The sequence below is a fragment of the Cupriavidus sp. MPR-AND1C genome (genome assembly GCF_058809705.1).
In genome coordinates this window covers 1-56,567 of record NZ_JBXASU010000017.1, presented here as the reverse complement: position 1 = coordinate 56,567, position 56,567 = coordinate 1, and the positions used below count along the sequence as shown (strand labels likewise).

52 protein-coding genes are annotated in these 56,567 nt (G+C 66.3%); 22 read left to right on the top strand and 30 right to left on the bottom strand.

Going from position 1 to position 56,567, the window contains the following annotated elements:
• Positions 1–230: 230 nt before the first annotated feature.
• From purB to AC1RWI_RS12320, 8 genes are all read left to right on the top strand, one after another.
• Entirely contained in the window at positions 231–1,607 is a 1,377-nt protein-coding gene (purB, locus tag AC1RWI_RS12355; protein WP_492866671.1) for an adenylosuccinate lyase, read from the top strand.
• A gap of 255 nt (positions 1,608–1,862) precedes the next feature.
• Positions 1,863–2,453: a cytochrome b gene (locus AC1RWI_RS12350; RefSeq protein WP_492866669.1), complete on the top strand. Its 591-nt coding sequence runs from the start codon at positions 1,863–1,865 to the stop codon at positions 2,451–2,453.
• A gap of 67 nt (positions 2,454–2,520) precedes the next feature.
• Complete coding sequence (locus AC1RWI_RS12345) at positions 2,521–3,093, top strand: YceI family protein (protein ID WP_043349502.1); 573 nt, start codon at positions 2,521–2,523, stop codon at positions 3,091–3,093.
• 67 nt (positions 3,094–3,160) lie between these two features.
• On the top strand, positions 3,161–3,742 hold the full coding sequence (locus AC1RWI_RS12340) for a YceI family protein (RefSeq protein WP_043349501.1): 582 nt from the start codon (positions 3,161–3,163) through the stop codon (positions 3,740–3,742).
• Between the two features lie 496 nt (positions 3,743–4,238).
• Positions 4,239–5,630: a class I SAM-dependent methyltransferase gene (locus AC1RWI_RS12335; RefSeq protein WP_043349499.1), complete on the top strand. Its 1,392-nt coding sequence runs from the start codon at positions 4,239–4,241 to the stop codon at positions 5,628–5,630.
• A 22-nt stretch (positions 5,631–5,652) separates the two neighbouring features.
• Complete coding sequence (locus AC1RWI_RS12330; RefSeq protein WP_043349497.1) at positions 5,653–6,984, top strand: sensor histidine kinase; 1,332 nt, start codon at positions 5,653–5,655, stop codon at positions 6,982–6,984.
• Positions 6,985–6,991: 7 nt separating this feature from the next.
• A complete protein-coding gene (locus AC1RWI_RS12325) occupies positions 6,992–8,125 on the top strand; it encodes a hybrid sensor histidine kinase/response regulator (RefSeq protein ID WP_043349496.1) in 1,134 nt (377 codons plus the stop codon).
• Complete coding sequence (locus AC1RWI_RS12320; protein ID WP_492866666.1) at positions 8,122–9,129, top strand: response regulator; 1,008 nt, start codon at positions 8,122–8,124, stop codon at positions 9,127–9,129. The genes AC1RWI_RS12325 and AC1RWI_RS12320 overlap by 4 nt, the downstream gene beginning before the upstream one ends.
• Before the next feature lie 100 nt (positions 9,130–9,229).
• On the opposite strand, the gene secF is transcribed toward AC1RWI_RS12320, so the two are convergent.
• The 5 genes from secF to queA all read right to left on the bottom strand — a co-directional run bounded on the left by secF (position 9,230) and on the right by queA (position 15,149).
• Entirely contained in the window at positions 9,230–10,201 is a 972-nt protein-coding gene (secF, locus tag AC1RWI_RS12315) for a protein translocase subunit SecF (protein ID WP_492866664.1), read from the bottom strand.
• A 91-nt stretch (positions 10,202–10,292) separates the two neighbouring features.
• Positions 10,293–12,164 (bottom strand): protein translocase subunit SecD, encoded by a 1,872-nt coding sequence (gene secD, locus AC1RWI_RS12310; RefSeq protein ID WP_043349490.1) that lies wholly within the window; start codon positions 12,162–12,164, stop codon positions 10,293–10,295.
• Between the two features lie 237 nt (positions 12,165–12,401).
• Positions 12,402–12,731 carry a preprotein translocase subunit YajC gene (gene yajC / locus AC1RWI_RS12305; protein ID WP_043349487.1) on the bottom strand — a complete coding sequence of 110 codons (330 nt, stop codon included), beginning with the start codon at positions 12,729–12,731 and terminating at the stop codon, positions 12,402–12,404.
• A 173-nt stretch (positions 12,732–12,904) separates the two neighbouring features.
• A complete protein-coding gene (gene tgt, locus AC1RWI_RS12300) occupies positions 12,905–14,056 on the bottom strand; it encodes a tRNA guanosine(34) transglycosylase Tgt (protein ID WP_043349485.1) in 1,152 nt (383 codons plus the stop codon).
• 40 nt (positions 14,057–14,096) lie between these two features.
• A complete protein-coding gene (gene queA, locus AC1RWI_RS12295; protein WP_492866704.1) occupies positions 14,097–15,149 on the bottom strand; it encodes a tRNA preQ1(34) S-adenosylmethionine ribosyltransferase-isomerase QueA in 1,053 nt (350 codons plus the stop codon).
• 184 nt (positions 15,150–15,333) lie between these two features.
• Here queA and recG point away from each other — a divergent pair, with 184 nt between their 5' ends.
• The 6 genes from recG to ubiA all read left to right on the top strand — a co-directional run bounded on the left by recG (position 15,334) and on the right by ubiA (position 22,289).
• The gene (gene recG / locus AC1RWI_RS12290; RefSeq protein WP_492866661.1) at positions 15,334–17,535 is read left to right on the top strand and encodes an ATP-dependent DNA helicase RecG; all 2,202 of its coding nucleotides are present in this window, start codon (positions 15,334–15,336) and stop codon (positions 17,533–17,535) included.
• Between the two features lie 122 nt (positions 17,536–17,657).
• Positions 17,658–18,611: a LysR substrate-binding domain-containing protein gene (locus AC1RWI_RS12285; protein WP_043349480.1), complete on the top strand. Its 954-nt coding sequence runs from the start codon at positions 17,658–17,660 to the stop codon at positions 18,609–18,611.
• 411 nt (positions 18,612–19,022) lie between these two features.
• Complete coding sequence (locus AC1RWI_RS12280) at positions 19,023–20,468, top strand: catalase (RefSeq protein ID WP_043349474.1); 1,446 nt, start codon at positions 19,023–19,025, stop codon at positions 20,466–20,468.
• Positions 20,469–20,545: 77 nt separating this feature from the next.
• The gene (locus AC1RWI_RS12275) at positions 20,546–20,740 is read left to right on the top strand and encodes a hypothetical protein (protein ID WP_043349470.1); all 195 of its coding nucleotides are present in this window, start codon (positions 20,546–20,548) and stop codon (positions 20,738–20,740) included.
• 77 nt (positions 20,741–20,817) lie between these two features.
• On the top strand, positions 20,818–21,303 hold the full coding sequence (locus AC1RWI_RS12270; RefSeq protein WP_043349465.1) for a Dps family protein: 486 nt from the start codon (positions 20,818–20,820) through the stop codon (positions 21,301–21,303).
• Between the two features lie 128 nt (positions 21,304–21,431).
• A complete protein-coding gene (gene ubiA, locus AC1RWI_RS12265; RefSeq protein ID WP_052494817.1) occupies positions 21,432–22,289 on the top strand; it encodes a 4-hydroxybenzoate octaprenyltransferase in 858 nt (285 codons plus the stop codon).
• Positions 22,290–22,354: 65 nt separating this feature from the next.
• On the opposite strand, the gene proC is transcribed toward ubiA, so the two are convergent.
• Complete coding sequence (proC, locus tag AC1RWI_RS12260; RefSeq protein WP_043349460.1) at positions 22,355–23,179, bottom strand: pyrroline-5-carboxylate reductase; 825 nt, start codon at positions 23,177–23,179, stop codon at positions 22,355–22,357.
• Between the two features lie 55 nt (positions 23,180–23,234).
• Positions 23,235–23,963, bottom strand: coding sequence for a YggS family pyridoxal phosphate-dependent enzyme (locus AC1RWI_RS12255; protein ID WP_043349456.1), 729 nt, complete (start codon positions 23,961–23,963; stop codon positions 23,235–23,237).
• 62 nt (positions 23,964–24,025) lie between these two features.
• Between AC1RWI_RS12255 and AC1RWI_RS12250 the strand changes: the two genes are divergently transcribed.
• From AC1RWI_RS12250 to AC1RWI_RS12240, 3 genes are all read left to right on the top strand, one after another.
• Positions 24,026–25,069, top strand: a complete 1,044-nt coding sequence (locus AC1RWI_RS12250; RefSeq protein WP_043349453.1) for a type IV pilus twitching motility protein PilT — start codon at positions 24,026–24,028, stop codon at positions 25,067–25,069.
• A 34-nt stretch (positions 25,070–25,103) separates the two neighbouring features.
• On the top strand, positions 25,104–26,243 hold the full coding sequence (locus AC1RWI_RS12245) for a PilT/PilU family type 4a pilus ATPase (protein WP_043349449.1): 1,140 nt from the start codon (positions 25,104–25,106) through the stop codon (positions 26,241–26,243).
• 84 nt (positions 26,244–26,327) lie between these two features.
• Positions 26,328–26,819: a glutathione peroxidase gene (locus AC1RWI_RS12240; RefSeq protein WP_043349446.1), complete on the top strand. Its 492-nt coding sequence runs from the start codon at positions 26,328–26,330 to the stop codon at positions 26,817–26,819.
• Positions 26,820–26,864: 45 nt separating this feature from the next.
• Here AC1RWI_RS12240 and AC1RWI_RS12235 read toward each other — a convergent pair whose 3' ends face one another.
• From AC1RWI_RS12235 to AC1RWI_RS12180, 12 genes are all read right to left on the bottom strand, one after another.
• Entirely contained in the window at positions 26,865–27,554 is a 690-nt protein-coding gene (locus tag AC1RWI_RS12235) for a helix-turn-helix transcriptional regulator (protein ID WP_043349443.1), read from the bottom strand.
• Positions 27,555–27,608: 54 nt separating this feature from the next.
• Positions 27,609–27,974, bottom strand: a complete 366-nt coding sequence (locus AC1RWI_RS12230) for a VOC family protein (RefSeq protein ID WP_173430689.1) — start codon at positions 27,972–27,974, stop codon at positions 27,609–27,611.
• Positions 27,975–28,052: 78 nt separating this feature from the next.
• Positions 28,053–28,775 carry an LrgB family protein gene (locus AC1RWI_RS12225; RefSeq protein WP_043349437.1) on the bottom strand — a complete coding sequence of 241 codons (723 nt, stop codon included), beginning with the start codon at positions 28,773–28,775 and terminating at the stop codon, positions 28,053–28,055.
• Complete coding sequence (locus tag AC1RWI_RS12220) at positions 28,772–29,158, bottom strand: CidA/LrgA family protein (RefSeq protein ID WP_150985969.1); 387 nt, start codon at positions 29,156–29,158, stop codon at positions 28,772–28,774. Before AC1RWI_RS12220 ends, AC1RWI_RS12225 begins: the two co-directional genes overlap by 4 nt.
• A gap of 164 nt (positions 29,159–29,322) precedes the next feature.
• Complete coding sequence (gene glcF, locus AC1RWI_RS12215) at positions 29,323–30,579, bottom strand: glycolate oxidase subunit GlcF (RefSeq protein WP_492866655.1); 1,257 nt, start codon at positions 30,577–30,579, stop codon at positions 29,323–29,325.
• 65 nt (positions 30,580–30,644) lie between these two features.
• Complete coding sequence (glcE, locus tag AC1RWI_RS12210; protein ID WP_492866653.1) at positions 30,645–31,769, bottom strand: glycolate oxidase subunit GlcE; 1,125 nt, start codon at positions 31,767–31,769, stop codon at positions 30,645–30,647.
• Between the two features lie 30 nt (positions 31,770–31,799).
• A complete protein-coding gene (locus tag AC1RWI_RS12205; RefSeq protein ID WP_492866651.1) occupies positions 31,800–32,777 on the bottom strand; it encodes an ion transporter in 978 nt (325 codons plus the stop codon).
• Between the two features lie 2 nt (positions 32,778–32,779).
• Entirely contained in the window at positions 32,780–34,273 is a 1,494-nt protein-coding gene (locus tag AC1RWI_RS12200; RefSeq protein ID WP_492866649.1) for an FAD-linked oxidase C-terminal domain-containing protein, read from the bottom strand.
• A gap of 253 nt (positions 34,274–34,526) precedes the next feature.
• The gene (locus AC1RWI_RS12195) at positions 34,527–35,063 is read right to left on the bottom strand and encodes a GNAT family N-acetyltransferase (RefSeq protein ID WP_492866647.1); all 537 of its coding nucleotides are present in this window, start codon (positions 35,061–35,063) and stop codon (positions 34,527–34,529) included.
• Positions 35,060–35,854 (bottom strand): hypothetical protein, encoded by a 795-nt coding sequence (locus AC1RWI_RS12190; RefSeq protein ID WP_492866645.1) that lies wholly within the window; start codon positions 35,852–35,854, stop codon positions 35,060–35,062. Before AC1RWI_RS12190 ends, AC1RWI_RS12195 begins: the two co-directional genes overlap by 4 nt.
• 46 nt (positions 35,855–35,900) lie before the next feature.
• Positions 35,901–36,791 (bottom strand): LysR substrate-binding domain-containing protein, encoded by an 891-nt coding sequence (locus AC1RWI_RS12185; protein WP_492866643.1) that lies wholly within the window; start codon positions 36,789–36,791, stop codon positions 35,901–35,903.
• A 13-nt stretch (positions 36,792–36,804) separates the two neighbouring features.
• Positions 36,805–38,223 carry an FAD-binding oxidoreductase gene (locus AC1RWI_RS12180; RefSeq protein WP_043349411.1) on the bottom strand — a complete coding sequence of 473 codons (1,419 nt, stop codon included), beginning with the start codon at positions 38,221–38,223 and terminating at the stop codon, positions 36,805–36,807.
• Positions 38,224–38,472: 249 nt separating this feature from the next.
• On the opposite strand from AC1RWI_RS12180, the gene AC1RWI_RS12175 reads away from it, so the two are divergent.
• The 4 genes from AC1RWI_RS12175 (at position 38,473) to pabB (ending at position 44,652) form a co-directional block, all read left to right on the top strand.
• Positions 38,473–39,018, top strand: a complete 546-nt coding sequence (locus AC1RWI_RS12175; RefSeq protein WP_043352306.1) for a cob(I)yrinic acid a,c-diamide adenosyltransferase — start codon at positions 38,473–38,475, stop codon at positions 39,016–39,018.
• A 185-nt stretch (positions 39,019–39,203) separates the two neighbouring features.
• A complete protein-coding gene (dnaK, locus tag AC1RWI_RS12170; RefSeq protein ID WP_330218526.1) occupies positions 39,204–41,210 on the top strand; it encodes a molecular chaperone DnaK in 2,007 nt (668 codons plus the stop codon).
• Positions 41,211–41,385: 175 nt separating this feature from the next.
• The gene (gene dnaJ / locus AC1RWI_RS12165; RefSeq protein WP_043349404.1) at positions 41,386–42,537 is read left to right on the top strand and encodes a molecular chaperone DnaJ; all 1,152 of its coding nucleotides are present in this window, start codon (positions 41,386–41,388) and stop codon (positions 42,535–42,537) included.
• Positions 42,538–42,759: 222 nt separating this feature from the next.
• Positions 42,760–44,652 carry an aminodeoxychorismate synthase component I gene (gene pabB / locus AC1RWI_RS12160; protein ID WP_492866640.1) on the top strand — a complete coding sequence of 631 codons (1,893 nt, stop codon included), beginning with the start codon at positions 42,760–42,762 and terminating at the stop codon, positions 44,650–44,652.
• A 9-nt stretch (positions 44,653–44,661) separates the two neighbouring features.
• On the opposite strand, the gene AC1RWI_RS12155 is transcribed toward pabB, so the two are convergent.
• The 8 genes from AC1RWI_RS12155 to hda all read right to left on the bottom strand — a co-directional run bounded on the left by AC1RWI_RS12155 (position 44,662) and on the right by hda (position 51,490).
• A complete protein-coding gene (locus AC1RWI_RS12155; RefSeq protein WP_236701928.1) occupies positions 44,662–45,393 on the bottom strand; it encodes an ATP-binding cassette domain-containing protein in 732 nt (243 codons plus the stop codon).
• On the bottom strand, positions 45,390–46,088 hold the full coding sequence (locus AC1RWI_RS12150) for an ABC transporter permease (protein ID WP_043349402.1): 699 nt from the start codon (positions 46,086–46,088) through the stop codon (positions 45,390–45,392). Before AC1RWI_RS12150 ends, AC1RWI_RS12155 begins: the two co-directional genes overlap by 4 nt.
• Before the next feature lie 13 nt (positions 46,089–46,101).
• Positions 46,102–46,923, bottom strand: coding sequence for a 3-methyl-2-oxobutanoate hydroxymethyltransferase (gene panB / locus AC1RWI_RS12145; protein ID WP_043349399.1), 822 nt, complete (start codon positions 46,921–46,923; stop codon positions 46,102–46,104).
• Between the two features lie 212 nt (positions 46,924–47,135).
• Positions 47,136–47,777, bottom strand: coding sequence for a deoxynucleoside kinase (locus AC1RWI_RS12140; protein ID WP_043349396.1), 642 nt, complete (start codon positions 47,775–47,777; stop codon positions 47,136–47,138).
• A gap of 82 nt (positions 47,778–47,859) precedes the next feature.
• On the bottom strand, positions 47,860–48,378 hold the full coding sequence (gene folK / locus AC1RWI_RS12135; protein ID WP_043349393.1) for a 2-amino-4-hydroxy-6-hydroxymethyldihydropteridine diphosphokinase: 519 nt from the start codon (positions 48,376–48,378) through the stop codon (positions 47,860–47,862).
• Positions 48,378–49,991: a polynucleotide adenylyltransferase PcnB gene (gene pcnB, locus AC1RWI_RS12130; protein ID WP_492866639.1), complete on the bottom strand. Its 1,614-nt coding sequence runs from the start codon at positions 49,989–49,991 to the stop codon at positions 48,378–48,380. Before pcnB ends, folK begins: the two co-directional genes overlap by 1 nt.
• A 1-nt stretch (position 49,992) precedes the next feature.
• Entirely contained in the window at positions 49,993–50,667 is a 675-nt protein-coding gene (locus tag AC1RWI_RS12125; RefSeq protein ID WP_043349387.1) for a histidinol-phosphatase, read from the bottom strand.
• Between the two features lie 115 nt (positions 50,668–50,782).
• Positions 50,783–51,490: a DnaA regulatory inactivator Hda gene (gene hda, locus AC1RWI_RS12120; protein ID WP_043349383.1), complete on the bottom strand. Its 708-nt coding sequence runs from the start codon at positions 51,488–51,490 to the stop codon at positions 50,783–50,785.
• 278 nt (positions 51,491–51,768) lie between these two features.
• Between hda and purM the strand changes: the two genes are divergently transcribed.
• On the top strand, positions 51,769–52,821 hold the full coding sequence (gene purM / locus AC1RWI_RS12115) for a phosphoribosylformylglycinamidine cyclo-ligase (protein ID WP_043349381.1): 1,053 nt from the start codon (positions 51,769–51,771) through the stop codon (positions 52,819–52,821).
• Positions 52,822–52,947: 126 nt separating this feature from the next.
• Here purM and AC1RWI_RS12110 read toward each other — a convergent pair whose 3' ends face one another.
• The 3 genes from AC1RWI_RS12110 to mutL all read right to left on the bottom strand — a co-directional run.
• On the bottom strand, positions 52,948–53,451 hold the full coding sequence (locus tag AC1RWI_RS12110; RefSeq protein WP_043349377.1) for a GNAT family N-acetyltransferase: 504 nt from the start codon (positions 53,449–53,451) through the stop codon (positions 52,948–52,950).
• Between the two features lie 88 nt (positions 53,452–53,539).
• Entirely contained in the window at positions 53,540–54,526 is a 987-nt protein-coding gene (miaA, locus tag AC1RWI_RS12105; RefSeq protein ID WP_492866637.1) for a tRNA (adenosine(37)-N6)-dimethylallyltransferase MiaA, read from the bottom strand.
• A 20-nt stretch (positions 54,527–54,546) separates the two neighbouring features.
• The coding region (mutL, locus tag AC1RWI_RS12100; RefSeq protein ID WP_492866635.1) for a DNA mismatch repair endonuclease MutL at positions 54,547–56,567 on the bottom strand (2,021 nt) is incomplete at its 5' end.

Here is a 56,567-nt window from a genome sequence, read left to right as displayed (position 1 = left end):
GGTAAAATGCCCGCTTTCCGTCGTGCCGTCAGTCGGTTTTTGCGCCGAATTGTTCTCTTTTTTGGGCGAATTGGACCTGTTTTTGTGTCTTTTCCCCTCTTTAGACCGGTTCCGCCTTGTCACCGGCCACTTCGGCCCGCGAGGGCCTCGCCCGGCCATTTTGCCTGCGCAATCTGCCCGCCAGGCGACGCTTGCGTAACCACTTCCCTCTATCCCTCCGGTCTCCCAGCATGTCTTCTTCCTCGCTCTCCCCGCTCACCGCCCTGTCTCCCATCGACGGCCGCTACGCCTCCAAGGCCGATGCGCTGCGCGAGTGGCTCTCGGAAGCGGCCTTCATGCGCAACCGCGTCAAGGTGGAAGTGCACTGGCTGATCGCGCTGTCGCAAGCCGGCCTGCCCGACATGCCGAAGTTCTCGCCGGCCTCGGAAGCGGCCCTGCTGGCGCTGGTGGACAACTTCACCGAAGCCCACGCATCGCGCATCAAGGAGATCGAGGCGGTCACCAACCATGACGTGAAGGCCGTGGAGTACTGGCTCAAGGAGCAGGTCAAGGGCAACGCCGAGCTGGAAGCCGCGAGCGAGTTCATCCATTTCGCCTGCACCTCGGAAGACATCAACAACACCTCGCACGGCATGATGCTCAAGGGCGCCCGCGAAGGCGTGATCCTGCCCACGCTGCAACGCGTGCACGCGCGCCTGGTGGAGCTGGCGCATGCCAATGCCCGCCAGCCGATGCTCTCGCGCACCCACGGCCAGCCGGCCAGCCCGACCACGCTGGGCAAGGAAATGGCCAACGTGGCGGCACGCCTGGCGCGCGCCATCGAGCGCATCCAGCGCGTGGAACTGCTGGGCAAGATGAACGGCGCGGTCGGCAACTACAACGCTCACCTGTCGGCGTACCCCAGCTTCGACTGGGAAGCCTTCTCCAGGCAGGTGATCGAAACGCGCCTGGGCCTGACCTTCAACCCCTACACCATCCAGATCGAGCCGCACGATTACATGGCCGAGCTGTTCGACGCCATCGCCCGTGCCAATACCATCCTGCTCGACCTGAACCGCGACATCTGGGGCTATATCTCGCTGGGCTACTTCAAGCAGCGCACCAAGGCTGGCGAAATCGGCTCGTCGACCATGCCGCACAAGGTCAACCCGATCGATTTCGAGAACTCGGAAGGCAACCTGGGCCTGGCCAACGCGGTGCTGCGCCACCTGTCGGAAAAGCTGCCGCTGTCGCGCTGGCAGCGCGACCTGACCGATTCCACCGTGCTGCGCAACATGGGCGTGGCCTTCGGCTACAGCCTGCTGGCCTATGAGGCCTGCCTGCGCGGCCTGGGCAAGCTGGAAACCAACCCCGAGCGCCTGGACGAAGACCTCGACAACTGCTGGGAAGTGCTGGCCGAGCCGGTGCAGACCGTCATGCGCCGTTTTGGCGTGCCCAATCCCTACGAGCAGCTCAAGGAGCTGACGCGCGGCAAGGGCATCTCGCGCGAGGCGCTGCAGACCTTCATCAGCGGCCTGGCGATTCCCGACGACGCCAAGAAGCTGCTGCTGGAAATGACCCCGGCCACCTATATCGGCCGCGCCGTCAGCCTCGCCGAACGCGTGTGATTCTCCCGGCCCGCGGGCCGGCGCGTTGCAAAAAGAGCCATCCCCGGGGGTGGCTTTTTTGTTGATGGGCGGCCAGCGCCGGCACGGCTTGCCAGCTGCGGCGAAATGTCACTTCAAATGGTTTGAATGATTCCATGAATTTCAGACCGTTCCGCAACCTGCCTGCCGCACAATAATGCGAGAATTCAAGGAGCAGCAGTAATTGCCGTTCAGTAAAAGATTGTGAAACGCCCACAAGGGCAGGGGTCCTTATCCATGCATTCCCAAGCCAAAGCCGGCGCCCACGCCGGCGCTGCCGTAGCGCCGCAGCCGACGTCCGCCTATGGGGCCACGGCGATCGGCCTGCACTGGATCATCGCGCTGCTGATCTTCGCCGCCTTCGGGCTGGGCCTGTACATGACCAGCATTCCGGGCTTGTCGATGCTCAAGCTCAAGCTGTTTTCCTGGCACAAGTGGATCGGCGTGACCGTCTTTGCCATCGCCGTGCTGCGCGTGCTGTGGCGCGCCACCCACCGCGCGCCGGCACCGGCCGCGGGCACTCCGGCCTGGCAGGCCAAGGCCGCGCACGCGGCTCACCTGCTGCTCTACGCGCTGATCGTGGTGGTGCCCATCACGGGCTACCTGTATAGCTCGGCATCAGGGGTTCCAGTGGTCTACCTCGGCATCTGGCAACTGCCCGCGCTGATCGAGAAGAACGATGAGCTCAAGGAAATCCTCAAGCTGGTCCACATCTGGCTGAACTACCTGATGGCCGTGATCGTCGTAGTGCATGCGGCCGCTGCCATCAAGCATCAGTTCATCGAGCGCGACGGCACGCTGGCGCGCATGCTGCCGTTCCTCAAGTAAGCCGGCATATCGGCAAACCGACAAATGACCGAGGGCCGCAAGGCCCTCTTAGCGACAGGAGTTTTTAATGAAACGCATTCCCCGCCCGAGCGCGCTCCTGATGGCAGCCACGCTGGCCACTGCCGGCATCGCAGCCAACTACGCCTGGGCCCAGGTCGACGCAGCCAAGAGCTCGGTCACCGCGACGGCTCGCCAGATCGGCGTGCCGATGGAGGGCAAGTTCAAGAAGTTCGACGCCACGGTCGCGTTCGATCCCGCCAAGCTGGCAACATCCTCGGCCAAGGTCGAGATCGACGTGTCCAGCTTCGAGATCGGCGACGCCGAGACCACCAAGGAGGTCAAGGGACGCGACTGGTTCGACGCGGCCAAGTACCCCAAGGCGGTGTTCCAGTCGACCAGCATCAAGGCCGGCGCCGCCGGCAAGTATGAGGTGGCGGGCAAGCTCACCATCAAGGGCAAGACCCAGGACGTTGTGATTCCGGCAAGCTATCGCCAGGATGCCGGTGGGCAGGTGTTCGAGGGCGTGCTGCCGATCAAGCGCACCGTGTACAACATCGGCGACGGCGAATGGAAGGACACTTCCGTAGTGGCCGACGATGTCCAGATCAAATTCCGTATCGTGACCTTGGCTAAGAAGTAAGCGCGCGGCGCCCATCTTCCCTGCCATTCCTTTGCTGTTCATCCCCAACTTTTTGCCGGGAGCTCTCATGAAATTGCGCACCATCCTCGCCGCTGTCGCGGCCCTGTCCGCCGTCGGCGTCGCATCCGCCAACACGGTGACCTACAACCTCGACCCCACCCACACGTACCCGAGCTTCGAAACCGACCACCTGGGTGGCCTGTCGACGTGGCGCGGCAAGTTCGAAAAGTCGAGCGGCGTGGTGACGCTGGACCGCGTCGCGAAGACCGGCTCGGTGGATATCAAGATCGATCCCGCCTCGGTCGACTTCGGCAACAGCAAGCTGAACCAGCACGTGAAGGGCCCTGAGATGTTCAACGTCGAAGCCTTCCCCGACGCCACGTACAAGGGCAAGTTCTCCAAGTTCAACGGCGATGTGCCGACCGAAGTCGATGGCGTGCTGACCCTGCACGGCGTGTCCAAGCCGGTCAAGCTGGAGATCCGCGAGTTCAAGTGCATCCAGCATCCGATGCTCAAGCGCGAAGCCTGTGGTGCTGACGCGGTGGGCACCTTCAGTCGTGCCGATTTCGGTATCGACTATGGCGTGAAGATGGGCTTCAAGCCCGAGGTCAAGCTGGCGATCCAGGTCGAAGGCGTAAAGGCGGAATAAAGGCCGACTGATCGTCGACTAAAGGCCGGCCAGGACGGACGGCACAGGCTTCGCGATGCCCTGGGCTTGTCCCCGTGGCGTCGCGCATGCAAGCAGCAAGGCAAAAGGCCGGGAGCATTCCCGGCCTTTTGCTTTATTTCCGGTGCTGTCCAGTCGTTCCCGGCTCGGCGGGCGGGCTTGCGCAGGTTATGTTGTCTGCACTTGGCGCCCACAGTACAATGATCCGCTAAGATTCAGTTACAGTCCTACTCAGTACAGTCTTACTCAGTCTCACTCAGTTTCAGTCTCAGTCACAGTTACCAGGGTGTAGCCGCGCGCGTGCCATCATCAGGACGCCCATGCCCGCAACCGATTACCGACATGTATCCCAGCAGTACCCCCTGATACTGGCCTAGCGTAGCGATCCATCGCCCTACGAGCTGTACCCGGCCAGTCGATGATGCATTGTTGAACTGGGCGGCCGGCAGCGTTTTTCGGATTTCTCTGGCGCAATACCGTGTACTCCCAAACGCAAATCGATCCGGTGGTTAGTTTCCGCAACTCGCAGGGCGAGCAGGTGCGGGGCACAATTATCAATCTCCAGAGAAAAGCTCTGGTGATGGAAATCTACAATCCATACTCGATCGTCCAGGTCAGCGAGGTGCTGAGCGAGCTGAGTGTGCGCATGGGCAGCAAGAACGCCTACCTGGGCAAGGCGGTGGTGATGAGCCTGGTGAACACCGGCCTCACCGCGGTGGTATCGCTGACGCTGATCGATGAATGGCGCGAGCTGAGCGACCTGCCCAATGAGCCCAAATCGGTCGGGCGTGAGGCCGAGCTGTTCATCAACGACTGGGATGCGCGCTTCAATATCCGGCGCGATTACCAGATCGTGGTCAACGAAATGCGCGCGTTTCTCTCGGAAGTCTCGCGCTGGGTCGAGCAGGTCGACCTGACCGAGAACCTGCCCAAGACCGACGGACGGCTGCGCGAAGACGTGTTCTACGAGCTCGCCACGCCAATCATGCTCAAGGTCAAGACCTACCTTGACCGGCTCGAAGGCGAGGCCGAGCAGGTGGAGGCGGAGATCGCGCCGGTGCACCGCACATACGCGCAATCGGCCCTGCATCCGCTGCTGCTGCGCGCCCCCTTTGTCTACCGCACCTTCACCAAGCCGCTGGGCTATGCGGGCGACTATGAGATGGTCAACCAGATCCTGAACGATCCGCAGCAGGGCCCGACCACCTACTTCCAGATCGTCAATACGGCCTTCCTCAAGGCGGCGGTGGCGACCGCTCACCGCAACCGGATCGACCTGCTGGTCGATTTCCTGTCGCGCCAGGCCGATGCCGCTCGCGCGGCCGGCAGGCCGTTTCGCATCCTCAATGTCGGCTGCGGCCCCGCCTTCGAGATCCAGCGCTTCGTGCGCGAGTATCCGCAGCCCGAGTTACTGTCGTTCCAGTTGGTCGACTTCAGCGAGGAGACCCTGGCTTACACCAAGTCCTCCATCGAGAGCTCGGCCGCGTCGGCGGGGCACAAGGTGTCGGTGGAGATGGTGCATCAATCGGTGCATGAACTGCTCAAGCGCAAGATCGCGCCGGACGATGCCGGGCTGCGCGAGTTCGATGCCGTGTACTGCGCCGGGTTGTTCGACTACCTGTCCGATAAGGTGTGTTCCCGCCTGCTGAGCTATTTTGCCGCGCGTACGCGCCCGGGCGGCCAGTTGCTGGTAACCAACGTCCATTCGGCCAATCCGGAGAAATTCGGCATGGAACACCTGCTGGAGTGGTACCTGATCTATCGCGACGAGGCCAGGATGAGTATGCTGCTGCCCGAACGATCCCGCGATCACAAGCTCTATGTCGACCAGACCGGGGTGAATGTGTTCGCGGAAGCGATCATCCTCTGAAACGCCAGTAGCCGGCCCAGCCATGAGCACCAATCAACTTTACGCGGGTTACCAGACCGAGCTGGCGGATTTCCGCCTGGCCTTCAGCCGCGGCGGCGCCTATACCGCCATCGTGCTGGTGCTGCTCGGCGTGGGGCTGGACTACGGCCAGTATCCGCAGTTGCAGGCGCCCTTCGCCGTGGCGCGCGTGCTGGTGTCGCTGCTGATCGCCGGCATCGTGATGCTGTTGTACAGCACGGCAGGGCGCCGGTTTGCGCCGTGGCTGACCTTGTCGTGGCTGCTGCTGCCGCAGATCATGATCTCGTGGATGATCTGGCATACCGATGGCGTGGAGTCGCCGTATTACGTCGGGCTGAATCTCGCCATCTTCGCGTCGGGCATCGCGCTGCCGTTCGGCTTGTGGCAGAACCTGGTCTTCGGGATCCTGTCCTACCTGTTCTACCTGCTTGCCTGCGTGCTGCATTCCGGCGGCATCGAGCCGGCCGGCACCTTTATCGTCAATTCGCTGTTCCTGCTGTTTGCCGCGGCGGCCAGCGCTGTATATACCTACTTCAATGAGCGGGCGCGCTTCATGCTGTTCCGGCTGAAGGCCGAAGTGGCGGAGAAGAACGGTGAACTCGAAGTGATCAACCGCAAGCTGGTCGACATCAAGGGCCAGATGCTGCAGCAGGAAAAGATGGCCGCCATCGGCACGCTGGCCGCGGGCCTGCTGCATGAGGTCAACAATCCGGTCAACTTCTGCCTGATGGCGATCGAGGTCGCGCTGGAAGAGCCGGTGGCCAAGAGCGAACCGATGCTGCAGGAGTGCCTGGTCGACGCCAAGCAGGGAATGCAACGCATCCAGCACATCGTGTCGGACCTGAAGACCTTCGCCTATCGCAAGCCCGGCGCCGAAGCGGAGGGCACGCCCTTCCTGTTCGAGAAGGCGCTCGATTCCTCGATCCGGCTGACCGCGCATGAGCTGCGCGGGGTGGCCGTCACGCGTGAGCTGCCGACCGATACGCTGGTGCTGGGCGACGAAGCCGCAGTGATCGGTGTGCTGATCAACCTGTTCTCCAACGCAGCGCTGGCCATGCGCAAGGCCGGCACGCAGGGCCCGGCCATCCATACCACCGTGAAGTGGGTGGAGCGCCGGCTGCATGTGACCGTGAAGGACAATGGGCCGGGCATTGCGCAAGAACACCTGGCGCGCGTGTTCGAGCCGTTCTTCACCACGCGTGAAGTCGGCCAGGGCCTGGGCCTGGGCCTGTCGATCAGCTACGCGGTGATCGAGCGTCACGGCGGCGTGCTGTTTGCCGAGAGCGAACTGGGCAAGTGGGCCTCGTTCAGCTTCGACCTGCCCCGAGCCGACTGAGAATGCCATGAGCGACGCCCGTCAACCACGGCTTACCGTGCTTTACGTCGATGACGAGGAAATGGCATGCAAGTACTTCGCCCGCGCGGTCGGCACGGAGTACGAGGTGCTGGTCGCCAGCAGCGCCGACGAAGCGGTACGCATCCTGCGCCGGGAGAGCGCGCGCATCGCCGTGCTGGTGACGGATTTCCGCATGCCGGGGCGCGATGGGGGCGACCTGCTGCGCCAGGTTGCGCTCGAGTACCCGCAGATCGTGCGCATCCTGGTGACCGCCTACGCGGACAAGGACATGCTGTTGCGGACGGTCAATACCGGCGAGGTGTTCCGCATCCTGGAAAAGCCCATCGAGCTGGGCCAGGTGCGCGAAGCGCTGCGGCTTGCCGCCGAGCGCTATCGCGAACGCTCGATCCGCCATCAGCGCCTGATGGCGATCGACGAGACGCTGGCCTTCCTGGCGCATGAACTGAACACGCCGCTGGCGGCGATTGCAAATTTTGCGCGGGGTATCGAAAGCCGTGTCGCGGCGCAATACAATCCGCTGCGCCAGAGCGAGATTGGCCAGGCGGCCACGTCGATGCATGACAACGCGCAGTATTGCCTGGCCGTGATTTCGTCTTTCCTGCAGTCGGTGCGCAGCAGCGGCAGCCGGCCGAGCACGCAAGCGGGCGCCAGCCGGGAAGTGACCGCAGGCGGCCTGATCGCCGCGCTGCTCGACACCTACCCCTTCGCCGGGCCGCAGCGTGAGTGGATAAAGATCGAAATGCATGACGACTTTGCCGTGCGCACGCTGCCCAATTGCGTTGCGCTGGTGCTGTCGTCGCTGTTGTCCAATGCGCTGCGAGCGCTCGACGGCGTCGACTCGCCTTCGCTGCGCTTCGTGGTGGCGGCCGAGCCCGATGCCGCGATCCGCATCTGCGACAACGGCCCGGGCATCCCACCTGAGGTGATGGGGCGCCTTCTGGTGGATCCGGTCACCACCCATGCGAGTACCGGCGGCAACGGGCTGGGCATGATTTTTTGCAACCGCGTCATGCAGTCTTTCGGTGGCGGCATCCGGATCGAGTCTACGTCCGGTGCGGGTACCACAGTGACGCTGGATTTCCCCAATACCAAGAGTCGAATGCATAGGAGTGATCGATGAACGAACCGAATGCCACGCAGGCACCATCACCGGCGATTCTGTTCGTCGATGACGAGGCCACGGCCGTCAAGTATTTCCAGCGTGCCATCGGAGCCCTGGCGCCGGTCGTGACCGGTGGCTCGGTCGAAGAGGGCAAGGCGCTGCTGGATGCGCACGCGGACAGCCTTGCGGTCCTGGTCTCCGACCAGCGCATGCCGGGCGAGTACGGCAATGAGCTGCTGCGTTACGCGCGCGAGCGCTATCCGCATATCGTGCGGATCCTGACCACGGCTTACTCGGAGATCGAGCATACGGTCGCGGCCGTCAACGAGGGGCAGATCCATCGCTATATCAAGAAGCCGTGGGACATCACCTCGCTGCGCATGGAGCTCAAGCAGGCGCTTGAGATGGCCGGCCTGCGCAAGGAGCGCGACCAGTTGCTGCGCGAGAAGCTGAGCGTGCTGCAGCGGCAGACCATCGCCGCGCGCATCGGCCTGATCCGCACGCTGTCGGCCAGCCTGATCGGCCCGGAGCGCTTCCAGCCGGTGGACACCTACCTGGCCTCGGCCGCGCTGGTCGGCGTGCAGAATCCCGAGCCGGACTGGCTGCTGATGGACTACGCCGACCTGGTGGCGGCGGAAAGCCGGCGCAGCGGCACCTTCGGCCACGCGGTGGCGGCCAAGCTCGCCGCGCTGCGCACGCAGCTCGCCGGCCGTGGAGTGGGCGATGCGGTGGCGGCACTGGCCGAGACGCTGGCCGCGACGCAAGGCGCAGCCAACGTGCGCCGCGACGGCGATGCCCTGGTGTGGATCCAGGGCGCCGCGCTTGCCGAGTACCTGGGCGAGCCGGTGGATAAGGAAGTGTCCGCGCAGCACGCTACCTGGCTGGCGGGGCTGTTGTGGCTGGATGAAACCGGCGGCGCGCTCAAGGCCGTGCGGGAGGGTGACTCCATCGTCTACCGCCCCATGGATCGCACCGCGGAGTTTGCTGCGGATCGCCTGGCGGTGTGGATCGAGCAGTTCTGAGCGCGTTCCGAGCGCGTGCCGAGTAGCAACGGCAGAACAAGAAAGGGCACCCGAAGGTGCCCTTTCTTGTTGTCTTGACGCGCTATCCGCGGCGGGCCCGTCAGGCCTGCGCGCCGAAGTTCGGGTCTTCGCGGTCGACGTCGCCCGGCTTCTTCTCGCCCTTGACCAGGTCCTCGCGCTTGACGCCCAGCCACATGGCCAGCGCAGCGGCGACGAACACCGAGGAGTAGATGCCGAACAAGATGCCGACGGTCAGCGCCAGCGCGAAGTAGTGCAGGGTGGGGCCGCCGAAGAAGAACATCGACAGCACCATCATTTGGGTCGAGCCGTGGGTGATGATGGTCCGCGAGATGGTGCTGGTGATCGCGTTATCGATGATCTCGTGCGTGGTCATCTTGCGGTACTTGCGGAAGTTCTCGCGAATCCGGTCGAAAATCACCACCGATTCGTTCACCGAGTAACCCAGCACCGCCAGGATTGCCGCCAGCACCGACAGCGAGAATTCCCACTGGAAGAAGGCGAAGAAGCCCAGGATGATCACCACGTCGTGCAGGTTGGCGATGATGCCGGCCACCGCGAACTTCCACTCGAAGCGGAACGACAGGTAGATCACGATGCCGACCACCACGCACAGCAGCGCCAGCAGCCCGTCGGTGGCCAGTTCCTTGCCCACCTGCGGGCCGACGAACTCCACACGCTGGAGCTTGACGTCAGGCGCGGCCGCCTGCAGCGTGGTCATGACCTGCTCGCTTTGCTGGGCCGAGGTGACGGGCTTGCCGTCCGGGCCCTTTTGCAGCGGCAGGCGGATCATCACATCGCGCGAGGTGCCAAAGTTCTGCACCTGCACGTCGGTGTAGCCAAGCTTGCCGACCTGGCCGCGGATGCGCTCCAGGTCGGCCGTCTGCTGGTAGTTGACCTCCATCACCGTACCGCCGGTGAACTCGATCGACAGGTGCAGGCCCTTGTGTGCCAGGAAGAATACGGCGGCGGCAAACGTCAGGAAGGAAATCACGTTGAAGATCAACGCGTGCTTCATGAACGGAATATCGCGCCGGATGCGGAAGAATTCCATGTTGAATCCTGTTTTGTACGGCAGCGCCTGCTGCCGTTCTATGCTGGTTGGATGTCCGTGCGCGTTCTGTGCGCGCGGACATCCATGATGCTTACTTGGCGACGGTGCCCTGGCTGTCCGAGCCCGGCTTCCAGATCTGGCCGATCGCCACGCTTTGCAGCTTCTTCTTGCGGCCGTACCAGAGGTTCACCAGGCCGCGGTTGAAAAACACCGCCGAGAACATCGAGGTCATGATGCCCAGGCAGTGCACCACGGCAAAGCCGCGCACCGGGCCGGAGCCGAAGGCTAGCAGCGCCAGGCCCGCGATCAGGGTGGTCACGTTGGAGTCCAGGATGGTGGCCCAGGCGCGGTCGAAGCCGACAGCGATCGCCATCTGCGGCGAAGCGCCCGCGCGCAGTTCCTCGCGGATCCGCTCGTTGATCAGCACGTTGGCGTCAATGGCCATGCCGAGCACCAGCGCGATAGCGGCGATGCCGGGCAGCGTCAGCGTAGCCTGCAGCATCGACAGCACCGCCACCAGCAGCAGCAGGTTGATGGCCAGCGCGGCCACCGAGAACACGCCGAACAGCATGTAGTACAGCATCATGAAGACGGCGATGGCGCCAAAGCCGTAGGCCACCGAGTCAAAGCCCTTCTTGATGTTGTCCGCGCCCAGCGACGGGCCGATGGTGCGTTCTTCGATGATTTCCATCGGCGCGGCCAGCGAGCCGGCGCGCAGCAGCAGGGCCAGGTCGTTGGCGGCTTCGGTGGAGTACGAACCGGTGATCTGGAAGCTGGAGCCCAGTTCCGACTGGATTGTCGCCACCGTCAGCACTTCGCCCTTGCCCTTCTCGAACAGCACGATGCCCATCGGCTTGCCGATGTTCTCGCGCGAGACGTCGCGCAGCACGCGCCCGCCCTGGGCGTCGAGCTTGATGTTGACCGAGGCGCGCTGGTTCTGGTCGAAGCCCGCCGAAGCGCTTTCGATGCGGTCGCCGGTGAAGATCACCTGCTTCTTGAGTACCACCGGCGCGCCGTTGCCCTGCGTGAACAGCTCGCTGCCGAAGGGGATCGGGTCGCCCGGGCGCGGATTGCGCGGCGCGTCGGGGTCGGCCAGGCGGGCTTCCAGCGTGGCGGTGCGGCCGATGATGTCCTTGGCCTTTGCGGTGTCCTGCACGCCAGGCAACTGCACCACGATGCGGTCGGCGCCTTGCTGCTGGATCACCGGCTCGGCCACGCCGAGCTCGTTGACCCGGTTGTGCAGGGTGGTGATGTTCTGCTTGACCGCCGCATCCTGCACCGCCTTGCGGGCCGCATCGGTGAACACGCCGGAGATGTTGTTGCCATCCGGGCTGAACGCCAGCTCGCGCAGGTTGTCGGCCAGGATGCCGCGCGCCTTGGTGGCGTCGTCGGCATTGTTGAAGCGCACCGTCAGGCGGTCGCCGTCGCGGTCGATGCCGCCATGGCGGATGCCCTTGTCGCGCAGCAGGGTGCGCGCGTCGCCGGCCAGGCTGTCGAGCTTCTTGTCGACCGCGCCCTTCATGTCCACTTGCAGCAGGAAGTGCACGCCACCGCGCAAGTCCAGCCCCAGGTACATCGGCAGCGCGTGCATGGCGGTGAGCCAGCGCGGCGAGCCCGACAGCAGGTTCAGCGCGACCACGTAGGTGGCGTCATTGGGGTCGGGGTTGAGCGCGCGGGTCAGCACGTCCTTGGCCTTGAGCTGCTCGTCGGGCGTCTTGAAGCGCGCCTTGACCGAGCCGGACTGGCCGTTCAGGTCGAAGAACATGCCGTCGGGCTGCAGGTTGTTCTGCGCCAGCACCTGCTCGATCTGCTTTTGCATGGCCAGGTCGACCTTGACCGTGGCCTTGGCGGAGGAGACCTGCACGGCAGGCGCCTCGCCGAAGAAGTTCGGCAGCGTATAGGTGATGCCGATGGCCAGAGCCACCAGGATCACGAGGTATTTCCAAAGCGGATAACGATTCATCTTTGGCCAGTCGTTCTTCGGTTGGCGGTGCCGACGAGACCGTCAGCGGGCAGTTGGCACCACCGCACCGGTTGGCAAACAGCCGCCTGGCATCCACGGATAACCCGGGCTGGATCAGGCGGCTGCAGGGGCACGCGCGCTAAAGGCGTGCCGGGAAGGGCGAAAAAGCAGGCGGGCGGTGCGGGAGAAGCTGGGCGGCGCCTGAGTCAAGCGACGCCACGCCCGCAGCCGCGGTGCTCAGAGCGACTTCAGCGAGCCCTTGGGCAGCACCGTGGTAACCGCGCTCTTTTGCACCGTGATTTCGGTGCCCGTGGCGATTTCGATGGTCACGTATTGTTCGTTGACCTTGGTGACACGGCCGAGGATGCCACCGGCAGTCACGACTTCGTCGTTCTTGGCCAGTGCTTCCAGCATTGCCTTCGATTCTTTCTGGCGCTTCATCTGCGGGCGGATCATGATGAACCACAGCACAGCGAACATCAGGATGATAGGCAGGAAACTCATCAGGCCACCCGCCGCGCCGCCGGTCACGCCGGCAGTCTGGGCAAATGCGTTAGAAATCAGCACGTTGCTTCTCCGTCACAAAGTCAATCAGTTAGTCGGTCATTCTACCACCCGCTTGCGGCCGCATTCCATGCCCGATCCGGGCATTTACGGTGTAGTACGGGTTTGTTCGGGGCGCCTTGCGAGCCGCTTGGCAGTCGCAGGCACCGCTGTTCGACCGGCGCCGTGCGGAAAGTTCACGCCGGGGCGGGCGTGGCCGGCTGCGCCCCGCGCGCGCGATCGGCGGCGAACCGGAGGCGGAAGGCCTCGAAGCGGTGTTCCTCGATGGCTTCGCGCATCTCGCTCATCAGCTCCAGGTAGTAATGCAGGTTATGGATGGTGTTCAGGCGCGCGCCCAGAATCTCGCCGACCCGGTGCAGGTGGTGCAGGTAGGCGCGCGAGAAGTTGCGGCAGGTATAGCAGCCGCAGGACTCGTCCAGCGGGCGGGTGTCGTTGCGGTGGACGGCATTCTTGATCTTGACGTCGCCAAAGCGCGTGAACAGCCAGCCGTTGCGGGCATTGCGGGTCGGCATCACGCAGTCGAACATGTCCACGCCCGATGCCACGCCGGCCACCAGGTCTTCGGGCGTGCCCACGCCCATCAGGTAGTGCGGCTTGTGCGCGGGCAGGCGCGGGCCTACGTGCTCCAGCACGCGCATCATGTCTTCCTTGGGCTCGCCGACCGACAGGCCGCCGATGGCGTAGCCGTGGAAGTCCAGCTCCGACAGGCCGGCCAGCGACTCGTCGCGCAGGTCCTCGAACATGCCGCCCTGGACGATTCCGAACAGCGCGTTGGGGTTGCCCAGGCTGTTGAACTCGTCGATCGAGCGCTTGGCCCAGCGCAGGCTCATGCGCATGGAGGCGGCCGCTTCCGCGTGGGTGGCGGGGCGGCCGTCGATTTCGTACGGCGTGCATTCGTCGAACTGCATCACGATGTCGGAGTTCAGCGTGCGCTGGATCTGCATCGAGATCTCGGGCGACAGGAACAGCTTGTCGCCGTTGACCGGCGAGGCAAAGGTCACGCCATCCTCGGTGATCTTGCGCAGCGCGCCCAGCGAAAACACCTGGAAACCGCCCGAATCGGTCAGGATCGGCTTGTCCCAGCCCATGAAGCGGTGCAGGCCACCGTGCTTTTCCACCACTTCCAGCCCGGGGCGCAGCCACAGGTGGAAGGTATTGCCCAGGATGATCTGAGCGTTGATCTCACCGAGCTCGAGTGGCGACATCGCCTTGACCGAGCCATAGGTGCCGACCGGCATGAAGATCGGGGTCTCGACCACGCCGTGGTTGAGGGTGACGCGGCCGCGGCGGGCGTTGCCGTCGGTGGTGAGCAGTTCGAAGTTGAGCATGGCTGGATTCGGGATTCAGGGTCGGGCTGGCGCGGCGCGCTCAGGGCTGGGGCTGGGGCTGGCGCGTCAGCAGCATGGCGTCGCCGTAGCTGAAGAAGCGGTAGCGCTCGGCCACCGCATGGCGGTAGGCGGCGCGGATGGGCTCCACCCCGGCCAGCGCCGACACCAGCATCAGCAAGGTCGACTTGGGCAGGTGGAAATTGGTGATCAGCGCATCGACCACGCGGAAACGGTAGCCGGGCGTGATGAAGATCTCGGTGTCGCCACGGCCGGCGGCCAGCGTGCCATCGGTGGCGCCGGCGGACTCCAGCGCGCGCAGGGACGTGGTGCCGACCGCGATCACGCGGCCCCCGGCGGCGCGCGTCTCGCGCACGGCCTGGGCCAGCGCGTCCGACACCTCGTACCACTCGGCGTGCATCTTGTGCTCGGCCAGGTTCTCGGTGCGCACCGGCTGGAAGGTGCCGGCGCCCACGTGCAGGGTCAGGAAGCCGCGGCGCACGCCCAGCGCGTCGAGCCGGGCGAACAGGGCCTCGTCGAAATGCAGGCCGGCAGTCGGCGCGGCCACCGCGCCGGGGGCGCGGGCGTAGACCGTCTGGTAGCGGGTTTCGTCGAAGGCGTCGGGATCGTGGGTGATGTATGGCGGCAGCGGCAGGCGGCCGTGGCGCTCGATCAGGTCCAGCGCCGGCTCGGGGAAGGTGAGCGTGAAGAACTGGTCCACGCGCGGGCCAACTGTGACGTCGAAGGCATCCGCCAGGCGCAGCAGGCTGCCCACGGGCGGCGTCTTGGAGGCGCGCACCTGGGCCAGCACGGTATGGCTGTCCAGCACCCGCTCGACCAGCACCTCGACCTTGCCGCCGCTGCCCTTTTGCCCGAAGAAGCGCGCCTTGATGACGCGGGTGTCATTGAACACCAGCAAATCGTTGGGGCGCAGGTAGTCGACGATGTCGGTAAACGCGCGGTCTGCGAGGCGGGTGGTGCCCTCCCGGGCGTCCGTATCCACCACCAGCAGCCGGCTCGCGCCGCGCTCCGGCAAGGCGGTCTGGGCGATCAGTTCGGGGGGGAGGGTAAAGTCAAAATCGGACAGCGTCAGCATCATGGGGGCAAAAACGGCCGCAGACCGCGCGGTGGCACGGCCGGCATAGGTACAATCGGCGAATCCGATATTGTAAGGCTTGGGGCGGCTGCGCCGCCCGGGCGCGCGTGATATCGCCTATTTGCGCCAACCAGCGCGTGCCACCAGGCGCGCGCCCCGACCCGAATCGCCAGCCACGCCCCAGATGCCAGGAACCGCTCCCGACCGAACCCCGGAAACCAACGGCAGCCCGCCCGCGGCGCGCGCCGGGGACAAGCCGGGCCGTGCGGGCAAGGCGGCGGCCAAGGACGCTGCCGCCGGCAAGCCGTCCTCGGCCATGGCCCGGCTGCATAAGCTCGGGCTCAAGCGTGACGTCGACCTGGTGCTGCACTTGCCGATGCGCTACGAGGACGAGACCACGCTGCTGCCGATCGCCGATGCCATCGGGCGCGCGGGCATGGGGCTGACGGTGCAGGTTGAGGGCGTGGTCACCTCCAACGAGGTCAGCCTGCGCCCGCGCCGCCAGATGGTGGTCAAGATCGCCGACGATACCGGCGAGCTGACGCTGCGGTTCATTAATTTCTACGGCAGCCAGGCCCAGCTGATGGCCGAAGGCGCCTGCCTGCGGGTGCGCGGCGAACTGCGCGGCGGCTTCTTCGGCGCGGAGATGGTCCATCCCACGGTGCGCGCGGTCACCCCCGGCGAGGCGCTGCCCGAGCGGCTGACCCCGGTCTACCCGAGCACCGCCGGCATCCCGCAGAGCTACCTGCGCAAGGCCATCGGCGGCGCGCTGTCACGCACGCCGTTGCCCGAGACCCTGCCCGTGCCCGTGCTGCAAGGCCCGCTAGCCCAGCTCAAGCTGCAAGCCTTGCCCGAGTGCCTGCGCCTGCTGCACACACCGCCGCAGGATGTGGACGAGCACGCGCTGATCGAGCGCTCGCACCCGGCCTGGCAACGCATCAAGCTCGATGAGCTGCTGGCGCAGCAGCTCTCCCTCAAGCGCTCCCAGGCGGCGCGGCGCGACAAGAGCGCGCCACCCATGCCGCGCCGCGCGGGCGGCCTGCTGACCGCTTTCCTGGCCGCACTGCCGTTCAAGCTGACCGGCGCGCAGCAGCGTGTGGTGGAAGAGATTGCCAGGGACATGGGCGCGCCCCACCCGATGCACCGCCTGCTGCAGGGCGACGTCGGCAGCGGCAAGACCATCGTGGCGGCGCTGGCCGCCTGCCAGGCCATCGATGCCGGCTACCAGGCCGCGCTGATGGCACCCACCGAAATCCTGGCCGAGCAGCATTACCGCAAGCTCTCCGCCTGGCTGGAGCCGCTGGGCGTGCCGGTGGTGTGGCTGGCCGGCAGCCTGAAGACACGCGCCAAGCGCGAGGCCGCGGCCAAGGTCGAGTCTGGCGAGGCCAAGCTGGCCATCGGCACCCACGCGCTGATCCAGGACAGCGTCAAGTTTGCACGCCTGGGTTTGTCCGTGGTCGATGAGCAGCATCGTTTTGGCGTGGCCCAGCGGCTGGCGCTGCGCGGCAAGGCGGACCCCGATGCCACCGCCGCGCAGGGCAAGGCTGGCAAGGCTGCGCAAACCGTGCCGCACCAGCTGATGATGTCGGCCACGCCGATCCCGCGCACGCTGGCCATGACCTACTACGCCGACCTCGACGTCTCGGTGATCGACGAATTGCCGCCCGGGCGCACTCCGGTGGTGACCCGGCTGGTCAACGACGCGCGCCGCGACGAGGTGATCGCGCGCGTGCACCACGCCGCCGCCGATGGCCGCCAGGTCTACTGGGTCTGCCCGCTGATCGAAGAGAGCGAGGCGCTGCAGCTGCAGACCGCGGTGGAAACCTATGAAACGCTGGTCGCCGCCTTGCCTGAGCTCAAGGTGGGACTGGTGCACGGGCGCCTGCCACCGGCAGAGAAAGCCGCGGTGATGGAAGACTTTACCGCCAACCGGCTGCAGGTGTTGGTAGCCACCACCGTGATCGAGGTGGGGGTGGACGTGCCCAACGCCTCGTTGATGGTGATCGAGCATGCCGAGCGCTTCGGCCTGGCGCAGCTGCACCAGTTGCGTGGCCGGGTAGGGCGAGGCAGCGCGGAATCGGTCTGCCTGCTGATGTACCAGGCGCCGCTGTCGCCGACCGGGCGCGAGCGCCTGGCAACTATGCGCGAGACCACCGACGGCTTCGAGATCGCCCGGCGCGACCTGCAGATACGCGGTCCCGGCGAGTTTCTCGGCGCGCGCCAGTCCGGCGAGGCGATGCTGCGTTTCGCCGATCTCAACACCGACGCCTGGCTGGTCGACTATGCCCAGGAGGCAGCCGAGCTGATGCTGGCGCGCTTTCCGGAGGCGGTAGAAGCGCACCTGCTGCGCTGGCTGGGTGGCAGGGAGCATTACCTGAAGGCCTGATGTGACGGTGGGGGCTCACCTGATGCAGACGGTCAGGTATCGCCTGCGCCGCTTTGCCTGTCATCTCTGACAGAACGTCGAATCGAAGGTAAAATCTATCGATTAACGAAAATTGATAAGTCATGACGCTCACCGAACTCAAGTACATCGTCGCGGTCGCGCGCGAGCGCCATTTCGGCCGGGCGGCCGAAGCCTGCTTCGTGTCGCAGCCGACGCTGTCGGTGGCGATCAAGAAGCTGGAAGACGAACTCAATGTGCAGATCTTCGAGCGCGGCACGTCCGAAGTCTCGGTGACGCCGATCGGCGAGCAGATCGTGGCGCAGGCCCAGCGCGTGCTGGAGCAGACCATGGCCATCCGCGAGATCGCCAAGCAGGGCAAGGACCCGCTGGCCGGGCCGCTGCGCCTTGGCGTGATCTACACCATCGGGCCCTACCTGCTGCCCACGCTGGTCAAGGAAATGATCCAGACCGTGCCGCAGATGCCGCTGATGCTGCAGGAGAACTACACGGTCAAACTGATCGAGCTGCTCAAGCAGGGCGAGATCGATTGCGCCATCATGGCCGAGCCCTTTGCCGATTCCGGGCTGACCGTGCAGCCGCTGTATGACGAGCCCTTCGTCGTGGCGGTGCCGCGTGGCCACCATCTGGAGCATGCCGGGAAGGTGGATCCCGACGAACTCAAGCAGCAAACCATGCTGTTGCTGGGCAGTGGGCATTGCTTCCGCGACCAGGTGCTGGGCGTGTGCCCGGAGCTATCGCGCTTCTCGCAGGCGGCCGACGGCATCCAGAAGACCTTCGAAGGCTCCTCGCTCGAAACCATCCGCCATATGGTGGCAAGTGGCGTTGGCATCACGGTGCTGCCGCGGACTTCGGTGCCGGACCTGAAGCCCAACAAGAATGACCTGCTGGCCTACGTGCCCTTTACCGATCCCGTGCCCGACCGGCGCGTGGTGCTGGCCTGGCGCAAGAGCTTTACCCGCCTGCCGGCCATGGAAGCGTTGCGCCGCGCGGTGGCTGCCTGCGACTTGCCTGGCGTCAGCATGCTGGCCGCCAAGGAACTGGCTGAAGCCGCCTGAGCGCGCCCTGCCTGCCGGCGCTCCGCGCCGGCGGCAGGCTTTGCCCTGCCTTGTTTTTTCTCCCCCTCGATTTTTCTGGCTTCACCGTGTCTTTGCCCCATGCCAGGCTGGCGCGCAGGCAGGAATAGGCATGCTCTATTTCATAGTTAAAAATAATTGAATTTGAAATTCAATAGCTTTTCCGTAGACTTCATGCATCGGCGCATTGCGCGTTGTCATCCACAAGGAGTCGCACATGAAAGGCGAAACACCCAGCTTGACTGCCGCCGGCGATCTCCTGAGCGCACTGGCCGGCCGCATGGCCGACTGCCTGGCCTGTTACGCCACGGTGTACTGACATTTCCCCGCGGCTTTGCCGCAGCCCGCCCCAGCCAGGCTCCCCGTTCCACCCCCAAGAAAAATGAGGCCAAGATGAGCAAGAACAAGGACACTCTCACCACCGCCGCCGGCGCGCCGGTAGCCGACAACCAGAATTCGCAGACCGCAGGCCCGCGCGGCCCGATGCTGCTGCAAGACGTGTGGTTCCTGGAGAAGCTCGCTCACTTCGACCGCGAAGTCATCCCCGAGCGGCGCGTGCACGCCAAGGGCTCGGGCGCGCACGGCAAGTTCACGCTCACCCATGACATCTCGCGTTTCACCAAGGCCTCGGTCTTTGCCAGCGTAGGCAAGGAGACGCCGATCTTCATCCGCTTCTCCACGGTGGCCGGCGAGCGTGGCGCCGCCGACGCCGAGCGCGATGTGCGCGGGTTCTCGGTCAAGTTCTACACCGATGAAGGCAATTGGGACGTGGTGGGCAACAACACGCCGGTGTTCTTCGTGCGCGACCCGCTGAAATTCCCGGATTTCATCCACACGCAAAAACGCAATCCGCGCACCAACCTGCGCGACCCGATTGCCGTGTGGGATTTCTGGTCGCGCCATCCGGAATCGCTGCACCAGGTCACCATACTGATGAGCGACCGCGGCCTGCCGCAGAACTATCGCCAGATCCACGGTTTCGGCTCGCATACCTTCTCGTTCATCAATGCGGCCAACGAGCGTTTCTGGGTAAAGTTCCACTTCAAGTCGCAGCAGGGCATCGCCAACTGGACCAACGAAGAGGCAGCCAAGGTGGTGGCGGGCGACCGCGAGAGCGCGCAGCGCGACCTGTTCGAGAACATCGAGCGCGGCAACTTCCCGCGCTGGAACGTGCGCGTGCAGGTCATGCCCGAAGCCGATGCGGCCAAGTACCATATCAACCCGTTCGACCTCACCAAGGTGTGGCCGCACAAGGACTATCCGCTGATCGACGTGGGCGTGCTGGAGCTCAACCGCAACCCGGACAACTACTTCGCCGAGGTGGAGCAGGTGGCGATGAACCCCTCCAACATCGTGCCGGGGATCGGTTTCTCGCCCGACAAGATGCTGCAGGGCCGGCTCTTCTCGTACGGCGACACGCAGCGCTACCGCCTGGGCGTGAACCACAACCAGATCCCGGTGAACGCGCCCAAGTGCCCGTTCCACAATACCTTCCACCGCGATGGCGCGATGCGCGTGGACGGCAACCAGGGCGGCAAGCTCAACTACGAGCCGAACCGCGAGGGCGCCTACGCCGCCAGCGAGCGCGCCATCGAGCCGCCCCTGGCCCTGGATGGCGCGGCCGACCGCTTCGACCATCGTGTCGACAGCGATGACTACAGCCAGCCCGGCGCGCTGTTCCGCCTGTTCGACGAAGGCCAGCGCCAGCGTCTTTACGCGAACATTGCGGCGGCCATGCAGGGCGTGCCGGAAAGCATCGTGCGGGCGCAGCTGGAGCACTTCACCAAGGCCGATCCGGCTTATGGCGAGGGCGTCAAGCGCGCGCTCGACCTGAAGTAATGCGCAAGCAATGAAGCAGGGCAGTGCGGGTGGCCCCGAGCCGGGGCCACCTGGAAAGCCCGGCACGGAGAACCATCATGGCCATGTTCAGACTGTTCGTCAGCGAATTTCAGCAGTTGCAGCACGTTGCCCACGACCGCCCACGCCGCGCAGATGCGGCGCGCCTGCAGCGCAGGCTGTGGCGCACGGAGATCGGGCTGGCGGTGGTCGCGCTGGGCGCGCTCGCGATGTTCCTGGACGCAGCCACGGGTTTGTCCGCCTTTACCGGGTGATGCCATAATGTGCGGGTTGTGCCGCGTCCCGTGGCGCGGCAGTTGTCAGAGCCACCCCAGACTGGAGCGTACCTATCATGGCAAAGAAGAATGAGATGACCGTGAACATCGGCATTTCCGACAAAGAACGCAAGAAGATCGCGGAAGGCCTGTCCAAGTTGCTGGCGGATACCTACACGCTCTACCTCAAGACCCATAATTTCCACTGGAACGTCACGGGTCCGATGTTCAACACCTTGCACCTGATGTTCGAGACGCAATACACCGAGCTGGCGCTCGCCGTGGACTCGATCGCCGAGCGTATCCGCGCGCTGGGCTACCCGGCGCCGGGCACCTACAAGGAATACGCCCGCTTGTCGTCGATCCCGGAGGAAGAGGGCGTGCCCGAAGCCACCGAGATGATCCGCAAGCTGGTCGAAGGCCAGGAAGCCGTGGTGCGCACCGCGCGCTCGCTGTTCCCGGCCATCGACGCCGCCGGCGACGAGCCCTCCGCCGACTTGCTGACCCAGCGCATGCAGACGCATGAAAAAACCGCGTGGATGCTGCGCTCGATGCTGGCCTGATGCCCTGATCGACGCCACCGGCGGCCTTGGTGTGCTGCCGGCCATGCGCGCCGCGCCCTGACCGGGTCGCGGCGCGTTTTTCGTTGAATGCCATTGCCTTGCCCGACCCCGCGCCGCGGCCCCTTGCCATGTTTGAACGCTTAGCCCTGTACGCGCGCCTGGTGCGCATCGACAAGCCCATCGGCACGCTGCTGCTGCTGTGGCCCACGCTGTGGGCACTGTGGATGGCCTCGGGCGGCCAGCCGGTGTGGAGCCTGTTCTGGATCTTCTTCATCGGCACCTTCCTGATGCGCTCTGCCGGCTGCGCCATGAACGACTGGGCCGACCGCGACTTCGACAAACACGTCAAGCGCACCAAGGAGCGGCCCTTGACCGCGGGCAAGATCGCCGCGTGGGAGGCCGTGGCGGTGGCGGTGGTGCTGGCGCTGGCAGCCTTCGCGCTGATCACGCCACTCAATGGGTTTACCAAGTGGCTGGCGGTGGTCGGGGCCGTGCTTGCCGGTACCTATCCGTTCTTCAAGCGGTTCTTTGCCATCCCGCAGGCCTACCTTGGCATTGCTTTCGGCTTTGGCATCCCGATGACGTTCGCCGCGGTGCAGGACCATGTGCCAGTGGTGGCGTGGGTGATGCTGCTGGCCAATGTGTTCTGGGCGGTGGCCTACGATACCGCCTACGCCATGGTGGACCGCGACGATGACTTGCTGCTCGGCATGAAGACGTCGGCCATCACGTTCGGGCGGTTCGATGTCGCCGCCATCATGATCTGCTATGCGGTGTTCCTGGGGCTGATGGCCTGGGCCGGTACGCAGTTCGGGCTGGGCTGGCCGTACTGGATCGGGCTGGCGGCGGCGGCGGGATGCGCGGCGTATCACTACACGTTGATCCGCGAGCGGGATCGCATGAAGTGCTTTGCCGCGTTCCGGCACAACAACTGGCTGGGTGCTTGTGTGTTTGCCGGGGTGGCGGCAGCTTACGCGTTGCGCTGACGCTGCGCTCAGGCGTCCTGGCGCTTTGCGTCCTCTCCCGCGCGGCGGGAAAAGACGCACCTCACTCAGTCCTTGCCAAACTCCGCGCCCATTTCCGTCGCGCGTTCAGCGGCGGCGCGCATGGCCTTGACGAAGGCTTCGCCGATACCGGCGGCTTGCATGGCGGTGAGCGCGGCGTAGGTGGTGCCGCCCTTTGAGGTCACGCGCTCGCGCAGCAGGCTGACCGGCTCTTCCGACTGGGCAGCCAGGGCCGCGGCGCCGCGGAAGGTTTCCACCGCCAGCGCGCGCCCTTGCGCGGCGCTCAGGCCGAGTTCGACGGCCGCTTTCTCCATGGCTTCGATGAAGTAGAAGACGTAGGCCGGACCGCTGCCGGAGATGGCGGTCACTGCGTCGATCTGCGCGTCGCCTTCCACCCACTCGCACTTGCCCACGGCTTCGGCCAGCGCGCTGGCGATGTCGCGGTCTTGCTGCGCCAGCCCGGCTACCGCTGCCAGGCCGGTCATGCCCATGCCGGCCAGCGCCGGGGTGTTGGGCATGGCGCGCACCAGGCGGGTGCGCCCGCCGAACCAGCGCTGCATGTCGGCCAGGCGGATGCCGGCGGCCACGCTCACGATCAGGCTGTCGCCCAGGTGCGGCAGCAGCGCTGCCGCCGCTTCGCGGAACTGCTGCGGCTTGACCGCCAGCACAAGCACATCGCTCTTGCCAAAGGCGGTGTCGGGCGCGCCTGCCGCATGCACCCCGAGGTCGCGCCGCAGGCGCGCCTGCGCTTCATCGAACGGATCGACCACGCGGATCGAGGTGGCTGGCACGCCCCGGGCGATCAGGCCGCCGATCAGGGCGGTGGCCATATTGCCGCCGCCGAGGAAACCAAAGGTGAGAGTCTTGAGCATATCGGTCTCTTGCTGGGAATCGTCTGGAATCGTCTGGGAAGAAGGGGGCCGGCGTTCAGGCCGGCCTGGCCTGTGTCGCCTCGGGTGCCGTGGCATGGTCGCGTGCGCCGAAAATGGCGGTGCCGATGCGCACCACGGTAGCGCCCTCGGCAATGGCGGCCTCCATGTCGGCGGACATGCCCATCGAGAGCGTGTCCACATCGAGCCCGGCGGCGCGCAAGGTGTCGGCCAGGGCGCGCAGCGCGGCAAACGGCCGGCGCTGGGCCTCCATATCGCTCTGCGGCTCCGGAATGGCCATCAGGCCGCGCAGCCGCAACCCGGGCAGCGCCGCTACGGCGCGTGCCAGCGCGGGCACTTCGTCTGGCGCGACGCCGCTCTTGCTGGCTTCGCCGCTGATATTGACCTGCAGGCAGACCTGCAACGGCGCCATGCCGGCGGGCCGCTGCGCTGACAGCCGCTCGGCGATGCGCAGGCGGTCGATGGCATGGACCCAGTCGAACCGTTCGGCCACGACACGCGTCTTGTTGCTTTGCAGGGGGCCGATAAAGTGCCAGCTTATCTGGTCGCGCAAATCGCCAAGCTGCGCAATCTTGTCCACGCCCTCCTGCACGTAGTTCTCGCCAAAGGCGCGCTGGCCGGCGTCGAACGCAGCCTGCACGGCGGCGGCGGGGAAGGTCTTCGAAACCGCCAGAAGCGTGACTTCACCGGCCGGCCGCCCGGCCTGTTGTGCGGCTGCCGCGACGCGCCGGTTGACGGCTTGCAAGTTGGCGGCGATTACAGACATAATCCGGCGAACATATCAAGAAGTACAACAAAAGTACGACAAAAAGGGTGGGGTCATTATAGATGGACATCGCGCAGCTATTAGCTTTCGCCGTCAAGAACAAGGCGTCCGATCTCCATCTCTCGGCAGACATGCCGCCGATGGTGCGTATCCACGGCGATATGCGCCGCATCAATGTGGCCGCGATGGGCCACAAGGATGTCCACGCCATGGTGTACGACATCATGAGCGACACCCAGCGCAAGCAATATGAGGAACGGCTGGAAATCGACTTTTCCTTCGAGATCGCCAGCCTCTCGCGTTTCCGGGTCAATGCCTACAACACGCAGCGCGGCGCCGCCGCCGTGTTCCGGACCATTCCTTCCAAGGTACTGTCGCTGGAAGACCTGCGCGCGCCGGCGGTATTCGCTGACCTGTGCATGAAGCCGCGCGGCCTGGTGCTGGTGACCGGCCCGACCGGCTCGGGCAAGTCCACCACGCTGGCTGCGATGGTGGACCACCGCAACGATCAGGACATGGGCCACATCCTCACGGTGGAGGACCCGATCGAGTTCGTGCACACGTCCAAGAAGAGCCTGATCAACCAGCGCGAGCTGGGGCCGCACACGCATTCCTTCGCCAACGCCCTGCGCTCCGCGCTGCGTGAGGATCCCGACGTGGTGCTGGTGGGTGAGCTGCGCGACCTGGAAACCATCCGCCTGGCGCTGACCGCGGCCGAAACGGGCCACCTGGTGTTTGCCACGCTGCACACGAGCTCGGCGGCCAAGACCATCGACCGGGTTGTCGACGTGTTCCCGCCCGAAGAAAAAGACATGGTGCGCACCATGTTGTCGGAATCGCTGGAAGCGGTGATTTCGCAAACGCTGCTCAAGACGCGCGACGGCAACGGCCGCACGGCGGCCCACGAGATCATGATCGCCACACCAGCGATCCGCCACCTGATCCGCGAGAACAAGATCGCGCAGATGTACTCGATGATGCAGACCAGCAGCGGACTTGGCATGCAGACGCTGGACCAGTGCCTGTCGGACCTGATCAAGCGCGGCATCATCAACTACAACGATGCGCGCGCCATTGCCAAGAACCCCGACTCATTCACGGGCTGAGGCGAGTCCGCCGCATCCGAACCAGGACACTGCCATGCTCGATCGCGAATCCGCTGCCAAGTACATCAACGACCTGCTCGAGCTGATGGTGGGCAACCGTGGCTCGGACCTGTTCATCACCGCCGATTTTCCGCCGGCCATCAAGGTCGATGGCAAGATCACGCCAGTCTCGCAGCAGCCGCTCAACCCGACCCAGGCGCTCGGCCTGGTGCGCTCCATCATGAACGAGCGGCAGGCGGGCGAGTTCGACGGCAGCCGCGAGTGCAACTTCGCCATCTCCGTGCCCAACGCCGGGCGCTTTCGCGTCTCAGCGTTCATCCAGCAGGGCAAGGCGGGCATGGTGGTGCGTACCATCAATACGCGCATTCCTTCGGTGGAAGACCTCGACCTGCCGCCCGCGCTGCATGACATCGTGATGTCAAAGCGCGGACTGGTGATCGTCACCGGCGCCACCGGCTCGGGCAAGTCGACCTCGCTCGCGGCCATGCTCGATCACCGCAACGCGCATTCGTACGGGCACATCATCACCATCGAGGACCCGATCGAATACGTGCACGCGCACCAGAACTGCATCGTCACGCAGCGCGAGGTCGGCATCGATACCGACTCCTGGCACGTGGCGCTGAAGAACACGCTGCGCCAGGCGCCCGACGTGATCCTGATCGGCGAAATCCGCGATCGGGAAACCATGGAGTACGCGATGCAGTACGCGGAAACGGGCCACCTGTGCCTGGCCACGCTGCACGCCAACAATGCCAACCAGGCCATCGATCGCGTGGTCAACTTCTTCCCCGAGGAAAAGCGCCAGCAGTTGCTGATCGACCTGTCGCTCAACCTGAAGGCGATGGTGTCGCAGCGCCTGTTGCCGCGCAAGGGGCAGAAGGGCCGGGTGCCGGCAGTGGAGATCATGCTCGGCACGCCGCTGGTGGCCGACCTGATCTTCAAGGGCGAGATCCATGCGCTCAAGGAAGTCATCAAGAAATCGCGCGAGCAGGGCATGGTGTCGTTCGACCAGGCGCTCTTTGATCTCTACGAGGCTGGCAAGATCACCTACGAAGACGCGCTGCGCAATGCCGACTCCCTCAACGACCTGCGCTTGATGATCAAGCTGCACGGCACCATGGACCGCGAGACCGACCTGGGCGCCGGCACCGAACACCTGAACGTGATCTGAGCACTCACGGCAACGTACGCCAAGTACACTGTCCGGCGGCGGGCGCGCATCGCCTCCACCGCCGTGTCACCCGAGGATTCTGTCATGAGCAATGTCTACCAGTTCGAGGCCAGCTCCCTGGCCGGCCTGCCGGTGCCGCTGTCGCAATTCAGCGGCAAGGTGCTGCTGATCGTGAACACGGCCAGCGAGTGCGGCTTTACGCCGCAATATGCCGGCCTGCAGGCGCTGCAGGACCAGTACGCGGCCAGCGGCCTTGAAGTGCTGGGTTTTCCCTGCAACCAGTTCGGCAAGCAGGAGCCGGGCGACGCCGCGCAAATCGGCCAGTTTTGCGAGTCGCGCTTCCATGTCACCTTCCCGATGTTCGGCAAGATCGACGTCAAGGGAGATAACGCGCATCCGCTGTATCGCTGGCTGACCTCGGAGAAGCCGGGCGTGCTTGGCCTGGAAGCGATCAAGTGGAACTTCACCAAGTTCCTGCTGCGCCGCAACGGGACGGTGTTCAAGCGCTACGCGCCCACCACCAAGCCCGAGGATATCAAGCGCGACATCGAGACGCTGCTGGCCGAGTCGGCGTAGGGCGCGTCCCGAATCAGCCGGTCAGCCGATCACCCGACAGGCCGGCTAGCCGCTGGTGTGCTGCACTGCACGCAGGAAGCCGTTGAGCGAGCGGTCGGGGGTTTCGTGGAAGCGGTCTTCCAGCATGACGATGCCGCGGCAGCGGTCTAGGCGGAAGCTGCGATAGTCGGTGCGCGTGGCGCACCAGGCGGCCAGCAGCCAGCTATTGCCCCAGAAGAACAGGCCCAGCGGCTGCACGATGCGGTCGGTGGCGCGCTGCTGCGCGTCGGTGTAGTCCAGGCGCAGCAGGCGTTGCGCGTTCATGGCGCCATGCACCACGTCAAAGGCGTCGCGCACCTGCGGCAGGTTGACGAATTCGGGGGCGAACACGCGGCTTTGCTGCGCCGCATGACGCCGCGCGGGCGGTAGCGCCGCCACCAGCTTTTCCAGCGCGGGATCGGCCGCGGCGGCCAGCGCCCCGCCGCCCCAGGCCTTGAGCAGGCGCAGCCCGGCCACCATCGCTTCGACTTCGATCGCGGTAAACATCAGCGGAGGGACGTCATAGTCGGCCCGCAACCGGTAGCCGATGCCCGCTTCGCCCTCGACCGGCACGCCCGACAGCGACAGCGCCTGGATGTCCCGGTACACCGTGCGCTCGGACACCCCGAGCCGCTGCGCCAGCAGCGCCGCCGTGGTGAGGCGGCGCCCGCGCAGTACCTGGACGATCTGGAAAAGGCGGTCGGCGCGGCGGCTCATCGAGGCTTCATCTTGGTGCTATGCGGGTATTGGTAAAACGGTCGCGGTGGCCGGCTATCCTACCAGTGGCTGATGCAGGCCGACGCGATTGCCTTCGCTGTCGATGATATGCGCGATATGGCCGATATCGCCAGGCAACTGCAGCGGGCCGAACACGGTCTTGCCGCCGGCCGCGGTAACACGCGCCAGCAGCGCCGTGAGTTGCGGCGTGTGTAGGTAAGGCAGGCAGCCGTCGGCCGAAGGGCGGAAGCCCTCGCCGGCTACCAGTGCGCCGCCAGGCTCATGGTTGGCAAAGATAGCCATGTCGACCTGCGCCATGGTTTCGCGCTTGAGGGTGGTCTCGAAGGCCTGCTCGTAGAACCGGATGGCGCGGGCCATGTCCGCGACAGGAATTTCAAGCCAGTTGATTAGTCCGCTCATGATGGTCTCTCTCAGGGGAGGGGTGATGGAGAGACGGATCATGCGCGAGGGCTCCTGACAACGTCCTGTCAGCAGGGATCAGCGCGGCATCCACGCCGCCAGCATCGGCACCATCACGGCGGTCAGCACGCCGTTCAGGCCCATGCCGAGCGCGGCGAAGGCGCCGGCCTCCTGGTTGACCTGGAAGGCGCGCGCGGTGCCGATGCCGTGCGCTGCCACGCCGGTGGCGAAGCCGCGCACGGTGTAGTCGGAAATGCGCAGCAGGTTCAGCAGCTTGGTGGCGCTGACCGCGCCGATGATGCCGGTGGCCATCACCAGCACGGCGGTCAGCGAGGGCAGGCCACCGATCTTCTCGGCCACGCCCATGGCGATCGGGATGGTGACCGACTTGGGCGCGAGCGAGCGCATGGTCTCGGGCGAAGCGCCCAGCAGCCAGGCGATGCCCACGGCCGATACCACCGCCACCAGCGATCCCGCCAGCAGCCCGCCCAGCAGCGGGAACACATGCTTGCGCAACTTGGGCAGCTGCATGTAGAGCGGCACTGCCAGCGCGACGGTGGCGGGCCCGAGCAGGAAGTGGACGAACTGCGCGCCATCGAAATAGGTCTTGTACGGCGTGCCGGTTACTGTCAGCAGCGTGACCAGGATGGCGACCGCGATCATCACGGGATTGGCTAGCGGCGAGAAGCGCGCGCGCTCATAGACGCGGAACGCGAAGACATAGGCCAGCAAGGTAGCGGTCAGGCCGAGCAGCGGGCTGGCCGCCAGATAGACCCAGATCTCGTTCAGGCGCGGCGTCATGCTTGTTCTCCCGAACCGGCTTGCGCGCCGGCATCCTCAGGCGGCCGGGGCTTGCCCATCAGCGCGCGTGCCACCAGCGCGGTGGTGGCGATCGCCAGCCAGGTGGACACCACCAGCGCCACCACGATCGGCAGCCACTCCCCGCCGATGCGGTGCGCATGCACCATGATGCCGACGCCGGCCGGCACAAACAGCAGCGACAAGTGCTTGAGCAGCTCGGACGTGGTCCCCTGGATCACCGGCAGCAGCCGGTCGTCGAACGTGAGCCAGCCGAACAGCAGGATCATGCCGATCACCGGCCCGGGCACGGGCAGGCTCAGGGAATAGCTGAGCGCTTCCCCGACGGATTGGAAAACCAGCAGGATGGCGAAGGTCTGGAGCATGCGGGTGCGGGGACGGCCGGGATTGGAGCCCTCGCATGGTAACCCGGAGCGGCCTCTTCCTGCAGCGGGTTTGCTCTCCTCTCCCACTTGTGGGAGAGGCAGCCGTCGTCATGGCGCGCGGCCTTGGCCTGACTTGTCTGCTTCGGCCAGCACTTCGGGGGTACTTACCCCAGCATGCGGTCCACCAGCTCGATCCAGTGCATCACCGGCGTGCCGGTGCCGCTTTGCAGGTGCGTGATGCAGCCGATATTCGCCGAGACGATGGCCTCAGGCTTCAAGGCCTGCAGATTGGCGAGCTTCTCGTCGCGCAGCCGATAGGACAAAGCGGGCTGCAGCACCGAGTACGTGCCTGCGGAGCCACAGCACAGGTGGCTGTCGGCACAGAGCTTGACGTCCACGCCCAGGCCCGTCAGCAGGGCTTCCACCTTGCCGCGGATCTGCTGGCCGTGCTGCAGCGTGCAGGGCGCATGGTAGGCCACGCGCTGGCCGTTGGCGCCTTTGCTGCTTCCTGCCTCGGCGGCAGCGTCCTGCAGGGCGTCGGCGAAGTTCGGCAGCAGTTCCGACAAATCCTTGGTCAGCGCCGAGATCTGGCGCGCGCGATCGGCATAGCGGGCATCGTTGCGCAGCAGGTGCCCGTATTCCTTGACCATCACGCCGCAGCCCGAAGCCGTCATCACGATGGCCTCCGCGCCGGCTTGCACCGCCGGCCACCAGGCGTCGATATTGCGCCGCATATTGTCGAGGCCGCCGTCGTGGTCGCCGGTGTGATAGCGCACGGCGCCGCAACAACCGGCCTCGCGCGCCATCACCAGTTGCACGCCAAGGCGGTCGAATACACGCGCCGTGGCGGCATTGATGTTGGGCGACATCGAGGGCTGCACGCAGCCGTCGAGCAACAGCATCTTGCGCGCATGCGTGGTGCGCGGCCAAGCGCCGGCGTCGACCGCCTGCGGCACCTTGTTGCGCAGCGCCTGCGGCAACAGCGGGCGCACGCGCTGCCCCATGCGCATGGCCGTGCCGAACAGCGCCGGGCGCGTCATGGTCTCGCGCAGCGCCCACCGCGCAAAACGCTCGCGCGCCGGGCGCTGGATGCCTTGGGCCTCCAGGCGGTCATCTACCACCTTGCGGCCGATGTCGACCAGACGGCCGTACTTCACGCCCGAGGGGCAGGTGGATTCGCAGTTGCGGCAGGTCAGGCAGCGGTCCAGGTGCAGGCGTGTGCTTTGCGTGACGGGCTGGCCCTCCAGCACCTGCTTCATCAGGTAGATGCGGCCACGCGGGCCGTCCAGCTCGTCGCCGAGCAACTGGTAGGTGGGGCAGGTCGCGGTGCAGAAGCCGCAATGCACGCATTTGCCGACGATGGACTTGGCTTCTTCGCCGTCGGGCGTATCGCGCAGGAATTCGGCCAGTGTGGTTTGCATGGTTCGGGGACTCTCCGGTGCCTTGGCTGGGGATCGATGCGGTGTGGTGCGGTGCGGCCCGTGGCTCAGAGGCCGGCGTACATGCGCTGCGGGTTGAAGATGCCGGCGGGGTCGAACGTCGCCTTGAGCCGCTGATGGATGGCAGCCACCGGCGCGGACAGCGGCGTGAACACGCCCACGGACTTGTCGCCGTTGCGGAACAGCGTGGCGTGGCCGCCGGCCGCCTTGGCCGCGGCGCGCACGATGACGCTGTCGGCCGCGCTGTCGCTGCCGCCCAGCCACCAGCGCTGGCCGCCGCCCCATTCGATCAGTTGCCCGCCAGGCAGCGCCAGCGGCGCGGCGGTGGTTGGCACGGCAATGCGCCACAGTGCCCGGCCCGCTTGCACCGGGGCAAAGAAGGCGTGGCTGTGCTCGCGCAGTGCGCGCCACAATGCATCGGCTTGCGCGGCGTCCACGGCTTCGCCGCCAAGCCGCGCGCGCGCGGCGCGCAGCGCGGCCGCCGCGCCCGACAGGCGCAGGTGCAGCACGCCGTCGTGCCAGGCCGAAGCGGCAATCGGCAGGGGCTGGCCGCCCCAGTCGTTGAGGCGATCGAGCGCCGCAGCCTCGTCCAGCGCAAAACGCAGCGTGGCGTCGTCGAAGGGCACCGGCAGCACCTTGAGCGAGACTTCCAGGATCAGCCCTAGCGTGCCGAGCGACCCGGACATCAGCCGCGAGACGTCATAGCCGGCTACGTTCTTCATGACCTGGCCGCCAAAGCTCAGGACGTCGCCACGGCCATCCATCACGCGTGTGCCCAGCACAAAGTCACGCAACGCGCCCACCGCCTGCCGGCGCGGGCCGGACAGGCCGGCGGCCACGGCGCCGCCGATCGTGGCCACGTCGCTGCCATCGGCGCCGGTGCTGAAATGCGGCGGCTCGAACGCCAGCATCTGGCGCCGCTCGGCCAGCGCCGCCTCGATCTGCGCCAGCGGCGTGCCGCAGCGCGCGGTGATCACCAGCTCGGGCGGGTCGTAGTCGACGATGCCGCTGTAGGCGCGCGTGTCGAGCAGGGTTCCTTGCACGTGCTGGCCGTAGAAATCCTTGCTGCCGCCGCCGCGCAGGCGCAGCGGCGCGCGCGTGCCGGTGGCATGCCGGATGGCATCGCGAAAGGCTGTGAGGGTGGCTTGCGGATCTGCTGGCGTGGCTGGCATGGTGGCGGGCGGGTGTCGGCGTGAACTAAGTCAGGCGGAAGAAGTGGGACGGCGAGGTGGCGTCGCGGCGCTTGCGCGCAAGCCTGCCGGCTCGCGTTCGCGTTCGCCCTCGCCCTTGTCTTCGCCCTGGTAAGGCGGCAGCTCGCTGCCGCAGTGCTTGCAGTAGCCGGCGTCGGGATCGTGGCCTTGCGTCAGGCAGTGGCTGCAACTGCGCGTGGTCAGCGGCCGCTTCATGATGCTGGCGGCCAGCTCGGCGCCCACGATGCCGGTGGGGAAGGCGATGATGCCGTAGCCCAGCAGGATGGTCAGCGAGGTGATGAACTGGCCCAGCGGCGTCTTGGGCACCATGTCGCCGAAGCCGGTGGTGGTCAGCGTCACCACCGCCCAGTACATGCTCACCGGGATGCTGGTGAAGCCGTGCTGCGGGCCTTCCACCACATACATCACGGTGCCGAGGATCACGGTGATGATGAACACCGTGCCAAGGAAGACGAAGATCTTGCGCCGGCTGTTGGCCAGCGCTCGGTACAGGATCTGCGCCTCCTCGAAATACACCGTCAGCTTGAGGATCCGGAACACGCGCAGCAGCCGCAGCAGGCGCACGTCGATCAGGAACGCCAGCTCGGGCACGAAGAAGGCGAGCCACGTGGGGATGATCGACAGGAAATCGACCACGCCGAAGAAGCTGAACACATAGCGCAAGGGGCGGCGCACCACCACGATGCGCATCAGGTATTCGGCGGTAAACAACAGCGTGAACAGCCACTCGAGCACCGTGAACACGCGGCCCAGCCGCAGGTTTACCGCCGGCAGGCTGTCAAACATCACAATCAGCACGCTGGCCACGATGGCCAGCAGCAGAGTGATGTCGAACAGCTGTCCGTTGCGCGTGTCGGCCTCGAAGATGATGGTGTACCAGCGCTCGCGCCAGCCGGATTCGGGCTTGCCCAGGCGCTGGCGGGTTTGCGCGCTGCTGCGGGCGCGTTGCGTGGCGTTTGGAGCGGCCATGTTCAGAATCGCGGCAGGTCAGGGTGCGGCAGCAGGCCGCGCTTCACATGCATGCGGCCGTACTCGGCGCAGCGCGCCAGCGTGGGGATGGCCTTGTCGGGGTTGAGCAGGCGCGCCGGGTCGAAGGCCGCCTTGACACCAAAGAACAGCTCACGTTCTTGCGCGGAGAACTGCACGCACATGGAATTGAGCTTCTCCACGCCCACGCCGTGCTCGCCGGTCACCGTGCCGCCCAGCTCCACGCAGCTCTCCAGGATGTCGGAGCCGAACAGCTCGGCGCGGTGCCATTCGTCCTGGTCCGCACCATCGAACAGGATCAGCGGGTGCATATTGCCGTCGCCCGCGTGGAACACGTTCATGCAGCGCAGGCCGTACTTGCGCTCCATCTCCTCGATGCGCTTGAGCAGCGTGCCGATATGCTTGCGCGGGATGGTGCCGTCCATGCAGTAGTAGTCCGGCGAGATGCGCCCGGCGGCGGGGAAGGCGTTCTTGCGCCCGCTCCAGAAGCGCAGCCGTTCGGGCTCGCTTTGCGATACCTGGATGCGGCTGGCGCCGGACGCGCGCAGCACCTCGCTCATGCGCTCCACTTCCTCTGCCACTTCTTCCGGCGTACCGTCGGACTCGCACAGCAGGATGGCGGCGGCGTCCAGGTCGTAGCCGGCGCGCACGAATTCCTCGACCGCGGCGGTGGCGGGCTTGTCCATCATCTCCAGCCCGGCCGGGATGATGCCGGCGCCGATCACATCGGCCACCGCGTTGCCGCCCTTGGCCACGTCATCGAAGCTGGCCATGATCACCTGCGCCAGCTGCGGCTTGGGGATCAGCTTGACGCTCACCTCGGTGACCACCGCCAGCATGCCTTCGGAGCCGATCACGGCGGCCAGCAGGTCCAGCCCCGGCGCGTCGGGCGCTTCCGAGCCGAACTCCACCACTTCACCCTCCATGGTGACGGCGCGCACGCGCAGCACGTTGTGCACCGTCAGGCCGTACTTCAGGCAATGCACGCCGCCCGAATTCTCGCTGACGTTGCCGCCGATGGTGCAGGCGATCTGCGAGGACGGATCGGGGGCGTAATAGAGGTTGTACTGCGCGGCGGCCTCGGAGATGGCGAGATTGCGCACGCCGGGCTGGACCACCGCGGTGCGCGAACGCACGTCCACGCTGACGATGCGCTTGAACTTGGCCAGCGACAGCACCAGGCCGGTAGCAATCGGCATGGCCCCGCCGGACAGGCTGGTGCCAGCGCCGCGTGGCACCACGGGCACCTGCAGCGAGTGGCACAGGCGCAGGATGGCGCAGACCTGGTCCTCGTTGTCGGGCAGCGCCACGGCCATCGGCACCTGGCGGTAGGCCGCCAGGCCGTCGCACTCGTAGGGCACGGTGTCTTCGGGTTTCCACAACAACGCCGCGTCGGGCAGGATTTTCGCCAGGCCGGCGAGCAACGCGCTGCGGCGCGCGTCGTCGGCGACCAGTGAGACTTCGTGCGGGGCGTTCATGGCAACTCCTGTTGTGGCCGCCGGCGCACGCCATGGCAGGGCGGGCGCGGGTGGGGAGCAAGGACTATAGCGCAGCCAGGTGGCTGCGCAGTCCCGTGGCGACGTGAATTCCGCATGGCAGGCCGATCAAAATCGCTCATGACGGCATGGGCCCGAAACGTGCCATGCGGGCGGTGGCTGGCAGGATCCTCGCGGGCTGGCCGGTACCAATCCAGCTTAGCACCGGCGAGGCGCAAGGCGGCAATAGGGCGCTTTAATGTCCGCGCGGCGCCAGCATGTGCACCATTTCCAGCTTGTCGTGATAGTCCGGTGCCACATAGAGCGCCTGCGGCTCCACGCCGTAGCGCACGAAGCCCGTGGCCTCATAGAGCGCAATCGCTGGCGCATTGACGAGGTTGACGCAGAGCGTGACCTGGCGCAGCCCGGGCATGGCGGTGGCCACCGCCAACGCCTGTTCCATCAGTTGCCGCCCGAGGCGCCGGCCGCGATAGCCCGGCGCCACATACATGCCCCAGATAAACGCCTTGTGGCGCTGCTTGGCCTTGTCCTCGCGCATTACCCCGACCACGCCGGCCAGCGCGGTACCGCCCCCGGTGGCTTCAAAGGCGCCGATCACGGCCTTTTCGGGCGTTGCCTCAAGGCGGCCGGCGATGGTGGCCAGCGGCCGGTCACGCTCTTCCTCGAAGCTGGAACCGAAGGCAGCGGGCGCCTCCAGCAGGCCTGCGAGGCGCAGTGCCTGGAAGGCGCTAGCATCGGCGGAGGTGAGCAGGCGGATCTGCATGGGCATCATGTGCGCTCCTGATCGGCAATCACGGGCTGCAGTCTGGTGCGTCGTTCCCTATATACCTTGACTGCACATTGGATAACGGCCGTCGCGAGGATTGCCATGGGAAAGGCGATCGCGATGGTGCTTTGCGGCAAGAGCACGGCCAAGGTGAAACAGAACGCGACAAAGGAAATCAAGCCTGCCGCCATCGACGTCAGCAAGGCGACTACGAAGTCCGGGCCGGCTTCCCGGTGCGAGAACACCGACAGCACAATGCCAAGTACGGGGAATACGGCCAGCAGCCCGCTCCAGGTGGAGCCGATCGATGCCGACAGGGTTGTTACCGCGACCGTCAGTGCCGCACCGGCCAGCATGCGCATCAGCAGCCCCGCGCGAGATACGGGAGCCGCCCGCCCGGCGGGACCGGGCAGCGGAAAGAGCGACGGGCAGATGACTAGCGTGAGCAGCGCCAAGGCCAGAGCGGTGAAGGGTGAGAAGGGCAGCTTGTCAAGCAACGCCGCCGCGGCCAGCCAGGCACCCAAGGCAGCCGTCAGCGCCAGCGGCCAGCCGTGCCGGCGGCAACTCCATGCATAGGCCAAGCTGAACGCGACCGATGCGAACACGGCGCAGAGGCTGCTGGTAGCCGCCGCTGCGGCAAACGGCGCGCCACGTTCCAGCGCGATCAGGAACAGGATCGGACCAACCACCACGGGCATGCCGGCCAGCAGGCCGGCCACGCTGGGGCCCCAGCGTTTGCCTGCCATGGAGATGCATGCGATGAAGCCGGGCACCAGTAACAGCTTCAGGGCGAGCATTGGCAGGATTCCTCTTCGTTGAGGTTCAGGTTTGGGTTTGGCGGTGCTACCAGTCCAGGCTGAGCAGCCAGTCGACGAAATACCGCGCCTCCGGCTTGAGCGGTGCCTGTTCGCGCTCGACGATGTAGTAGCCGTGCGGCGACACCGATTCGATATCCAGCAGCCGCACCATCTGGCCCAGCGACAGCCAGTGCCGGGCCATGCGCTGGCGCACCAGCGCCACGCCCTGGTTGGAGGCGATGGCTTCGAGCATCAGGCCGATGTCGTTGAACTGCGGGCCGGTCTGGGGCTCGGGCCAGTCCAGGCCGGCGGTCTCGAACCAGGGCTTCCAGGGTTCCAGCGGGCTGCGCAGCAGCACCAGGTTGTGCAGGTGCTCGGGCCTGGTGATGGCGCGGCCATCAATGCGCTCGTAGTATTCGCGCCCGCAGGCCGGGAACACGGGCTCGACCAGCAGCCTGGTGGTTTTCAGGTCGGGGTAGCGCCCCGTGCCATAGCGGATCTCCACATCGGTGTCTTCCGCCTTCACGTCGAGGAAGGGGATGGCCAGGTGCAGTTCGGTGTCGATGTGCGGGTACAGCGCCGTGAACTCGGGCAGGCGCGGCACCAGGTGCTGGCGGCCGAAGGTGGGCGGGATTGCCACGCGCAGGCGGGTGCGCAGCTTGTTGTACTCTGGCCGGGCCAGTTCGTTGAGCGCCTTGAGGGCATCCTGCACACTGCGCAGGTAGCGCGTGCCAGCGGCTGTCAGCCGCAGCGCGGCGTTGGCGCGCACGAACAGGTCCTCGCCCCACAGCTCCTCCAGGTTCTTGATGCGGTGCGACACCGCGCTGGGCGTGACCGACAGCTCCTCGGCCGCGCGCGCGAAGCTGCCCAGCCGGGCGGCGGCTTCGAACGCGATCAGCAGGTGCAGCGGCGGGACGCGGTTGAACACGGATGCCATGGCGCGCGCGCCCTTAGCGTACCGGGCGGAAGATCTTGCCCGGGTTGAGGATGTGGTTGGGGTCGAGCGCGTTCTTGATGGCGCGCATCAGGTCGAGCGCGTCTTCGCCGTGCTCGCTGACCAGGAAATCCATCTTGTGCAGGCCCACGCCGTGCTCGCCGGTGCAGGTGCCGCCCATGGCCAGCGCGCGCTCCACGATGCGCCGGTTGATGGTTTCGGCCTCGGCGAGCTCCTCGGGCTTCTCAGGGTCGGTGAGGATCGCGACGTGGAAGTTGCCGTCGCCCACATGGCCCACGATGGGGCAGGGCAGGCTGGACGCGTTGAGGTCACGCTCGGTCTCGGTCACGCAATCGGCCAGGCGGGAGATCGGCACGCACACGTCGGTGGTCACCGCCTTGCAGCCCGGCTTGAGCTGCAGCATGGCGAAGTAAGCGGTATGGCGCGCGTTCCACAGGCGGCTGCGGTCTTCCGGCCGCGTGGCCCACTCGAAGCCCTGGCCACCATTGTCGGCGGCGATCTGCTGCACGGTCTCGGCCTGCTCCTTGACGCCGGCCTCGGTGCCATGGAATTCGAAGAACAGGTGCGGCGCCTCCGGCATGGACAGGTTGTCGTGCCGGTTGATGGCGCGGATGGCCAGCGCGTCGACGAACTCCACGCGCGCAACGGGCACGCCCAGCTGGATGGTCTCGATGGTTGCCCGTACCGCGCTGCCCATGCTGGGGAAGCTGCAGATGGCCGCCGAGATGGCTTCGGGCTGCGGGTACAGCCGCACCGTCACCTCGGTGATGATGCCCAGCGTGCCTTCGCTGCCGATCATCAGGCGGGTCAGGTCGTAGCCGGCGGAGGACTTGCGGGCGTGGGTACCGGTCTTGATGATGCGGCCGTCGGCGGTGACCACCGTCAGCGCCAGCACGTTCTCGCGCATGGTGCCGTAGCGCACCGCGTTGGTCCCGGAGGCGCGCGTGGCGCACATGCCGCCCAGCGAGGCATCGGCGCCCGGGTCGATCGGGAAGAACAGGCCGGAGTCCTTGATTTCCTGGTTCAGCTGCTTGCGGGTCACGCCCGGCTGCACCGTCACGTTCAGGTCTTCGGGTTGCACCGACAGCACCTTGTTCATCTCTGACAGGTCCAGGCTGATGCCGCCGGCTACCGCCAGCAGGTGGCCTTCGAGCGAGGAGCCGGCGCCGTAGGCGATCAGCGGCACACGGTGCTCGTTGCACAGGCGGGCCACTTCGGCAACTTCCTCGGTGGTGTGGGCGAAGACCACGCCGTCCGGCGCTGCCGGCGGGAAGGGCGACTCGTCGCGGCCGTGGTGGTCGCAGACACCGGGGGAGGTGGAGAAGCGTTCGCCGAAGCGGGCCTGCAACGCGTCGCGCACGGCGACGGGCAGCGGTTGGCGCACCAGTGCGGCGTGGGGAAGGGGTTGGTTCATGGCGTCTCCGGCGGGTCTGTGGGGGCCGGGGACGCGCAGCGCCGGCCATGGCAAGGCCGCGCTGAACGGCGCCGGCAATCGCACCCGGTAGCGTATCAAGCGAATCCCGTTATTCTACGCCGCGCCCGGGGCGGCTCGCTGGGCGGGCGCCGCAACCGCCACCCGGCGCCGGGCAGCGCCGGGCTGCGCGCTCACGCGAAGGGCCGGATGCGCGCCATAATGCTGGATTCGCCAACGCAGGAGACCCGCATGGGCCATCGCCTCTCCAAGATCGCCACCCGCACCGGAGATGCCGGCACCACCGGGCTTGGCGACGGCAGCCGCACCAGCAAGGACAGCCTGCGCATTGCCGCCATCGGCGATGTGGACGAGCTCAACTCGAACCTTGGCGTGCTGCTCACCGAGATGCTGCCCGACGACGTCCGCTCGGCTTTGCTGCATATCCAGCACGATCTGTTCGACCTTGGCGGCGAGCTCTCCATCCCCGGCTACGTGCTGGTCAAGCCCGAGCAGGTGCTGCAACTGGACGAATGGCTGGATCACTACAATGCCAACCTGCCACGCCTGGCCGAGTTCATCCTGCCGGGCGGCAGCCGGGCGGCGGCGGTGGCGCATGTGTGCCGCACGGTGTGCCGGCGCGCCGAGCGCGCGCTGGTGGCGCTGGGCGCGCAAGAAGCCCTGAACGAGGCGCCCCGCCAGTACCTGAACCGCTTGTCCGACTTGCTGTTCGTACTGTCGCGCGTGCTCAACCGGGCCGGCGGGGGCAGCGATGTCCTATGGCAGCGAGGCCGTTAGCCGCCACTGTTTTAAATGACGCAAGAAGCACAAAAACCACGCTTGGCGCGCAACGTCTCCTAACACCCTTCAACTTGGCCAGCCAGCCAGCCGTTGATCAGAGGGAGAAGCCGAGGAATTTAGTCGGAATTGCACTTCTGGCCCTTGAAATGGCCCCGGACGGCCACATTTCGGCCTCAGGATGAATTGCAGTCCCCGCGGATAGCGGGGCTCAAGAGGAGAGAATAATGGGTAAGATCATCGGTATCGACCTCGGTACCACCAATAGCTGCGTCGCGATCATGGAAGGCAATACGCCCAAGGTGATCGAAAATGCCGAAGGCACGCGTACCACCCCTTCGATCATCGCCTACATGGAAGACGGCGAGATCCTGGTGGGTGCGCCTGCCAAGCGCCAGGCGGTGACCAATCCGCGCAACACCCTGTATGCGGTGAAGCGCCTGATCGGCCGCAAGTTCGAAGAAAAGGAAGTGCAGAAGGACATCGGCCTGATGCCGTACACCATCGTCAAGGCCGACAACGGCGACGCATGGGTGTCCGTGCGCGACCAGAAGCTGGCACCGCCGCAGGTGTCCGCCGAAGTGCTGCGCAAGATGAAGAAGACCGCCGAAGACTACCTCGGCGAGCCGGTGACCGAAGCCGTGATCACGGTGCCGGCTTACTTCAACGACTCGCAGCGCCAGGCCACCAAGGATGCTGGCCGCATCGCAGGCCTGGACGTCAAGCGCATCATCAACGAGCCGACCGCGGCCGCGCTGGCCTTTGGCCTGGACAAGAACGAAAAGGGCGACCGCAAGATCGCCGTGTATGACCTGGGTGGCGGCACGTTCGACATCTCGATCATCGAGATCGCCGACGTTGACGGCGAGAAGCAGTTCGAAGTGCTGTCGACCAATGGCGACACCTTCCTGGGCGGCGAAGACTTCGACCAGCGCATCATCGACTACATCATCGGTGAGTTCAAGAAGGACCAGGGCGTCGACCTGTCCAAGGACGTACTTGCGCTGCAACGCCTGAAGGAAGCCGCTGAAAAGGCCAAGATCGAACTGTCTAGCTCGCAGCAGACCGAAATCAACCTGCCGTACATCACGGCGGATGCCTCCGGTCCGAAGCACTTGAACCTGAAGATGACCCGCGCCAAGCTGGAATCGCTGGTCGAGGAACTGATCCTGCGCACCATCGAGCCGTGCCGCATCGCCATCAAGGACGCCGGCGTCAAGGTCAGCGAAATCGATGACGTGATCCTGGTCGGCGGCATGACCCGCATGCCCAAGGTGCAGGAACAGGTCAAGGAGTTCTTCGGCAAGGAAGCGCGCAAGGACGTGAACCCGGACGAAGCCGTTGCCGTTGGCGCCGCGATCCAGGGTTCCGTGCTGTCGGGCGACCGCAAGGACCTGCTGCTGCTGGACGTGACGCCGCTGTCGCTGGGTATCGAAACCCTGGGTGGCGTGATGACCAAGATGATCACCAAGAACACCACCATCCCGACCAAGCATGCGCAGGTGTTCTCGACCGCCGACGACAACCAGCCGGCCGTGACCATCAAGGTGTTCCAGGGCGAGCGCGAAATGGCCACCGGCAACAAGCTGCTGGGTGAGTTCAACCTCGAAGGCATCGCGCCGGCCGCACGCGGCACGCCGCAGATCGAAGTCTCGTTTGACATCGACGCCAACGGCATCCTGCACGTGGGCGCCAAGGACAAGGCGACCGGCAAGGAAAACCGCATCACCATCAAGGCGAACTCGGGCCTGTCGGAAGACGAGATCCAGCGCATGGTGAAGGACGCCGAGGCCAACGCCGAAGAAGACAAGAAGGCCCGTGAGCTGGCGGATGCCCGCAACCAGGCCGACGCGCTGATCCACTCGACCAAGAAGGCTGTCACCGAATACGGCGACAAGCTGGAAGCGGGCGAGAAGGAAAAGATCGAAGCCGCGATCAAGGAGCTGGAAGACGCCGCACGCGGCGGCGACAAGGCCGAGATCGATGCCAAGGTCAGCGCGCTGTCCGAAGCCAGCCAGAAGCTGGGTGAGCGTGTCTACGCGGACATGCAGGCCCAGGCCGGCGAAGCGGGTGCGGCTGGCGCCGCGGCCGGTGCCGGTGCCGGTGCAGCCGGCGCGGGCCATCAGCAAGCCCATCCGCAGGACGACAACGTCGTGGACGCCGAGTTCAAGGAAGTCAACGACAAGAAGTAATGGAAGAGCGGGGCGGGGGCGCGGTGCGCAACACCAGCGCCAGCCCCCATCCCGACGCCGGGCGACGGACATTGGACCAAGCGGGTTACCGCCGTCGAATGCCTCGCTCGGCTTTTTTGCTATTTCGCCCGGGCGGGCTTTGGACGCTTCCGGGCCCATCAGGTAAGCAGCCACCATGGCAAAACGTGACTTTTACGAAGTGCTCGGGGTGGGCAAGAACGCCGGCGACGACGAGATCAAGAAGGCCTATCGCAAGCTGGCGATGAAGCACCACCCGGACCGCAATCCGGACAGCAAGGATTCCGAAGAGAAGTTCAAGGAGGTCAAAGAGGCCTACGAGATGCTTTCGGACCCCGAGAAGAAGGCAGCCTACGACCAGTACGGCCACGCCGGCGTCGACCCCAACATGGCGGGCGGCTTCGGCGGCGGCGGCCAGGCCTACGGCGGATTCGCCGAAGCCTTCGGCGACATCTTCGGCGATATTTTTGGCCAGCAAGGCGGCCAGGCTGGCGGCGGACGCCGTGGCGGCGGCGGCCCGCAGGTGTACCGCGGTGCCGACCTGCGCTACAGCATGGAAATCACGCTGGAGCAGGCCGCCCACGGCCATGACGCGCAGATCCGGGTGCCCCACTGGGACGAGTGCGAGCATTGCCACGGCAATGGCGCCGAGCCCGGCACCAACGTCGAAACCTGCCCGACCTGCCATGGCGCGGGCCAGGTGCGCGTGTCGCAAGGCTTCTTCTCGATGCAGCAGACTTGCCCCAAGTGCCACGGCACCGGCAAGCACATCCCCAAGCCGTGCACCAAGTGCCACGGTCAGGGCAAGCTGAAGTCGCAGAAGACGCTGGAAGTGAAGATTCCCGCCGGCATCGACGAGGGCATGCGCATCCGCTCCTCGGGCAATGGCGAGCCGGGCATCAACGGCGGCCCCCCGGGCGACCTGTATGTGGAAGTTCACATCAAGCAGCACGCGGTGTTCGAGCGCGACGGCGACGACCTGCACTGCCAGATGCCGATTTCCTTCGCCACCGCGGCGCTGGGCGGCGACCTGGAAGTGCCCACGCTGGGCGGCAAGGCCAGCTTCCCGGTGCCGGAAGGCACCCAGCCCGGCAAGACCTTCCGCCTGCGCGGCAAGGGTATCAAGGGTGTGCGCTCGGGCTACCCCGGCGACCTCTATGTGCACGTGAACGTGGAAACGCCGGTCAAGCTGACCGAGGCGCAGAAGGACATCCTGCGCCAGTTCGACCGCTCGGTGCATGAAGGTGGCTCGCGCCACAGCCCGCAGGAGCAATCCTGGCTGGACAAGGTGAAGAGCTTCTTCAGCTGATACGGCCTGGGGCATGCGGCCGGCCACGCTTTGATGCGTGGCCGGCTTTTTTGTTTTTTGGGCGCCGCTCAAACGCTGGCTTCACTTCAAGCAGGTCCGGGCCAAGCCACCCCTGTCCCCGGCCCTCTGCCCCTGAGGGGATAGGGCCGGGGACAGGGCGGGCGCGCGATAATGCGATGTCGCCCGCCTCCCGGCGACCTCAATTTACGCTGGTGATTTCCCGTGGCAGTTTCCCCGATCCGCACGTTCCCCTCCCCGGCCAATGCCGAGCCTTTCGTCCTGCTCGACAATGCCATCGCCGCGCCGGGCGAGGCGGCATCGCGCCTGTACACCGGCTTTGCCCGTGAAGACGTGCTGCCGGATGCCTCCGCGCTCGGCACGCTCGATGCCTTGCTGGCCGATGGCTGGGGCCAGGGCTGGCACGCCACGCTGTTTGCGCCTTATGAATTCGGCGGCCCGCTGGTTGGCGCGGCGGTCCATGTCGATTGCGCATTGCCCTTGCACGATGGCGCGCTGCGCCTGCTGTGGTTCAGGCAGATGAATCGGCTGGACAAAGCGCAGGTCGCGCAATGGCTGGCGCGCTCCCCGGACCAGCCGGCCGGCTTGATGGATGTCCTGGCCGACACGCCGGAGCCGGCTTTTCACGCCGCCATTGCTCGCATTCACCAATGGATCGAAGCTGGCGACACCTACCAGGTCAACTTCACGCAGCGCCTGCGCTTTGCCGAGTTTGGCGATCCGCTGGCGCTCTATGCCGCCTTGCGTGCCGCCCAGCCGGTGCCCTATGGCGCGCTGGCGCGGCTGCCGGGCGATGGCTGGGTGCTGTCGCTGTCGCCGGAGCTGTTCGTCCGGCATGACGGCCAGGGCCAGTTGCTCACCCGCCCGATGAAGGGCACGGCGCCGCGCACGGGCGACGACGCGCGCGATGCCGAGGCCGCGCTGGCGCTGGCGGCCGACGCCAAGAACCGCGCCGAGAACGTGATGATTGTCGACCTGTTGCGCAACGACCTGGGCCGCATCGCGGTGCCGGGTACGGTGGCTGTGCCCGATCGCTTCGTGGTGCAGCCCTTCGGCCAGGTGCTGCAGATGACCTCCACCGTGACCGCCAAGGCACGCGCCGGCACCAGCCTGGCGGATCTGATGCGCGCGCTGTTTCCCTGCGGCTCCATCACCGGCGCGCCCAAGCGGCGCACCATGGAGATCATCGGCGAGCTGGAGCGCGCGCCGCGCGGTCTTTACACCGGCTCGCTCGGCTGGATCGATGCGCCTGGTGAAGGGCAAGCGCAGGCATGGCCGGGTGCCTTTGCGCTGTCGGTCGCCATCCGCACGCTGGTATTGGGCGCGCAGGGCGCCGACGGACTGCGCGCGGGTGAGATGGGCGTGGGCGGTGGCATCGTGCACGACAGCGACGCCGCGGGCGAATTTGCCGAGTGCGGCTGGAAGGCGCGCTTCCTGACCGCGCACGATCCGGGCTTTACCTTGTTCGAAACCATGCGGGTGGAAGACGGGGAGTGCCAGCGCCTGGATCAGCATCTGGCGCGGCTGGCGGCTTCCGCTGCGTGCTTCGGCTTTGGGTTTGAGCGCGCTCGTGCGTTGGCGTTGGTGCAGGCGGCCGTGGTGGAGCTCGGGGCCGGCACCTGGCGCCTGCGGCTGGCGCTGGACAAGGCGGGCAGCTTCACCGTTGCCCACGGCCCGCTGGCGCCGCTCGCCGCAGTCCCGGTGCGCGTAGTGCTGGCCGCGCAGGCGCTGCCGGTCGCGCACGCGTTGCGCCGCCACAAGACCAGCGCGCGCGCCGTCTATGATGCGGGCTGGCAAGCGGCCGAGCGCGCCGGCGCCTTCGACAGCCTGTTCTTCAACACACGAGGCGAACTGCTCGAAGGCGGCCGCAGTTCCGTGTTCGTCAAGGTGGAAGGCGAGTGGCTGACGCCGCCGCTGGCCGCCGATATCCTGCCCGGGGTGATGCGCGCTGCGGTGCTAGGCGATGGTGCACGCTACCTCGGCGCGACGGTGCGCGAGGCGGTTGTCACGCAGGCCATGCTGCTGAGCGCGGAGGCACTAGCGCTGGCGAATTCGTTGCGGGGCGTGCTATTGGCGGAGTTGCCGGCAACAGCCTGAGCCAGGCGTTCAGGGGTGGCGCGTATCCAGCCGCCCGTCGCCAAGCTTCCAGCGCACCACGCCCGGCAGGTTGATCAGCTCGCGATCGTGGCAGACCATCACCACGCTGCGGCCTTCGGCGGCCAGGTCCTGCACCAGGCCGATCACCTGTTCGCGAGCGTGGCCGTCCAGGCTGGAGGTGGGCTCGTCCAGCAGCAGCAAATCGGGCTCCAGCACCTTGGCGCGGGCCAGTGCCACGCGTTGCACCTCGCCGCCGGACAGGCATTCGGGGGCGGTATCCTGCACGTGCGTGATGCCGGCCCAGCCCAGCGCGGCTCCCACGCGCCGCCTGACTTCGTCGTCGGGCATGCCGCGCGCCTTCAGGCCATAGGCGATGTTCTCGCGCACCGAGGTGCGAAACAGGTAGGGATGCTGGTGCAGGTAGGCAATGCGCTGGCGTAGCGCGGCGGGCAGCGGATCGAGTGCGGCGTTGCGCGGCGTGCCGTCCGCGCCGGTCCAGGCCACGCTCGCGCCGGGTGCGCGCTCCAGCCCCGCCACCATGCGCAGCAGCGTGCTCTTGCCCGCGCCATTGACACCGGTCAGCACCACCACAGCGGCGCGCGGGAAGGCAAGCTCGGCAATATCGAACAGCCGCCGCGCGCCTACCTGGCGCTGCAAGCCGCGCACCGTCAGCAGCGGTGGCAGCTGGGAAGGCGGCAACGCCTGCCCGTCAGGCGTGCGGCGCGCGGGCAGGGTGCTCATCGGCGAAATCCTCCCGCGCCTTGCAGCCACGCCAGCATCACATTGACGAGCACTGCCAGTGCGATCAGCACAACGCCCAGCGCAATACCCTGGGCGAATTCTCCCTTGCTGGTTTCCAGCGCGATGGCGGTGGTGATGGTCCGGGTGGCGCCTTCGATATTGCCGCCGATCATCAGCGCCGAGCCGACTTCCGCAATGACCCGCCCAAAGCCCGCCACCAGTGCGGCCATCAGGCCAAAGCGCAGCTCGCGCAGGACGGTGAAAAAGGTCCGCCAGCGCCCGGCGCCCAGTACCCAGGCGGTTTCGCGCAGCCGCGCATCCGCCCCCTGCAGGGTGGACAGGGCAAACGCCAGCACCACCGGGAAGCCGATCACCGCCTGCCCGAGCACCATGCCGCTGCGGGTAAACAGCAGGGAGAAACTGCCCAGCGGCCCGTGGCGGGTGAACAGCAGGTAGAGGATCAGCCCGACCAGCACGGTCGGCAAGGAGAGAAAGGCCTGCGCCATCACCACCACCACACGCCGCCCGGGAAAATCGTGGGTGGCGATCAGGTAGGCCGCGCCGATGGCCGGCACGGCGGCCAGCGCCAGCCCGAGCACGGCTACCACCAGCGAGGTCCAGACGATGAACCAGATGGCGCCGTCACCGTTGGCCAGAAGCGCAAAGGCCGCAGCGGTGGCGGCACCGATCTCCATTGCCGGCGCGCGCTCAGGCCGAGAAGGTGTGCTCGGCGGCCGGGAAGCTGCCATCCTTCACGGCCGCCACGTAGGCGCGCACGGCGGCCTCGATCGAGCCGGCGCCTTCCATGAAGTTGCGCACGAACTTGGCCTTGCGGCCCGGGTAGACGTTGATCATGTCCTGCAGGACCAGCACCTGGCCGGAGCAATCCGCGCCGGCGCCGATGCCGATGGTCGGGATCGTCAGCAGGCCGGTGACCACGCCGGCCACAGCCGCCGGCACCGCTTCCATCACGATCAGCTGGGCGCCCGCGGCTTGCAGCGCGAGCGCGTCGCGCTTGAGCTGCGCCGCGCTCTCGTCGGTCTTGCCCTGCACCTTGAAGCCGCCCAGCGCGTGCACCGACTGCGGCGTCAGGCCAATGTGGCCGCACACCGGAATGCTGCGCTCGACCAGGAACTTGACGGTGGGCGCGAGCCAGTCGCCGCCCTCCAGCTTGACCATTTGCGCGCCGGCCCGCATCAGCGCGACGGCGCTGGTGAAGGTGGCTTCCGGCGTGGGATAGGTGCCGAATGGCAGGTCCGCCACCAGCAGCGCGCTCTGGTTGCCGCGTGCCACGCATTCGGTGTGATAGACAACCTGTTCGAGCGTCACGGGCAGCGTGGTCTGCTGGCCTTGCATGACATTGCCAAGGGAGTCGCCGACCAGCAGCACCTCGACCCCGCAGTAGTCGAGCAGCGCGGCGAAGCTGGAGTCGTAGGCGGTCAGCATGGCGATTTTTTCGCCAGCGGCGCGCATCGCTTGCAGCTTGGGGATGGTGACGGTCTTGCGTGAGGGGTCGAGGAGGTAACTCATGACGTTGGGCCGGTAGAGAGACGGGAGCCGGGCCGGCCGCGATGCGGCAGTGCATTCATGATCGGTGCATCAACGCATCTGCATCCGTGCGGCAAGGCCTTTTGCCCCTTTCAGTTCGTACTGCGCGAGGCGCTCGGCCCCAGGATGGGGCCACGGGATTCGCGGCAGCGACTGCTGTCGTTATGGTGAAGGCTGGCAGGCGGGAGAGCCTGTCAGGGCGCAGCGAGATTGAGAAAGGCCTTGCGGCCACGCATGTTTTCGATGCGCGACAGTAGTGTACGGAAATCGGCGTCGTTGTCTACCGGGCTGAAGTGGGCGGTGTCGACGATCATGACCGGTGCCTCGTCGTAGCGATGGAACAGCTCGCCGTAGGCATCCGACAACCGCTCCAGATAGGCATCGTCGATGCTGGACTCGCCAGGCGCGTTGCGCCGGGCGATGCGCTCGCGCAGCAGCGCGGGTGAGGCCTGCAGTACGATGACGAGGTCTACGCGCTGGCCTTGGGCCGGCAGGCGCGCGGCGAGGGCGTCGTACAGCGCCAGTTCGTCCTCGGGCAGGGTCAGCCCGGCGTAGAGGCGGTCTTTGTTGTGCAGGAAATCGCCCACCATGCGCTGGCCCGCCAGCAGTGCCGCCTGCCAGGCCATGAGCTGCTGCGCGCGCTGGTTCATCAGCGACAGCTGCAGCGGCAGCGCGTATCGCGCGGGCTCGCGGTAGTAGCGTTCAAGGAAGGGGTTTTCACGCGCCGCATCGAGCAATTCGCCGGTGCGCAGGGTTTGCGCCAGGCGTTGTGCGAGCGCGGTCTTGCCGGCTCCGATGGGGCCTTCCACCACAATGCGGCGCAAGTGTTCGAGCATGGGCGGGTCCGGTCGGCTAAGGGGGAACTACATAGTACAGGGCGGACAAAGCGGGACCGGCTTGCCGCTGCCGGCCATGGCTTCAGGAATCGCTGCGCGCGTCCAGTTGCCGCGTGCACTTGCAAAAGGAGACCTTCTCGACGCGCTGCGCGCTGACCGCGGCCAGGTAATCCGCCGCAGGGCCAAGGCCGGGGATAACCAGTTCGGCATCCAGCTCAAGCAGCGGCACCAGCGTGAAGGCGCGCTCTGCCAGGCGTGGATGCGGCACCACCAGCTTTTCGCCCTGGTGGATTTCGTCGCCAAAGACCAGCAGGTCCAGGTCGAGGGTGCGTGGCGCGTTGCGGAAAGGCCGCTCGCGGCCGAACTGATCCTCGATGTGGTGACAGATGCGCAATAGCTGGGCGGCAGTAAACGAGGTCTCTACCTTGACCACCGCGTTGTAATAGTCGTTGCCCGCCGCATCGACCGGGGCCGTGCGATAGAGCGACGATCTCGCCAGCACCGTGATGCCGACCTGCTGGGCCAGGCACACGATGGCATCTTTCAGAGCCTGCCGGGCGTCACCCAGGTTGGCTCCGATGCCGATAAAGGCAAGTGTCATTACGATTCCTCCGGCTGGACGCGTACCTTGCCGGTTTTCCGGTCTGCAGTGGAGCCGGATTCCTGGCTCGCGTCCATATCACTCCGCGGAGAAACTTTATCCGATTTCCGCGGACTGCGCCGACGGCGCTTCTTGCGTGCCGGGCCGCCGCTATCGCCGCTGTCGCCATCTCCGGCGGGCTCAAAGCCGTCGGCATCGCCCGCGCCGCCGCTGCCGCCGCCGCCTTGCCTGCCGGCGCCGCGCACCGGGCGCACGGCCTCGATCAGGTCCTCGCGGCCGTGGCTATCGGCATCCTGGAAGTCTTGCCACCATTTCGCCAGTTCGGCCGGTTGCTCGCCGGATTCGCAGCGCAGGTAGAGGAAATCGAAGCCGGCGCGAAAGCGCGGCGATTCGATCAGGCGGAACGGCATGCGGCCCACGCGCTTCTCGAAGCGCGGCTGCATGCCCCAGATGTCCCGCATGTCGGTGACAAAGCGGCGCTGGATGGCGAGCTGGCCGGTCTGGCGCTCCAGCACGTCGTCCATGGCGATATTGAGCGCGGCGATGGCATGTTCGCCTTCCTCGCGCAGCGTGGTCCAGCGCTGCAGCACGTGGTGCCATAGCAGCGCGGCAAACAGGAAGCCCGGCGAGACCGGTTTGCCAACCTGCACGCGCTGGTCCGTGTTGTCCAGCGCTAGTTGCACGAAGCGCTGGCCCATCGGCTGCTCCAGCGCGACATCCAGCAGTGGCAGCAGGCCCCGGTGCAGGCCGGCCTTGCGCAGCTCCTGCAGCGACGCCCAGGCATGGCCCGACATCAGCAGCTTGAGCATCTCGTCGAACAGGCGCGCGCTGGGCACATTGTGGATCAGCGAGGCCAGGTCGGCGATCGGCTGGCGGGTGTCCTCGTCGATCGTGAACCCGGTCTTGGCGGCGAAGCGCACCACGCGCAGCATGCGGATAGGGTCTTCGCGGTAGCGTGTGACCGGATCGCCGATCATGCGCAGCGTGCGCGCGCGGATGTCCTCCATGCCCTGGTGGTAGTCGTACACCAGTTGCTGGGCGGGGTCGTAGTACATCGCGTTGATGGTGAAGTCGCGGCGTTCCGCGTCTTCGGCCTGCGAGCCCCACACGTTGTCACGCAGCACGCGGCCAGAGGCATCGATCGCGTGGGTCTTGCTGTCGAGCTCGGAGCGCTTGAGGCGGCGCCCTTCGGGCAAGGTCTCGCTGGCGACCGCGTCGACCAGCGCGCGGAAGGTGGAGACCTCAATGATTTCCTGCTCGCGCCCGCCATAGAACGTCACGTGCACGATCTGGAAGCGCCGGCCGATGATGCGCGAGCGGCGGAACAGCGCCTGCACCTGGTCAGGCGTGGCATTGGTGGCGACGTCGAAGTCCTTGGGCTTGATGCCCAGCAACAGGTCGCGTACCGCGCCGCCGACGATAAACGCCTCGTAGCCTGCCTGCTGCAGCGTGGAGGTGACCTTGATGGCGTTGCGCGAGATCAGCGACTGGTCGATCTGGTGCTCGGCATGCGCAACGATATTCGGCGTATGGGCGCGCTGGCCGCGGCGTTTGACGGGGCGCTGCTGGGTGCCCGGCTTGCCTAGCAGCCGGTTGATTAGCTTTTTGATCACGTCAGAACAGGTCCATGATGCGCCAGCCTGACGCGGCGGCGTGGTGACGCAGGCGATCGTCCGGGTTGGCGGCGATCGGCTCGCTGACCTTCTCCAGCAGCGGCAGGTCGTTGGCCGAATCACTGTAGAAGGTGGTGTTTTCGAAGGCATCCCATTGGGTGCCCATGCTCTTTAGCCAGGCTTCCACCCGGGCTATCTTGCCCTCGCGGAAGCTGGGAATGCCAGCCACTTCGCCGGTGAAGGCGCCGTCGGGCTTGCCGTTGGCGGTGGCCGGCTCGGTGGCGATCAGGTGCTTGATGCCGAAGGCCGCCGTGATCGGGGCGGTGACGAAACTATTGGTGGCGGTGACCACGGCGCACAGGTCGCCGGCGTCGAGGTGCTTGTAGACCAGTGCGCGCGCCTGCGGCGTGATGACCGGATCGATCACTTCACGCATGAACTGGCTGCGCAACGCTTCCAGGCGGTCGCGCGGATTGGCCGCCAGCGGCGCTAGCGCGAAACGCAGGAAAGCCTGGATATCCAGGGTGCCAGCCTTGTAATGGCCGAAGAACTCGTCGTTCCTGCGGCGGTAGAATTCCTCGTCGACAACGCCCAGGCGCACCAGGAAGCGGCCCCATTCGTGGTCGCTGTCGGTCGGGAGCAAGGTGTGGTCGAGGTCGAACAATGCCAGATTCATGGGCGGCGATTTTACATTAACGTGACTGTGAGAGCTTTCTTAACGTCTCCGGATGCCAACAAAGGCAAGCACGGTGCATGCCATGGGTCACGCGCACTGGCGCGCAGGCCCTGGTTCACTCGCGTAACTCGGCAAACATTTCCCGCAGCAGGGGCAGCGTGACGGCACGCTTGCGCTCCAGCGAATAGGTGTCCAGCGCGTCCAGCAGCGCCATCAGGCTGGGCATGTCGCGGTACTTGCGCGTGACCAGCCAGTGCGGGATTTCCGGCGAAAGCTGCAGCCCGCGCTCGCGCGCGGCCTGCACCAGCGCCGCCATCTTGTCCTCGTCCGACAGCGGTGCCAACTGATAGACCAGGCCCCAGCCCAGCCGCGTGCGCAGGTCCTCGCGCACCGGCATGGCCAGCGGCGCCTGGCTGCCGGCCACCACGATGGCGGTGCGCACGTGAGCCCGCACCTCGTTGTAGAGCGAGAACACGGCGATCTGGCGCGCTTCGTCGAGCAGCTCCACATCGTCCACGGTGTAGAGTTGGCAGCTCGGGTCGAAGATGAAGTCCGACAAGGCGTGATGCGGGCTCAGGTAGCGGCAACGGATGCCGGCCTGGTAGCCGCTGTCGCAGACCGCATGCAGCAGGTGGGTGCGGCCCGAGCCCACTTCGCCCCACAGGTAAATCAGGCGGTCGGCGGCCCGTTCCTGCGCCACCGCCGTGGCCAGGTCGCGCAGGCGCTGCACCGGCTCGCGGTTGACCGCAACGAAAAAATTCTCGAAGGTCGAGGGCGGCGGACTGCCAAGTTCAAGCGATAGCTGCTTGGGACGCTGAAACATGACTTATCGATTACTTTGGGTGCGGATCATCTGTCAGGTAAACGCGTCGCGGCTGGCATGCGCTGACCGCCTGTAGGGCGCGGGCAGAACGGCCGGTGGCTGCCGGAATCATCTTCATCGGGAATGGCTGCGGACGATACTTCATGACACGGAACACCGGAAACTGGAAGCCGGAAGCCCGTATCCGTTAAAATTGCAATTCTACTGGACTCGCGGCCGCAAATCGCCGTCGTGAGCGCCGCATTCCTCACTTCATACTCCAGGAAAAGCAGGTTCCCATGAGCGCATCCCCCACTTCCGGCCAGGCAGGCCTCTCCTACCGCGATGCCGGCGTCGATATCGACGCGGGCGACGCGCTCGTCGACCGCATCAAGCCGTTCGCCAAGCGCACCATGCGCGAAGGCGTGATGGCCGGCATCGGGGGCTTCGGCGCGCTGTTCGAACTGTCCAAGAAATACAAGGAACCTGTGCTGGTCTCCGGCACCGACGGGGTGGGCACCAAGCTCAAGCTGGCCTTCCAGCTGAACCGCCACGACACCGTGGGCCAGGACCTGGTTGCCATGAGCGTCAACGACATCCTGGTGCAGGGCGCCGAGCCGCTGTTCTTCCTCGACTACTTCGCCTGCGGCAAGCTCGACGTGGAAACCGCGGCGACCGTGATCAAAGGCATCGCCCACGGCTGTGAGCTGTCCGGCTGCGCGCTGATCGGTGGCGAAACCGCCGAAATGCCCAGCATGTACCCCGATGGCGAGTACGACCTGGCCGGCTTCGCGGTTGGCGCCGTGGAGAAGAGCCGCATCATCGACGGCACCACCATCGTGCCGGGCGACGTGGTGCTGGGCTTGGCTTCGTCGGGCGCGCACTCCAACGGCTACTCGCTGGTGCGCAAGATCATCGAAGTGGCCAAGCCGGACCTGAACGGCGACTTCCACGGCCAACGCCTGCAGGATGCCATCATGGCGCCCACCCGCATCTACGTGAAGCCGCTGCTGTCGCTGATCGAGACGCTGCCGGTCAAGGGCATGGCCCACATCACCGGCGGCGGCCTGACAGAGAACGTGCCGCGCGTGCTGGCGCAGAATGTGACCGCCGTGCTGCAGCGCGACGCCTGGGCCCTTCCGCCGCTGTTCCAGTGGCTGCAAACCCAGGGCAACGTCGCTGACGACGAAATGCACCGCGTGTTCAACTGCGGCATCGGCATGGTGGTGATCGTCGCCAAGGAAGACGCCGACCGCGCCATTCGCCATCTGCAAGCCGCTGGCGAAGCCGTGTGGCAGATCGGCGAGATCCGCGAGCGTGAAGAAGGCCAGGCACAGACCATCGTGGCCTGAGCGGTCCCGCTCCAATAAAAAAACGGCGCATGCTCAGGCATGCGCCGTTTTTTTTATGCCCGCCGGGCGCTGAACGAAGCCTGCGGGACAGGCCATGACCGTTTGCAATGGCGATGATCTGCCCAGTTACTCCGTCGCGCCCAGCTTCGCCAGCGCGTCCCCGGTCACCCGGCAAATGCGCCAGTCCGGCATCACGTCCGCACCCATTGCCCGGTAGAAATCAATGGAAGGCGTGTTCCAGTCCAGCACGCTCCATTCGAAGCGGCCGCAGCCGCGCTCCACCGCCAGCGCCGCAAGATGCTTGAGCAGGACCTTGCCCAGCCCATGGCCGCGCCAGGCGGGGTCGACATAGAGATCTTCCAGATACAGCCCGGGCTTGGCCAGGAAGGTCGAGAAATTGTGGAAGAACAAGGCGAACCCGACGGCCTGCGGGCCCTGGGTGCCGGGGACTTCCACCAGCACAGCCTCGGCATGCGGGCGCGGGCCAAACAGCGCCTCGCGCAGTTTTTCCGGCGTGGCTTCGACCAGGTGGGTGAGTTTCTCGTATTCGGCCAGTCCCGTGATCAGCGCGAGCAAGGTTTCGCAATCGTCGGAAGTGGCGGGGCGCAGTACGAAATCGGTGGCAGGCATGGCGGGATTTGACGTCATCGGCAAGATACAAACGACGATTATCGCTTATTCGTCACACCTGTCCCGCATTCCCCATTCCCCATTGACGCTACGCTTGCCCGATCCGCGCCAGCCGCGCCACCTGCGCGACGTAGTCCGGCGCCAGGCAGTCCACAACCTCACGCTCGGGCGTGCTGCGCAGCCAGGTCAGCTGGCGCTTGCAGAGCTGGCGGGTGGCGGCCAGGCCGCGCTCGCGCATGGTGTCGAAATCGGTCTCGCCGTCGAGGTATTCCCACACCTGCCGGTAGCCGACGCAGCGGATCGAGGGCAGCGCGGGCTGCAGGTCGCCGCGCGCGCGCAGCCGTTGCACTTCCTCGATAAAGCCGCCAGCCAGCATGGCGTCGTAGCGGGTGGCGATGCGCGCGTGCAGCACGGCGCGGTCCGACGGCTCCAGCGCGATCACGCGGTAGCGCAGGTCGGCCGCGCCGGCAAAAGTGCGCTCGTCGGCCTGCCGCGCCAGCAGCGCCGACATGGGCTGGCCGGACAGGCGGTGGATCTCCAGTGCGCGCTGGATGCGCTGGGCATCGTTGGGTGCGAGGCGCGCCGCAGTGACCGGATCGACCTCGCCCAGCATGGCGTGCAGCGCCGGCCAGCCGCGCTCGGCGGCCAGCGCGTCCAGTTCGGCACGCAGCGCCGGATCGGCTTGCGGGAGGTCGTTCAGGCCCTGCGTCAGCGCCTTGTAGTACAGCATGGTGCCGCCGACGATCAGCGGTTCGCGGCCGCGCGCGCGGATCTCCACGATCAGCCGCTCGGCGTCGGTGACGAACTGGGCAGCCGAGTAGCTATCGGCCGGGTCGATGATGTCGATCAGGTGGTGTGGCACCGCGGCCAGCTCGGTGGGCGAGGGTTTGGCGGTGCCGATGTCCATCTCGCGATAGACCAGGGCCGAGTCCAGGCTGATGATCTCGATCGGCGTTTGCGCGGCCAGCGCCAGTGCCGCGGCGGTCTTGCCGGAGGCGGTGGGGCCGAGCAGGCAGACCACCGGCGCGTGGGCTGATGCGGGCGCGGCGGTGCCGCTGGGTGAGGCTGTTGTCATCAAGTCGTTGGGCAAGCGGCTTACTGCCCGCGCAGGAACAGGCGATCGAGTTCCGCCACGGTCAGCTGCACCCAGGTGGGCCGGCCGTGGTTGCACTGGTCGGCGCGCTCGGTCTGCTCCATCTGGCGCAGCAGCGCGTTCATTTCTTCCAGCGTGAGCTTGCGGTTGGCACGCACCGCGCTGTGGCAAGCCAGCGTGGCCAGCAGTTCGTTCTGGCGCTCGACCAGCACGCGCGAGCCGCCGAAGGCTTGCAGGTCGCGCAGCACGTCGCGCGCCAGGGCTTCGGTGTCGGCCTGCTTGAGCAGCGCGGGAATCGCGCGGATTGCCAGGGTGGTGGGCGAGACCTGCGCGATGTCGAAGCCGAGCAGGGTGAGGGTTTCCTGGTGCTCCTCGGCCGTGCCGATTTCCACCGGGCTGGCTGTGAGCGTGACCGGGATCAGCAGCGATTGCACCGCGAGCTCGCGCGCTTCGAGCGCGGTCTTGATCTGCTCGTAGAGGATGCGCTCGTGGGCGGCGTGCATATCCACCAGCACCAGGCCGCGCGCGTTCTGCGCCAGCACATAGATGCCGTGCAGCTGCGCGATGGCATAGCCCAGCGGGCTGGCCTCGTCTTCGGGAAGTTCCTGGCGGGCCAACTGGTCCAGCAGGCCGGGCGGGTCGTTCTCGCGCGCGGCTTGCGCATCGGCCAGCCAGGCCGGCGGCGCGGCGCCCTGGCCGTCCGGCGGGACATAGGCAGCGGGAGAGCGTGAAAACCCGCCGCCCGGCTGGATCGCGTCGCGCACCATGCCGAGGTAGGCCTGCCGGGGCTGGGCCACGCCGAGCTCGGTCTGCCGTGCGGCGGCAGTGTAGTCGACCCATGGGCGCGGGCTGGCGCCGCCGCCCATGCCGCCACCCATGCCGCCGCTTCTGCCGGATCCGGCGAAGCCACTGGAGCCACTGGAGCCACCGCCAAAGCTTCGCGCACCCGGGAATCCGCCGGCGCCGCCAATCGGCTCGGCCGCCGCCGGATTGTTCGAGTCGACCGACGTATGCAGGCTGTCGCCCTGCTCGCCGGCCTGCCGCGCCAGGCAACGCTGCACGGCGTGGTAGACAAACTGGTGCACCGAGCGCGATTCGCGGAAACGCACTTCGATCTTGGACGGGTGCACGTTCACGTCCACCATCTCGGGAGGCAGGTCCATGCACAGCACATAGGAGGGGAAGCGGTCGCCGTGCAGCACGTCCTGGTAAGCGCTGCGCACCGCGTGGGTCAGCAGCTTGTCTCGCACGTAGCGGCCGTTGACGAAGAAGAACTGCTGGTCCGGGCGCCCGCGCGAGGCGGTGGGCAGCCCGGCAAAGCCGTACAGGTGCAAGGTGCCGGCCTCTTCATCCAGCGGCAGCCGGGCGTTGGCGAAGTCGGCGCCCAGCACCTGGGCGGTGCGCGTGGCGACGTCGCCGGCGTTCCAGTGCTCCATCGGCTTGCCATTGTGATGGACCGAGATGGCCACGTCCGGGCGCGCCAGCGCCGCGCGCCGCACCATCTCCAGGCAGTGGCCAAACTCGGTTTGTTCGGATTTCAGGAACTTTCTGCGCGCTGGCGTGTTGAAGTAAAGGTGCTGCACGTCGACGGTGGTGCCCACGCCGCCGGATGCGGGCTGTACCACGCCGGTGTCGGCGATCACCTGCATCGCGTGGGTATCGCTGGCGGTGCGGCTGGTCAGGGTCAGCTCGGATACCGAGGCGATCGAGGCCAGTGCTTCGCCGCGAAAGCCGAGCGTCAGCACCGCTTCAAGCTCGTCCAGCGAGGCGATCTTGCTGGTGGCGTGGCGCTTGAGCGCGACCGGCAGTTCATCGGCGGGAATGCCGCAGCCGTTGTCGGCAATCACGATGCGGCGCACGCCACCTTCCTCCAGGCGCAGGTTGAGCTGGGTGGCGCCGGCGTCCAGCGCGTTCTCCAGCAGTTCCTTGACCACGGAGGCGGGGCGCTCCACCACCTCGCCGGCCGCGATCTGGCTGATCAGCTGGTCGGGCAGGGGGCGGATGGGACGGAGCGGCTGGGCGG

Coding starts and splice junctions, on each gene's coding strand:
- purB (WP_492866671.1), top strand. CDS start 231: ATGTCTTCTTCCTCGCTCTCCCCGCTCACCGCCCTGTCTCCCATCGAC.
- AC1RWI_RS12350 (WP_492866669.1), top strand. CDS start 1,863: ATGCATTCCCAAGCCAAAGCCGGCGCCCACGCCGGCGCTGCCGTAGCG.
- AC1RWI_RS12345 (WP_043349502.1), top strand. CDS start 2,521: ATGAAACGCATTCCCCGCCCGAGCGCGCTCCTGATGGCAGCCACGCTG.
- AC1RWI_RS12340 (WP_043349501.1), top strand. CDS start 3,161: ATGAAATTGCGCACCATCCTCGCCGCTGTCGCGGCCCTGTCCGCCGTC.
- AC1RWI_RS12330 (WP_043349497.1), top strand. CDS start 5,653: ATGAGCACCAATCAACTTTACGCGGGTTACCAGACCGAGCTGGCGGAT.
- AC1RWI_RS12325 (WP_043349496.1), top strand. CDS start 6,992: ATGAGCGACGCCCGTCAACCACGGCTTACCGTGCTTTACGTCGATGAC.
- AC1RWI_RS12320 (WP_492866666.1), top strand. CDS start 8,122: ATGAACGAACCGAATGCCACGCAGGCACCATCACCGGCGATTCTGTTC.
- secF (WP_492866664.1), bottom strand. CDS start 10,201: ATGGAATTCTTCCGCATCCGGCGCGATATTCCGTTCATGAAGCACGCG.
- secD (WP_043349490.1), bottom strand. CDS start 12,164: ATGAATCGTTATCCGCTTTGGAAATACCTCGTGATCCTGGTGGCTCTG.
- tgt (WP_043349485.1), bottom strand. CDS start 14,056: ATGCTCAACTTCGAACTGCTCACCACCGACGGCAACGCCCGCCGCGGC.
- queA (WP_492866704.1), bottom strand. CDS start 15,149: ATGCTGACGCTGTCCGATTTTGACTTTACCCTCCCCCCCGAACTGATC.
- recG (WP_492866661.1), top strand. CDS start 15,334: ATGCCAGGAACCGCTCCCGACCGAACCCCGGAAACCAACGGCAGCCCG.
- AC1RWI_RS12285 (WP_043349480.1), top strand. CDS start 17,658: ATGACGCTCACCGAACTCAAGTACATCGTCGCGGTCGCGCGCGAGCGC.
- AC1RWI_RS12280 (WP_043349474.1), top strand. CDS start 19,023: ATGAGCAAGAACAAGGACACTCTCACCACCGCCGCCGGCGCGCCGGTA.
- AC1RWI_RS12275 (WP_043349470.1), top strand. CDS start 20,546: ATGGCCATGTTCAGACTGTTCGTCAGCGAATTTCAGCAGTTGCAGCAC.
- AC1RWI_RS12270 (WP_043349465.1), top strand. CDS start 20,818: ATGGCAAAGAAGAATGAGATGACCGTGAACATCGGCATTTCCGACAAA.
- ubiA (WP_052494817.1), top strand. CDS start 21,432: ATGTTTGAACGCTTAGCCCTGTACGCGCGCCTGGTGCGCATCGACAAG.
- proC (WP_043349460.1), bottom strand. CDS start 23,179: ATGCTCAAGACTCTCACCTTTGGTTTCCTCGGCGGCGGCAATATGGCC.
- AC1RWI_RS12255 (WP_043349456.1), bottom strand. CDS start 23,963: ATGTCTGTAATCGCCGCCAACTTGCAAGCCGTCAACCGGCGCGTCGCG.
- AC1RWI_RS12250 (WP_043349453.1), top strand. CDS start 24,026: ATGGACATCGCGCAGCTATTAGCTTTCGCCGTCAAGAACAAGGCGTCC.
- AC1RWI_RS12245 (WP_043349449.1), top strand. CDS start 25,104: ATGCTCGATCGCGAATCCGCTGCCAAGTACATCAACGACCTGCTCGAG.
- AC1RWI_RS12240 (WP_043349446.1), top strand. CDS start 26,328: ATGAGCAATGTCTACCAGTTCGAGGCCAGCTCCCTGGCCGGCCTGCCG.
- AC1RWI_RS12235 (WP_043349443.1), bottom strand. CDS start 27,554: ATGAGCCGCCGCGCCGACCGCCTTTTCCAGATCGTCCAGGTACTGCGC.
- AC1RWI_RS12230 (WP_173430689.1), bottom strand. CDS start 27,974: ATGAGCGGACTAATCAACTGGCTTGAAATTCCTGTCGCGGACATGGCC.
- AC1RWI_RS12225 (WP_043349437.1), bottom strand. CDS start 28,775: ATGACGCCGCGCCTGAACGAGATCTGGGTCTATCTGGCGGCCAGCCCG.
- AC1RWI_RS12220 (WP_150985969.1), bottom strand. CDS start 29,158: ATGCTCCAGACCTTCGCCATCCTGCTGGTTTTCCAATCCGTCGGGGAA.
- glcF (WP_492866655.1), bottom strand. CDS start 30,579: ATGCAAACCACACTGGCCGAATTCCTGCGCGATACGCCCGACGGCGAA.
- glcE (WP_492866653.1), bottom strand. CDS start 31,769: ATGCCAGCCACGCCAGCAGATCCGCAAGCCACCCTCACAGCCTTTCGC.
- AC1RWI_RS12205 (WP_492866651.1), bottom strand. CDS start 32,777: ATGGCCGCTCCAAACGCCACGCAACGCGCCCGCAGCAGCGCGCAAACC.
- AC1RWI_RS12200 (WP_492866649.1), bottom strand. CDS start 34,273: ATGAACGCCCCGCACGAAGTCTCACTGGTCGCCGACGACGCGCGCCGC.
- AC1RWI_RS12195 (WP_492866647.1), bottom strand. CDS start 35,063: ATGATGCCCATGCAGATCCGCCTGCTCACCTCCGCCGATGCTAGCGCC.
- AC1RWI_RS12190 (WP_492866645.1), bottom strand. CDS start 35,854: ATGCTCGCCCTGAAGCTGTTACTGGTGCCCGGCTTCATCGCATGCATC.
- AC1RWI_RS12185 (WP_492866643.1), bottom strand. CDS start 36,791: ATGGCATCCGTGTTCAACCGCGTCCCGCCGCTGCACCTGCTGATCGCG.
- AC1RWI_RS12180 (WP_043349411.1), bottom strand. CDS start 38,223: ATGAACCAACCCCTTCCCCACGCCGCACTGGTGCGCCAACCGCTGCCC.
- AC1RWI_RS12175 (WP_043352306.1), top strand. CDS start 38,473: ATGGGCCATCGCCTCTCCAAGATCGCCACCCGCACCGGAGATGCCGGC.
- dnaJ (WP_043349404.1), top strand. CDS start 41,386: ATGGCAAAACGTGACTTTTACGAAGTGCTCGGGGTGGGCAAGAACGCC.
- AC1RWI_RS12155 (WP_236701928.1), bottom strand. CDS start 45,393: ATGAGCACCCTGCCCGCGCGCCGCACGCCTGACGGGCAGGCGTTGCCG.
- AC1RWI_RS12150 (WP_043349402.1), bottom strand. CDS start 46,088: ATGGAGATCGGTGCCGCCACCGCTGCGGCCTTTGCGCTTCTGGCCAAC.
- panB (WP_043349399.1), bottom strand. CDS start 46,923: ATGAGTTACCTCCTCGACCCCTCACGCAAGACCGTCACCATCCCCAAG.
- AC1RWI_RS12140 (WP_043349396.1), bottom strand. CDS start 47,777: ATGCTCGAACACTTGCGCCGCATTGTGGTGGAAGGCCCCATCGGAGCC.
- folK (WP_043349393.1), bottom strand. CDS start 48,378: ATGACACTTGCCTTTATCGGCATCGGAGCCAACCTGGGTGACGCCCGG.
- AC1RWI_RS12125 (WP_043349387.1), bottom strand. CDS start 50,667: ATGAATCTGGCATTGTTCGACCTCGACCACACCTTGCTCCCGACCGAC.
- hda (WP_043349383.1), bottom strand. CDS start 51,490: ATGTTTCAGCGTCCCAAGCAGCTATCGCTTGAACTTGGCAGTCCGCCG.
- purM (WP_043349381.1), top strand. CDS start 51,769: ATGAGCGCATCCCCCACTTCCGGCCAGGCAGGCCTCTCCTACCGCGAT.
- AC1RWI_RS12110 (WP_043349377.1), bottom strand. CDS start 53,451: ATGCCTGCCACCGATTTCGTACTGCGCCCCGCCACTTCCGACGATTGC.
- miaA (WP_492866637.1), bottom strand. CDS start 54,526: ATGACAACAGCCTCACCCAGCGGCACCGCCGCGCCCGCATCAGCCCAC.